The 56,920-nt window shown below is 72.3% G+C and carries 51 protein-coding genes, 1 pseudogene and 1 riboswitch (1 of these 53 only partly in view); of the genes and pseudogenes, 18 read left to right on the top strand and 34 right to left on the bottom strand.

The features are described 5' to 3' along the window. Positions 1-28: 28 nt before the first annotated feature. From K313_RS0107925 to K313_RS23895, 8 genes are all read right to left on the bottom strand, one after another. Complete coding sequence (locus K313_RS0107925) at positions 29-694, bottom strand: DUF305 domain-containing protein (RefSeq protein WP_029211166.1); 666 nt, start codon at positions 692-694, stop codon at positions 29-31. Positions 695-1,038: 344 nt separating this feature from the next. Continuing rightward, the gene (metB, locus tag K313_RS0107920; protein ID WP_019286711.1) at positions 1,039-2,211 is read right to left on the bottom strand and encodes a cystathionine gamma-synthase; all 1,173 of its coding nucleotides are present in this window, start codon (positions 2,209-2,211) and stop codon (positions 1,039-1,041) included. Between the two features lie 81 nt (positions 2,212-2,292). Beyond that, positions 2,293-2,413, bottom strand: a riboswitch (SAM riboswitch). Between the two features lie 77 nt (positions 2,414-2,490). After that, positions 2,491-3,216: a GAF and ANTAR domain-containing protein gene (locus tag K313_RS0107915; RefSeq protein WP_029211165.1), complete on the bottom strand. Its 726-nt coding sequence runs from the start codon at positions 3,214-3,216 to the stop codon at positions 2,491-2,493. Between the two features lie 61 nt (positions 3,217-3,277). Then, on the bottom strand, positions 3,278-3,715 hold the full coding sequence (locus tag K313_RS0107910) for a DUF6918 family protein (RefSeq protein WP_019286713.1): 438 nt from the start codon (positions 3,713-3,715) through the stop codon (positions 3,278-3,280). 102 nt (positions 3,716-3,817) lie between these two features. Beyond that, entirely contained in the window at positions 3,818-4,426 is a 609-nt protein-coding gene (locus K313_RS0107905; protein ID WP_156911238.1) for a hypothetical protein, read from the bottom strand. Positions 4,427-4,481: 55 nt separating this feature from the next. Continuing rightward, positions 4,482-5,213, bottom strand: coding sequence for a class I SAM-dependent methyltransferase (locus tag K313_RS22255; protein ID WP_029211163.1), 732 nt, complete (start codon positions 5,211-5,213; stop codon positions 4,482-4,484). A gap of 17 nt (positions 5,214-5,230) precedes the next feature. Further along, positions 5,231-6,502 (bottom strand): FUSC family protein, encoded by a 1,272-nt coding sequence (locus K313_RS0107895; RefSeq protein WP_156911236.1) that lies wholly within the window; start codon positions 6,500-6,502, stop codon positions 5,231-5,233. Between the two features lie 91 nt (positions 6,503-6,593). Continuing rightward, positions 6,594-6,809, bottom strand: coding sequence for a hypothetical protein (locus tag K313_RS23895; protein WP_019286717.1), 216 nt, complete (start codon positions 6,807-6,809; stop codon positions 6,594-6,596). Positions 6,810-6,996: 187 nt separating this feature from the next. On the opposite strand from K313_RS23895, the gene K313_RS23890 reads away from it, so the two are divergent. Then, positions 6,997-7,536 (top strand): SRPBCC domain-containing protein, encoded by a 540-nt coding sequence (locus tag K313_RS23890; RefSeq protein WP_051274050.1) that lies wholly within the window; start codon positions 6,997-6,999, stop codon positions 7,534-7,536. 31 nt (positions 7,537-7,567) lie between these two features. Here the strand turns inward: K313_RS23890 and K313_RS0107880 are convergent, their stop codons facing one another. Continuing rightward, positions 7,568-7,939 (bottom strand): hypothetical protein, encoded by a 372-nt coding sequence (locus tag K313_RS0107880; protein ID WP_029211160.1) that lies wholly within the window; start codon positions 7,937-7,939, stop codon positions 7,568-7,570. A gap of 146 nt (positions 7,940-8,085) precedes the next feature. Here K313_RS0107880 and K313_RS0107875 point away from each other — a divergent pair, with 146 nt between their 5' ends. Continuing rightward, positions 8,086-10,035: an APC family permease gene (locus K313_RS0107875; RefSeq protein ID WP_240483956.1), complete on the top strand. Its 1,950-nt coding sequence runs from the start codon at positions 8,086-8,088 to the stop codon at positions 10,033-10,035. 4 nt (positions 10,036-10,039) lie between these two features. On the opposite strand, the gene pflA is transcribed toward K313_RS0107875, so the two are convergent. The 6 genes and pseudogenes from pflA to K313_RS0107845 form a co-directional block, all read right to left on the bottom strand. Next, on the bottom strand, positions 10,040-10,942 hold the full coding sequence (gene pflA / locus K313_RS0107870) for a pyruvate formate-lyase-activating protein (protein WP_029211158.1): 903 nt from the start codon (positions 10,940-10,942) through the stop codon (positions 10,040-10,042). Continuing rightward, a pseudogene (locus K313_RS0107865) lies at positions 10,905-11,087 on the bottom strand (glycine radical domain-containing protein); the annotation flags it as partial. The pseudogene K313_RS0107865 and the gene pflA, both read right to left, overlap by 38 nt. A gap of 178 nt (positions 11,088-11,265) precedes the next feature. Beyond that, positions 11,266-13,380: a pyruvate formate lyase family protein gene (locus K313_RS0107860; protein WP_029211157.1), complete on the bottom strand. Its 2,115-nt coding sequence runs from the start codon at positions 13,378-13,380 to the stop codon at positions 11,266-11,268. Between the two features lie 247 nt (positions 13,381-13,627). Beyond that, positions 13,628-15,652, bottom strand: coding sequence for an ABC transporter ATP-binding protein (locus tag K313_RS0107855; RefSeq protein ID WP_029211156.1), 2,025 nt, complete (start codon positions 15,650-15,652; stop codon positions 13,628-13,630). After that, positions 15,649-17,517 (bottom strand): ABC transporter transmembrane domain-containing protein, encoded by a 1,869-nt coding sequence (locus K313_RS0107850; protein WP_029211155.1) that lies wholly within the window; start codon positions 17,515-17,517, stop codon positions 15,649-15,651. The genes K313_RS0107855 and K313_RS0107850 overlap by 4 nt, the downstream gene beginning before the upstream one ends. Before the next feature lie 43 nt (positions 17,518-17,560). Then, positions 17,561-18,370 (bottom strand): PIG-L deacetylase family protein, encoded by an 810-nt coding sequence (locus K313_RS0107845; RefSeq protein ID WP_029211154.1) that lies wholly within the window; start codon positions 18,368-18,370, stop codon positions 17,561-17,563. A gap of 59 nt (positions 18,371-18,429) precedes the next feature. Between K313_RS0107845 and K313_RS0107840 the strand changes: the two genes are divergently transcribed. Both K313_RS0107840 and K313_RS0107835 read left to right on the top strand, forming a co-directional pair. Further along, a complete protein-coding gene (locus K313_RS0107840; protein WP_029211153.1) occupies positions 18,430-19,278 on the top strand; it encodes an aldo/keto reductase in 849 nt (282 codons plus the stop codon). 99 nt (positions 19,279-19,377) lie between these two features. Beyond that, complete coding sequence (locus tag K313_RS0107835; protein WP_029211152.1) at positions 19,378-19,866, top strand: glutathione peroxidase; 489 nt, start codon at positions 19,378-19,380, stop codon at positions 19,864-19,866. Positions 19,867-19,952: 86 nt separating this feature from the next. Here the strand turns inward: K313_RS0107835 and K313_RS0107830 are convergent, their stop codons facing one another. After that, a complete protein-coding gene (locus K313_RS0107830; RefSeq protein WP_029211151.1) occupies positions 19,953-20,498 on the bottom strand; it encodes a YceI family protein in 546 nt (181 codons plus the stop codon). 103 nt (positions 20,499-20,601) lie between these two features. Further along, positions 20,602-21,072 (bottom strand): DUF6328 family protein, encoded by a 471-nt coding sequence (locus tag K313_RS0107825; RefSeq protein WP_029211150.1) that lies wholly within the window; start codon positions 21,070-21,072, stop codon positions 20,602-20,604. Between the two features lie 49 nt (positions 21,073-21,121). Between K313_RS0107825 and K313_RS22250 the strand changes: the two genes are divergently transcribed. From K313_RS22250 to K313_RS0107800, 5 genes are all read left to right on the top strand, one after another. Beyond that, complete coding sequence (locus K313_RS22250) at positions 21,122-21,970, top strand: alpha/beta fold hydrolase (protein ID WP_019286733.1); 849 nt, start codon at positions 21,122-21,124, stop codon at positions 21,968-21,970. Positions 21,971-22,044: 74 nt separating this feature from the next. Then, positions 22,045-23,634: an SDR family NAD(P)-dependent oxidoreductase gene (locus tag K313_RS0107815; protein ID WP_169516830.1), complete on the top strand. Its 1,590-nt coding sequence runs from the start codon at positions 22,045-22,047 to the stop codon at positions 23,632-23,634. 57 nt (positions 23,635-23,691) lie between these two features. Then, a complete protein-coding gene (locus K313_RS0107810) occupies positions 23,692-24,132 on the top strand; it encodes a VOC family protein (protein ID WP_019286736.1) in 441 nt (146 codons plus the stop codon). Further along, positions 24,129-24,761 carry a helix-turn-helix domain-containing protein gene (locus K313_RS0107805; RefSeq protein WP_019286737.1) on the top strand — a complete coding sequence of 211 codons (633 nt, stop codon included), beginning with the start codon at positions 24,129-24,131 and terminating at the stop codon, positions 24,759-24,761. Before K313_RS0107810 ends, K313_RS0107805 begins: the two co-directional genes overlap by 4 nt. Before the next feature lie 196 nt (positions 24,762-24,957). Next, complete coding sequence (locus K313_RS0107800; protein ID WP_029211148.1) at positions 24,958-26,247, top strand: citrate synthase; 1,290 nt, start codon at positions 24,958-24,960, stop codon at positions 26,245-26,247. Between the two features lie 198 nt (positions 26,248-26,445). Here K313_RS0107800 and K313_RS0107795 read toward each other — a convergent pair whose 3' ends face one another. The 5 genes from K313_RS0107795 to K313_RS0107775 form a co-directional block, all read right to left on the bottom strand. Next, positions 26,446-27,138 carry a DUF4328 domain-containing protein gene (locus tag K313_RS0107795; RefSeq protein WP_029211147.1) on the bottom strand — a complete coding sequence of 231 codons (693 nt, stop codon included), beginning with the start codon at positions 27,136-27,138 and terminating at the stop codon, positions 26,446-26,448. After that, positions 27,135-27,968: a DUF4328 domain-containing protein gene (locus tag K313_RS0107790; protein ID WP_156911234.1), complete on the bottom strand. Its 834-nt coding sequence runs from the start codon at positions 27,966-27,968 to the stop codon at positions 27,135-27,137. Before K313_RS0107790 ends, K313_RS0107795 begins: the two co-directional genes overlap by 4 nt. A gap of 128 nt (positions 27,969-28,096) precedes the next feature. Next, entirely contained in the window at positions 28,097-31,606 is a 3,510-nt protein-coding gene (locus tag K313_RS0107785) for a DEAD/DEAH box helicase (protein WP_051274049.1), read from the bottom strand. 137 nt (positions 31,607-31,743) lie between these two features. Continuing rightward, positions 31,744-32,496 (bottom strand): cobalamin B12-binding domain-containing protein, encoded by a 753-nt coding sequence (locus K313_RS22245; RefSeq protein WP_169516829.1) that lies wholly within the window; start codon positions 32,494-32,496, stop codon positions 31,744-31,746. A 68-nt stretch (positions 32,497-32,564) separates the two neighbouring features. After that, positions 32,565-33,191: a TetR/AcrR family transcriptional regulator gene (locus K313_RS0107775; protein WP_029211143.1), complete on the bottom strand. Its 627-nt coding sequence runs from the start codon at positions 33,189-33,191 to the stop codon at positions 32,565-32,567. Between the two features lie 93 nt (positions 33,192-33,284). Here K313_RS0107775 and K313_RS0107770 point away from each other — a divergent pair, with 93 nt between their 5' ends. Further along, on the top strand, positions 33,285-34,052 hold the full coding sequence (locus K313_RS0107770; protein WP_029211142.1) for a VOC family protein: 768 nt from the start codon (positions 33,285-33,287) through the stop codon (positions 34,050-34,052). Between the two features lies 1 nt (position 34,053). After that, complete coding sequence (locus K313_RS0107765) at positions 34,054-34,545, top strand: SRPBCC domain-containing protein (protein WP_029211141.1); 492 nt, start codon at positions 34,054-34,056, stop codon at positions 34,543-34,545. Between the two features lie 335 nt (positions 34,546-34,880). Here the strand turns inward: K313_RS0107765 and K313_RS0107760 are convergent, their stop codons facing one another. Next, the gene (locus tag K313_RS0107760) at positions 34,881-37,010 is read right to left on the bottom strand and encodes a glycosyltransferase family 39 protein (protein ID WP_029211140.1); all 2,130 of its coding nucleotides are present in this window, start codon (positions 37,008-37,010) and stop codon (positions 34,881-34,883) included. A gap of 127 nt (positions 37,011-37,137) precedes the next feature. Next, a complete protein-coding gene (locus tag K313_RS0107755; RefSeq protein ID WP_029211139.1) occupies positions 37,138-37,851 on the bottom strand; it encodes a GAP family protein in 714 nt (237 codons plus the stop codon). Positions 37,852-37,970: 119 nt separating this feature from the next. Between K313_RS0107755 and K313_RS0107750 the strand changes: the two genes are divergently transcribed. Then, entirely contained in the window at positions 37,971-39,260 is a 1,290-nt protein-coding gene (locus K313_RS0107750) for a sensor histidine kinase (protein WP_029211138.1), read from the top strand. Then, positions 39,257-39,937 (top strand): response regulator, encoded by a 681-nt coding sequence (locus tag K313_RS0107745; RefSeq protein ID WP_029211137.1) that lies wholly within the window; start codon positions 39,257-39,259, stop codon positions 39,935-39,937. Before K313_RS0107750 ends, K313_RS0107745 begins: the two co-directional genes overlap by 4 nt. 242 nt (positions 39,938-40,179) lie before the next feature. Here K313_RS0107745 and K313_RS0107740 read toward each other — a convergent pair whose 3' ends face one another. The 3 genes from K313_RS0107740 to K313_RS0107730 form a co-directional block, all read right to left on the bottom strand. Continuing rightward, positions 40,180-41,919: an NAD-binding protein gene (locus K313_RS0107740; protein ID WP_029211136.1), complete on the bottom strand. Its 1,740-nt coding sequence runs from the start codon at positions 41,917-41,919 to the stop codon at positions 40,180-40,182. Positions 41,920-41,984: 65 nt separating this feature from the next. Then, positions 41,985-42,371: a DUF6394 family protein gene (locus K313_RS0107735; RefSeq protein WP_029211135.1), complete on the bottom strand. Its 387-nt coding sequence runs from the start codon at positions 42,369-42,371 to the stop codon at positions 41,985-41,987. 98 nt (positions 42,372-42,469) lie between these two features. After that, positions 42,470-42,880: a VOC family protein gene (locus tag K313_RS0107730; protein WP_029211134.1), complete on the bottom strand. Its 411-nt coding sequence runs from the start codon at positions 42,878-42,880 to the stop codon at positions 42,470-42,472. 376 nt (positions 42,881-43,256) lie between these two features. Between K313_RS0107730 and K313_RS0107720 the strand changes: the two genes are divergently transcribed. The 5 genes from K313_RS0107720 (at position 43,257) to K313_RS0107700 (ending at position 50,297) form a co-directional block, all read left to right on the top strand. Then, entirely contained in the window at positions 43,257-44,102 is an 846-nt protein-coding gene (locus K313_RS0107720; protein ID WP_029211133.1) for an aldo/keto reductase, read from the top strand. Positions 44,103-44,253: 151 nt separating this feature from the next. Beyond that, positions 44,254-45,360: a glycosyltransferase family protein gene (locus tag K313_RS0107715; RefSeq protein WP_029211132.1), complete on the top strand. Its 1,107-nt coding sequence runs from the start codon at positions 44,254-44,256 to the stop codon at positions 45,358-45,360. Positions 45,361-45,496: 136 nt separating this feature from the next. After that, complete coding sequence (locus tag K313_RS0107710; RefSeq protein ID WP_029211131.1) at positions 45,497-47,485, top strand: solute carrier family 23 protein; 1,989 nt, start codon at positions 45,497-45,499, stop codon at positions 47,483-47,485. 314 nt (positions 47,486-47,799) lie between these two features. Next, complete coding sequence (locus K313_RS0107705) at positions 47,800-49,287, top strand: hemolysin family protein (RefSeq protein WP_029211130.1); 1,488 nt, start codon at positions 47,800-47,802, stop codon at positions 49,285-49,287. Beyond that, the gene (locus tag K313_RS0107700; RefSeq protein ID WP_029211129.1) at positions 49,284-50,297 is read left to right on the top strand and encodes a hemolysin family protein; all 1,014 of its coding nucleotides are present in this window, start codon (positions 49,284-49,286) and stop codon (positions 50,295-50,297) included. Before K313_RS0107705 ends, K313_RS0107700 begins: the two co-directional genes overlap by 4 nt. A gap of 159 nt (positions 50,298-50,456) precedes the next feature. Here K313_RS0107700 and K313_RS0107695 read toward each other — a convergent pair whose 3' ends face one another. The 7 genes from K313_RS0107695 to K313_RS0107665 form a co-directional block, all read right to left on the bottom strand. Further along, positions 50,457-51,485: a hypothetical protein gene (locus K313_RS0107695; protein ID WP_156911231.1), complete on the bottom strand. Its 1,029-nt coding sequence runs from the start codon at positions 51,483-51,485 to the stop codon at positions 50,457-50,459. Positions 51,486-51,650: 165 nt separating this feature from the next. Next, entirely contained in the window at positions 51,651-52,340 is a 690-nt protein-coding gene (locus tag K313_RS0107690) for a TlpA family protein disulfide reductase (RefSeq protein ID WP_051274055.1), read from the bottom strand. 5 nt (positions 52,341-52,345) lie between these two features. Beyond that, a complete protein-coding gene (ccsB, locus tag K313_RS0107685) occupies positions 52,346-53,272 on the bottom strand; it encodes a c-type cytochrome biogenesis protein CcsB (protein ID WP_029211126.1) in 927 nt (308 codons plus the stop codon). A 2-nt stretch (positions 53,273-53,274) separates the two neighbouring features. Next, positions 53,275-54,780, bottom strand: coding sequence for a cytochrome c biogenesis protein ResB (resB, locus tag K313_RS0107680; protein ID WP_029211125.1), 1,506 nt, complete (start codon positions 54,778-54,780; stop codon positions 53,275-53,277). 14 nt (positions 54,781-54,794) lie between these two features. Then, entirely contained in the window at positions 54,795-55,514 is a 720-nt protein-coding gene (locus K313_RS0107675; RefSeq protein WP_029211124.1) for a cytochrome c biogenesis CcdA family protein, read from the bottom strand. A 1-nt stretch (position 55,515) separates the two neighbouring features. Next, a complete protein-coding gene (locus tag K313_RS0107670; RefSeq protein WP_029211123.1) occupies positions 55,516-56,484 on the bottom strand; it encodes a tetratricopeptide repeat protein in 969 nt (322 codons plus the stop codon). 289 nt (positions 56,485-56,773) lie between these two features. Next, positions 56,774-56,920: the 3' portion of an ammonia-forming cytochrome c nitrite reductase subunit c552 gene (locus tag K313_RS0107665; RefSeq protein WP_029211122.1), read on the bottom strand. 1,401 nt of this gene lie beyond the right edge of the window; the window shows 147 of its 1,548 coding nt (coding positions 1,402-1,548); its start codon lies off the right edge, out of view — the gene reads right to left on this strand; it ends in the stop codon at positions 56,774-56,776.

Below are 56,920 nucleotides of genomic sequence, written 5' to 3'. Positions count from 1 at the left end.
CGAGCGTCGCCGAGCCCCGTCACCGTGATCAGGTGGTCGGCATCGCCTGCATCTCGGCGATCTCCTTGCGCTGGCCCGTGATGATGGCCTGCGCGAGCTTCTTGACCGCGGGGTCCTGCGTGGTCGTCAGGACGTCCTCGGCCATGCTCACCGCGCCCTCGTGGTGGCCGATCATGGCCTTGACCCAGGCTGCGTCGAAGGCCGGGCCCTGCATCCCCGACAGCGCCTTGAGGTCGCCCTCGCTGACCATGCCCTCCATGGGCATCGCGTGGTCGCCCGCCGAGACCGGGGCTCCCCAGCCCTTGAGCATGGCTGTCATCTGGTCGATCTCGGGCTGCTGGGCCGCCTGGATCCGTCGGGCGAGGTCCTGCACCGTGGCCGACGCACCGTGACCGGCGAGAGCCATCTCCGACAGGTCGAGCGCCTGGGCGTGGTGCGGGATCATCATCTGCGCAAACATCACGTCGCCCGCCCGGCCCTGCATCGGCGTCGCCCCGGAGGTGGCGCCCGTCGATGCGGGGGCGCTCGAGCTGCCCGAGGCTGACGAGCTTGAGCCGTGACCGGCGTGGGCGTCGCCGGCTGCCGTGCTGGTGGTGGCGGTCGTGCTCGTCGCGCCGCCCTCGCTCGACCCGCAGGCGGCGAGCAGGCAGCCGAGGGCAGCGACGACGGCGACGGATGCGGTGGGGCGACGCATGGGGGCTCCTGACGTTCAAGGTGCTGGGGCAGATCTGCTTGTCTCCCAGCCTAGGTCGTCGGTCCCCGCCTGTGCCGGGCGCCCTGGCCGCATGTCGCCCGCCCGCTCGCACGCCGCGCCGGCGCACGGCGCGGCCCGGCGACCACGCGGGTCGCCGGGCCACGGCATACGGGCTCCGTCAGGCGCTGATGGACTCGCTCAGGCCGCCGGACTAACCCAGGCGGATATGCCTACCTCAGGTAGGTCCATCAGCCTGGCGAACGAAGGCCGGTCGATGCCTCTACCGGCGGCCGAGTCATCAGCCTGGCGAACGAAGGCCGGTCGATGCCTCTACCGGCGGTAGGTCAGGAGGTGGCGAGGGCGCGGTCCAGGCCGGCGCGCACGTCCGCCACCAGGTCCTCGGTCGCCTCGATGCCGATCGACAGGCGCAGCAGCTGGTCGCCGATGCCGGCCACCTCGCGCGCCTCCGGCGTCATCGACGCGTGCGTCATCGTCGAGGGGTGCACGACCAGCGACTCGACGCCGCCGAGCGACTCGGCCAGCGAGAAGCACTGCAGCCCGTCGAGGAAGGCCCGCACCTGCGCCTCTCCGCCGGCGAGCTCCAGCGACACGATCGCGCCATACCCGTCCTGCTGCGAGGTCGCGAGCTCGTGGCCGGGGTGCGACGCCAGGCCGGGATAGAGCGCGCGCGACACGGCGGGGTGCTCGGCGATCAGCTCGGCGACGGCGCGGGCGTTCTCCTCGTGGGCCTTCATGCGGGTGTGCAGCGTGCGCAGGCCGCGCAGGGTCAGATAGCTGTCGAAGGGGCTGCCGGTCAGGCCGAGGACGTTGGCCCACCAGGCCAGCTGCTCGTGCAGCTCCTCGGTCGCCCCGATGACGGCGCCGCCGACGACGTCGGAGTGGCCGTTGACGTACTTGGTGGTGGAGTGCAGCACGACGTCGCAGCCCAGCTCGATCGGGCGGCACAGCAGCGGGGACAGGAAGGTGTTGTCCGCGACCACCGTCGCGCCGACCTCGTGCGCGGCCGACGCCACGGCGCGGACGTCGGTGATGCGCAGCAGCGGGTTGGACGGGGTCTCGATCCACACGACCGTCGGGGCCTTGTCGGCGCGCAGCGCGGCCTCGACCTGCGCCGGGTCGGTGTAGTCCACGGTCACGACCTCGAACGCACCCTTGCGCGACAGCGAGTCGAACAGCCGCCAGGTCCCCCCGTAGCAGTCGTGCGGGATGACGATGGTCTGGCCGGGCGACAGCAGCGCGGACACGACGACGGTGATCGCGCCCATGCCGGTGGTGGTGACGACGCCCCCGGCACCGCCCTCGAGCGTGGCGAGCGCGTCGCCGAGCAGGTCACGCGTGGGGTTGCCGCTGCGCGTGTAGTCGTAGCGGCGAGGGGTCCCGAGCTCCTCGAACGTGTAGTTGCTCGAGAGGTAGATCGGGGGGACGACCGCGCCGTGGGCCGGGTCGGTCTCGAGTCCGGTGCGGATCGCGCGGGTGAGGCGGGAGAGCTCGGTCATGGTGTCGCCTTTCGCAGTCTGAGCGGGCCCAGTCCTGCGGTCGACCATGAGGGAGCGGTATGCCGGACGCGCCGGCGTATCGACCCATCTGCCGGTGGGCCGCGAGGCCCCCGCAGGACTTGGCACCTGACCCTCGGGGTGTCCCCCTCGGGCGGTTGCCCCGGCGTCGTCGGGCCTGTCCCTCAGCCGGTCGTGATGGATGTGCCTGCACCCTAAACCGCCCGCCACGAGGTGGACAGGCGGTGTCCAGCACTCGGGCGGTCGCCGACCGGTGGCCTGCTACGGCTGGGGGTGCTTGTTGGCGACGTACTGCACGCGCTGCCCCTGCACGACCTCCTCGGCCAGCGTGGCCAGCTTGATGTTGAGGTCCTGGCTGGTCTTGCGCAGCAGCTCGAAGGCCTCGTCGTCGTCGACCTTGTGGGCGGCCATGAGCAGACCGACCGCCTTGCCGATCTCGCGCGAGGTGCCGAGGGCCCGCTCGAGGTTGGCGCTGTCGTTCTGCGCCCGCACCGTCATGACGGCGACGGAGGCGAACGACGCCAGGACGGCCGCCTGGTCCACCGAGGTCGTCGTGAACGCGTCGGCGGTGTCGGAGAACAGGTTGAGCGCCCCGACCTTCTCACCGTCGAGCAGGATGCGATAGCCGATGAGGCCGCGCACGGTGGTCTCGGCGACCACGCGGCGGGCCAGCTCGGGCCACTGCGAGCCGTCCACGAGGTTGGGGTCGTGCTGGAAGGACTCCTCCACGATCGCGTCGACGCACGGCCCGTCGTCGACGGCCAGCTCCAGGTCGTCCACGGCGAGGGCGACGTCGTCGGTCGCGGCGGCGCTGTAGAACCGCCCGGCCCGGTCGACCAGCATCATCGAGGCGTGGTCGCAGCCGTCGACGAGCTCGATGGCCGCGGCGACGACGGTCTGGTAGACGGCCTGCGCCTCGGGGCGGCCGTGGATCAGGGTGTTGAGCCGGGCGAAGACCTCGGTGGGCTCCACGCTGCTGCCGGGCATGGAGCCTCCAAGCGGTGATGACGCGACGTTGACCAGGAGTCTAACGACGCGTCACCGGCTGTCATGACGCGAGGGTCTCGATCGCCGTCCCCAGCCGCGGCAGCGCCTCGACGACGTGCTGCTTGGCCTTGGGGCGGACGCCGTTGTAGATCGTGGCGATCGCGGCGTGCCGCGGGTTGGCGGCGCGGGTGTCGCTGACCGACAGCAGGGCGTCGGCGGCCTGGTCCCCGTGGGAGGTCAGGTAGGCGCCGAAGGTCTGGTCGCCGCGGGCGTCCCACAGCGGCTGCAGCGACGCGGCGGCGTCCGGCAGCATGCCGTTGACCGCACGCCGGACGACGCCGTCGTTGACCTTCTTGACCGCGCCGTAGGCCGTCTTGATGATCGCGCCGCCGACGCCGCGCTTGCCCGCCACCTCGGCGTCGATGACGCCCACGAGGGTGTCGACGACGGTGTCACGACGGGAGGGTGCGAGCAGGGTCTCGGTCAGGGAGGTGGGCATCGTGGAGCCTTCCGGTCGGGAGGGTGGGCGACGGCGGGAGAGGCCGTATGCCGGGGGCCGCCCGCACGACAGGTCGCCGCGAGCGCCCGGCCGACGCCCACCCTAGGTCGGAGCGACGGTCGGCGCGACCCGCACGGCCCACCGCAGCAGCGGGCCGCAGTCGGGCCAGGACGACAGGGGCCCGGACGGCACCACCCGGCCGTCGAGCACCCGCCCGTCGGTGGGGTCGAGGCGCGCGTGCAGGTGGGCGATGGGGCGCAGGGCCAGCGGCTCGCTGAGCTCCATCATCATGGTGCGGTCGGTCCGGCCGCTCAGGTGGACGAACCGGTCCAGGTCGGTGAGCCAGCCCGGCACCGGGTCCTCGCGCAGCCGCAGCTCTCGTCGCACCCGCGCCTGCAGGATCTCGTCGCCGAGCAGGCGGGCCAGGATCGCGAGCGCGGTGGTGGTGACGACGTTCTCGTGCTCGACCAGGGCGGACACCAACCAGCGCGAGTCGAGCTCGGGTCCGTCGCGCTCGACCTCGTCGAGCAGCGCGGAGACCTCGAGCAGCACGTCCAGGTGGGTGCCGGCGCGGACGACCTCGCCCAGGCGAGCCACGACCGGGGGCACCACCGCGCCGGGCAGCTCCCGACCCACCGGGTGCCCACGCCGCGACCGTTCTCGTGCACGGCGCTCCCGACGGCGGCGCTCGTCGTCGGAGGGAGGGGACATGGATCCGACGCTAGCGACCACCTCGACGTTGCGCCTCCCGAGACACCTGGTCCCGTCAGGCGACCACTCCGTCGGCGTAGGTCATCGCGCCGCGCTGCACGACGCGCGGGTCGGTCAGCGGCACGGACCGCACCACCTCGGCCGGCGTCCGGGGCGGCGCGAGGTCGCCGGCGCGGTGCATCGCGTCGAGCAGCAGGTCGCTGCCCGGGCGCCCCCGCGTGAGGCTGGACAGGTAGAGGGTGCCGCCCGGCCGGACCCAGCCCGCCAGCCGCGTGACCAGCGCCGCCGCGTCGGGGACGAGGTGCACGACGCCGAGGCACGCGACGGTGTCGGCCGCGCGATCGCGCAGCGGCAGGGCGTCGAGGTCGGACTGCACCAGCACCACCTCGCCGCGTCGGGCCAGCCGTTCCTCGGCCCGCAGCAGCACCGCCAACGAGCGGTCGACGAGCAGGAGCGGGCGCCGGGACCGGGCGTACAGGTCGGCGGTGAGGGCCAGTCCCCCGCAGGCGACGTCCACCAACGGTCCGCGCCGCGACGCGAGGGCGGAGCGGGCGAAGGACCGCTGGTCCACCGGGTCCAGGCCCCAGGCGGTGCGCAGATATCCGCGCGAGGCCGCGAGGGCGTCATACCCCTCGGCACCGCGATCGCGGGGCGCCGAACGAGCGCTGAGCCCGGGGGTGGTCGACCACACCCGGCCGCTCACCCGGTGCAGCGCGTCCGGCCGGTCGAGCAGGTCGGCGCACCAGCCGGGCAGCGGGGACTCCGGGCGATCGAAGGGCGTGGGCATGCGACCTCCACTGACGATCACGGGTGACGCTGGTTGCGCCAGTCTGGCAGGGCGTCGCGCAGCAGGGGCGCGATCGGGACCGCCACCCGGGCCGTCGACTCCCAGTGCTCGCGCTCCCGGCGGCGCACGTCGACGGCGAGGAGGTTGAGGACCTGCTGGACGGCCGCGAGCGTGGACCCCCGCAGCATCCACTGCCCCGTCTCGGAGTGCGGGTCCACCAGCATGAGCTCGGTGAGCACCGCGCGGGTCTCGCCCAGCGTCTCGAGGGTCTGCTCGAGCTGCTCCTCGACGTCGCCGATCTCGGCGCCCGCCTCCGAGGCCACCAGGTCGCCGAAGGCCCGCAGGCAGTCGGCCACGTCGGACAGGACGACGCTGAACGCGACGCGCACCTCCTCGCTGTAGCCGTCGTCTTCGCCGTCGGGCGGCGCGCTCTCGACCATGAGCAGGAGCAGGCTCCGGACCGCGAGCTGGCACTGCTCGAGCCGGTCCAGGCCGGTGCGCAGCGGTGGCTCGGCGCTCACCGACGCGAGGGCCCGTGGGTTGAGGCGGCGGGCGTCCTTGACCTGCTGGACGAGCGTGGTCGCCCGGGCCACCCGGGTGCTCAGGCCACGGACCTCGTCCAGCCACTGCTCGCAGTCCTGGCGCACGAGCGGGGTCGTCGCGAGGCTGTCCGCCACGCGGTCCACCGCCTCGGCCAGCTCCAGCGCCACCCAGCGCACCGACGAGGTGGCAGCGCGCGTGGGGATCGTCGGGGGAAAGAACAGGTTGATGCCGACCCCGACGAAGGCGCCGATGAAGGTCGTGATCACCCGCGTCTCGACGGCGAGCTCCTGCCCGCCCGCCGAGAGGATGAGCATCGCGGAGATCGGTGTCTCCAGGGCCTGGTCGCCGAGGCGGAAGACCTTGGCGAGGGTCAGCGACGAGCCGATCGCGATGGCGAGGGACCACCAGGTCAGCCCCACCATGCTCGACACGGTGACGGCGACGAGCACGCCCGTCAGCACCGCCCCCACCCGGACCGCCCCCATGCGCACCGACGACAGCGTCGAGGCCTGGCAGACGAGGATGGCGGTCAGGGCGCCGGTCAGGTCGATGGCGCCGTCGGTGAGGGCGACCGTGAGCAGGTAGGCCAGCACCCCGGCGACCGTGAGGCGACCGACCTGCATGACGGTCGGGCGCAGCCGGCGCGGCACGTCGCGCCAGCGGGTGGGGCCGCCGGGCCAGACCCGCGACCAGGCCGTGGCGGCCACGTGGCGCGGGCTCCGCGCGCGCACACCGGGCGACGTCATACGGCCAGGTTGTCACGACAACCCGGCCGTATGACGGACGAGGAGCCGCCCACGGCGTCGGCGTCGGTGTCGGCGTCCGCAGCGGGCTCGGCTAGAGCGCGGAGATCTCGCTGACGATCGCGTCGAGCCGCGACTGCGGGATCTTGCCGGAGGCCATCTTCATGGCCTTCTCGGCCTTCATGCCCTTGGCCATCCCGATCATCGGGTGCGACGTCAGCCCGGGGGCGTGCTTGTCGAAGATCTCGACGGCCTGGGGGTCCTTGAGCAGGTCCCCGATGGTCGTCGTGCTGATGTCGTACTTGCCCATGACGTGCCTTTCTTACCGGTCGGTAGAGGTGCTGGCACCAGTGTGCCCGGCCCCGGGTGGTGCCCAGGACCTTCGTGGTCCATCCCACACGGATGGTCCACGGCGCGCACGCGCGGGCACGGTGCACCACTCGACTCGCCGGACGGCACAATGGGTCCAGACCCGCACGAGCCACGAGGAGCCCCCGGTGAACGATCTGCTGACCAGCTATGTCGAGTCCCGCACCGTCGACGCGACGTTCGCGACCACGCAGGGCGAAGCCGTGCTGACCATGGTGCACGAGCTCCCCAGCACCCCCGAGGAGACCTGGGCCCTCATCACCGACCCCGGGCTCGCCGCCACCTGGTCCCCCGTCGTCGGCGACCGCCCCCTCGACACCGTCGGTGCGGCCACCTCCCGCGAGAACGCCGACGACGAGCCCGTCGACGCCGAGGTGCTGATCGCCGAGCCGACGCGTGAGCTGGTGCACCGCTGGGGCAGCGACGAGCTGCGGTGGAGCATCGCCCCGCACGACAAGGGCTCGCGGCTCACCCTGCGCCAGGTGCTCGAGGACCCCACCCAGGCCAGCTCCCTCGCCGCGGGGTGGCACCTGTGCCTGTCCGGCCTCGAGGCCCGGGCCGCCGGCCACGACGTGACCCGCCCCGTGGGTGCCGAGGCGGCCCGCCGCTACGGCTGGGAGCAGCTGCGCGACGGCTACGACGTGCTGTTCGCCCAGCAGCAGCACTGACCCGCGGCGCCCCGACCAGCACCGACCTCGGTCAGATCCGGAAGTCCTGCTCGATCTTGGTGAGCCGGAAGCGCGCCAGCGCCAGGTTGGCGCGCGCCCGGTCCAGGACGAGGTAGAGGAACAGTCCCTGCCCCTCGCGGCTCGAGACGGGCCGGATGATGTGGTACTGCCGGCCGAGGGTGATCAGGATGTCCTCGATCTCGTCGTCCAGGCCCAGCGCCTCCATCGTACGCAGCTTGGCCTGCACCACCGCGCTGTTGCCGGCCGCCGCGACGTGCAGGTCCACCGCGGGCGGGTCGCCGCCGGTCGCGAGCGTCATACCGCTGCTCTGGTCCACCAGGGCCGCCCCCAGCGCACCCTCGATGCCGAGGCAGTCGGCCATCGCCTGGGCGTAGTCGGTCATGGGGTCGTCTCCTGCGGGGGTTGCGACGAGGGGAGCGCGCAGCGGGGGAAGCGCTCGTCGTGACCCTAGTGAAGCACTCCGCCTCTCGGGTGGCACCCAGGTGACGATGCGTGACCTTCCCGGTCCAGCCCCTACCCTGGTCGCTCGTGACCATCACGAGGGCGCGCAGCCCGTTCATGCGCTGGTTCCTCGACGCCGAGGAGGCCGACCCGGGCGGCTTCTACGAGCGCGAGGAGGAGGCTCTCCGGCAGGACGACGTCCACCCCTGGTGGAAGGTCATGTGCCTGACCGGTGTCGACTACTTCTCCACGCTCGGCTACCAGCCGGGCATCGCGGCGCTGGCCGCCGGCGCCCTGGCGCCGATCGCCACGCTCGTGCTGGTGGTCATCACCCTCTTCGGCGCCCTCCCGATGTATCGCCGGGTCGCCGTGGAGAGCCCGCACGGCGACGGCTCGCTGTCGATGCTGCAGAAGCTCCTGACCTACTGGCCGAGCAAGCTGCTGGTGCTGACGCTGCTCGGCTTCGTCATGACCGGGTTCATCATCACGATCACCCTGTCGGCGGCCGACGCCACCGCCCACCTCGTCGAGAACCCCCTGCTGCACGCCACGCTCGACGGCCACGAGGTCCTCCTCACCCTGGTGCTGCTGCTGGGGCTCGGGGCGGTGTTCCTCAAGGGCTTCTCCGAGGCCATCGGCGTCGCCGTCGTGCTCGTGATCGTCTACCTGTCGCTCAGCGCCGTCGTCGTGGTCGACGGCCTCATGGCCATCGTCGCCAACCCGTCGCTGATCAGCGACTGGGGTGCCGCGATGACGGCGAGCCACTCGGCGCCGTTCGGGATCATCGCGGCGGCACTCCTGGTCTTTCCCGCCCTGGCGCTCGGCCTGTCCGGCTTCGAGACCGGCGTGGTGGTCATGCCCCTCATCCAGGGCGACCCGGGCGACACCCGCGCCAAGCCGCGCGGCCGCATCCGCAACGCCAAGAAGCTCCTGACCACGGCCGCCTGCATCATGAGCGTCGCGCTGCTCGGGTCGTCCTTCGTCACCACCCTGCTGATCCCGCCGGCCGCGTTCAGGCCCGGCGGGGAGGCCAACGGGCGGGCTCTGGCCTACCTGGCGCACGAGCGGCTCGGGGACACCTTCGGGACGGTGTATGACGTGACCACGGTCGGCATCCTGTGGTTCGCCGGGGCCTCGGCGCTCGCGGGGCTGCTCAACATCGTCCCCCGCTACCTGCCGCGCTACGGCATGGCCCCGGACTGGGCGCGCTCGACCCGGCCCCTGGTCTGCGTCTTCGTCCTCATCGCCGCGATCGTCACCGTGCTGTTCGAGGCCAAGGTCGACGCCCAGGCTGCGGCCTACGCCACCGGCGTGCTGGCGCTGATGACCTCCGCGGCCGTGGCGGTGTTCCTCACCGAGCTGCGCCGCGGGCACCGGCGGACCTCGATCGTCTTCGGCGTGGTCAGCGCGATCTTCGTCTACACCTTCGTCGTGACGATGGCCTCGCACGCGGGCGGCCTGGTGATCGCCCTGGTCTTCGTCGCGCTGATCATGATCATCAGCCTGTGGTCGCGGGTGACCCGCAGCCGTGAGCTGCGCGTGGCCGGCGTCGAGATCGACGACGCCGCCGACGTCGTCCTCGCCCGGGCCGCGCTCGGCCGCCAGCCGATCCGCTTCATCGCCAACAAGATGCAGGCCGGTGACCTGGACGAGTACGACGAGAAGGAGCGCATCGTCCGCGAGCGCAACCACATCTCGCCCAAGGACCAGATCGTCTTCCTCGAGGTGCGCATCAACGACGCCAGCGACTTCACCTCACCGGTGCAGGTCACGGCGGGCCGCGCCGGCACCCACCAGATCCTGCGCTGCTCCGGCACCTCGGTCTCCAACGTGCTCGCGGCCTTCCTGCTCTACGTCCGCGACCTCATGCCCGAGCCGCCGCACGCCTACTTCGAGTGGAGCGAGCGAGACCCGATGGACAACGTCCTGCGCTTCCTGTCCGGCGGCGAGGGCGACATCCCGCCGCTGACGCACGAGATCCTGCGCATCGCCGAGCCGGACCCGGCCAAGCGGCCCCGCGTGCACGTCGGGGGCTGACGGGTCAGTAGGTCTGCAGCCCGCGCGCCCGGAACTGCTCGCGCACCCGCTCCACCAGCTCCGGCGGCGCCGGGGGCGTGTCCGCGAGGGGGTAGTCCACGCCGAGGGTCTCCCACTTGTCCCGCCCCATCTGGTGGAACGGCAGGACCTCGACGCGGGTGACCGTCGACAGCCGGGCCACGTGGTCGGCGACGGCGGCGACGTTGTCCGGCGCGTCGGTCAGGCCGGGCACGCAGACGAAGCGGACCCAGGTCTCGACGCCGTGCTCGGCCAGGCGGCGCGAGAAGCGCAGCGTCGGCTCGAGCTCGCGGCCGGTGACCTCGCGATAGGTGTCCGGCAGCCCGGACTTGATGTCGAGGAGCACCAGGTCGAGGTCGGCGAGCATCGCGTCGGTGGCGTTGGCGCCGAGATAGCCCGAGGTGTCCACGCACGTGTGGATCCCCAGCTCCTTGGCCGCGCGGAGCAGCCGACCGGTGAACGCCGGCTGCAGGAGCGGCTCGCCCCCGGAGATGGTGAGGCCGCCGTGCGTGGCACGGAAGACCCCGCGATAGCGCCGCAGCCGTGCGACGAGGTCGGCCAGCAGCACCGGCTCGCCCTTGGCGGAGTAGAAGGTGTCGGGGTTGTGGCAGAACTGGCAGCGCAGGGGGCAGCCGGCGAGGAAGACGGTCAGGCGGGTGCCGGGACCGTCGACCCCCGTCACCAGCTCCCACGAGTGCAGCGAGCCGAGCTCACCGGCGCGCACCGCCTCGAGGTGCTCGTGGTGCGACATCTCCCCCGCCGACGCGATGCCCGCGGTGCCGCGGCCGGTCGCCCTCAGCCGGGGGACGACCGGGAGGTATGCCGGACCGCCCGGGCCCGCGCCGACCCCGTCAGGCGTCGTGGTGGAAGGTGCGGGAGAGGACGTCACGCTGCTGGTCCTTGGTGAGCTTGACGAAGTTCACGGCGTAGCCGGAGACGCGGACGGTGAGGTTCGGGTACTTCTCGGGGTGCTCCATGGCGTCCTCGAGGGTGCCGCGGTCGAGCACGTTGATGTTGGCGTGGAAGAGGCCGGGCGTGGTGCCACGCTCGGCGCGCGCGGCGGTCATCTCGGCGACGCGCTCGGCATAGGTCCTGGTCGACATGGGGGTCTCCGTCCTGCTGATGGGTGCGGTGGGTGTGGTGGGCGTGGTCTGTGACGGTGCTCTGGGCGGGTGGTCTGTGCGCGTGGTCCGTGCAGGTGCTCCGGCAGGGTCAGCAGCCGGGCACGAAGCCGGCGTCGAGGATCCCGACCAGGTTGCCGACCTGCTCGTCCTTGGTGCGCCCGAGGCCGGCCGGCGTGATCGTGTTGGTGAGGGAGATGCCGTCGAGGGCGTCCTCGTAGTCGAGCTTGCCGACGGACAGCATCGAGGCGAGCATGCCGTGGCTGTCCATGCCGTTCTCGGGGTTGGCGCCCGGGGCGAACGGCGTGCCGGCCTCGTGACCCGACGGGAACGCGCCGGTGTTGCGGCCGTAGACGACGTTGGACGTGATCGTCAGCACCGACTGGGTGGGGATCGCGTCGCGATAGAGCGGGATCTCCTTGATCTTGGCCATCACCGTGTGGACCACGGCCGCCGCGATCTCGTCGGCCCGGTCGTCGTCGTTGCCGTAGACGGGGAAGTCGCCCTCGGTGACGTAGTCCACGACCAGGCCGGTCTCGTCACGCACCGGGGTGACGGTGGCGTAGCGGATGGCGGCCAGGGAGTCGGCGACGATGGACAGCCCGGCGATGCCGCAGCCCATCGTCCGCACGATCTCGGAGTCGTGCAGCGCCATCTCCATCGCCTCGTAGGCGTAGCGGTCGTGGCAGTAGTGGATGATGTTGAGGGCCTCGACATACGTCCCGACGACCCAGTCGAGCATCTCCTCGTAGCGCTGCCACACGTCGTCGAAGTCGAGCGGCCCGTCGCCCCGGACCGGCTCGTGGCCCTCGACGACCTGCTTGCCGGACATCTCGTCGCGGCCCCCGTTGATGGCATAGAGCAGGGCCTTGGCGGCGTTGACCCGCGCCCCGAAGAACTGCATCTGCTTGCCGATCCGCATCGGGGACACGCAGCACGCGATCGCGGCGTCGTCGCCCCAGTGACCGCGGATCTGCTCGTCGGCCTCGTACTGCAGCGACGAGGTCTCGATCGAGATCGCCGCGCAGAAGTCCTTGTAGCCCTCGGGCAGCGAGGGGTCCCAGAAGATCGTGATGTTGGGCTCCGGCGCCGGGCCGAGGTTGCGCAGCGTCTGCAGCAGCCGGAAGGACGTCTTGGTGACCAGCGTGCGCCCGTCCTCGCCGAGGCCGGCGTCCGACCAGGTGGCCCAGTAGGGGTCGCCGGAGAAGATCTGGTCGTAGTCGATGGTCCGCAGGAAGCGCACGATCCGCAGCTTGATGACGAGCGCATCGATGATCTCCTGGGCGCCCTCCTCGGTGAGGGTGCCGGCGGCCAGGTCACGCTCGACGTAGACGTCGATGAAGCCCGAGAGCCGGCCGATGCTCATGGCCGCACCGTCCTGGGACTTCACCGAGGCGAGGTAGCCGAAGTAGGTCCACTGCACCGCCTCCTGCGCGGTGCGGGCCGGACGCGACAGGTCGAAGCCATAGCTCTCACCCATCCGCCGGAGCTTCGTGAGGGCCTTGATCTGCTCGGCGTGCTCCTCGCGGTAGCGCGCCCAGTGCTCGCTGAACGGCTGGTCCGCGACCGCGTCGCGGTCCCGCTCCTTGGCCGCGATCAGCGCGTCCACGCCGTAGAGCGCGACCCGGCGGTAGTCACCGATGATGCGACCGCGGCCGTAGGAGTCCGGCAGCCCCGTGATGATGTGCGCCGAGCGCGCGGCGCGGATGCGGGGGGTGTAGATGTCGAAGACCGCCTCGTTGTGCGTCTTGCGGTGCTTCGTGAAGATCTCCTTGACCCGCGGGTCGGGCTCCTTGCCGGCCTCGGTGATCGCGGTCTCGACCATCCGCCAGCCGCCGGCCGGCATCATCGCGCGCTTGAGCGGTACGTCGGTCTGCAGGCCGACCACGACGTCGTCCTGCTCGCAGATGTAGCCCGCCGGGAAGGCGTCGACGTCGGCCGGGACGTGCGTCTCGACGTCGTAGACGCGACGGGCCCGCTCCACCGAGAGGTAGTCGCGCTCCAGGGTGTCCCAGGTCGCGAGCGTCTTGGCCGTGGGGCCGGCCAGGAAGGACGCGTCACCCTCGTAGGGGGTGTAGTTGCGCTGGACGAAGTCACGGACGTCGATCTGCTGCTGCCACGGGCCGGGGGCGAACCCCTCCCACTCCGGCGCTGCGGCGGCGTCGGCCACCGGGACGGTGCGGGTCGGGGCGGACGTGACGGTCATGGGGGCCTTCCTCGACGGCGATGCCCGCGCCCGGACGGGGCGCGGGCATCGATGCCTGCTATGTGGTACGACCAATCTACGGACCGGACACCGGGCCACACGCGGGACCCCCACCCCTCTCGACGGGCATCCACCATCCGAGACGGACCGTCCGGTCGCCTGAGTGACCCGGCGGTGAGCGTCGCGGGCCCGGTCGAGATAGCCCGGTCGAGGGAGCCCGGTCGAGGGGGTGCCACCGTAACGACCGTCAGGAGGTCCAGGCGCGCCAGAGCGCGGCGTACTCGCCGTCCTGGGCCATGAGCTCGTCGTGGGAGCCGAGCTCGGCGACCCGCCCGTCGATGACGACCGCGATCCGGTCGGCGTCGTGGGCGGTGTGCAGGCGGTGCGCGATCGCGACGACGGTGCGGCCGGTGAGCAGGGCGTTCATCGAGCCCTCGAGGTGGCGGGCGGTGCGCGGGTCGATCAGGGAGGTCGCCTCGTCGAGGACCAGCGTGTGCGGGTCGGCGAGGATAAGCCGGGCCAGCGCGATCTGCTGGGCCTGGCCCGGGGTGAGCGGGGCGCCGCCCGAGCCGAGCTGCGCGTCGAGTCCCGCCGGGAGCGCCTCGACCCACTCCCACGCGTCGACCGCCCGCAGCGCCTCGACGACCTGCTCGTCGGTGGATCCCTCGCGGGCGAGGACGACGTTGTCGCGGACCGATCCCATGAAGACGTGGTGCTCCTGGGTCACCAGGGCGACCTCGGTGCGCAGCACGTCCAGGGGCAGGCGGGTCAGCTCGACGCCGCCGACGGTGACCGACCCCGTGCGCGGGGCGTGGATGCCGGACAGCATGCGCCCGAGCGTCGACTTGCCGGATCCGCTGGGCCCCACGATGGCGAGACGCTCACCGGTCAGCAGCGTCACGTCGATGCCGTGCAGGACGTCGTGGCCCTCGCGGTAGGCGTAGCGCAGGTCGCGGCCCTCGAGGGTGCGCCCGTGCGGCAGGTCCGGACCGGCCTCGCGGTCGGGCGGGACGGTGGCGATGCCGAGCAGGCGCGTGGTGGACGCCATCCCCACCTGGACGCGGTCGACCGTGTGCACGAGCAGGTCGAAGGGCCCCCACACGGCCTCGATGTAGAGCATGGCCGCCGTGATCTGACCGAGCGTCGCCCACCCCTGGGCGTAGCCGACCGCCCCCAGCGCGAGCGTCAGCGCCCGCGGGAGGCTGAACGCGACGTCCATGACGATGAACAGCAGGTTGCGCAGGGTCAGGGTGTAGCGCTCGGCCTGCGCGGACTCCTCGATGTCGCGGACACCCCGGGCTCGCCGGCTCTCGGCCAGGCGCAGCGCCTCGACGGTGCGCGCGCCCTCGACGGTCTCGGTGAGGGTCGTGTTGATCTGGGAGTAGGTGCCCGACTCGGTGAGGTAGCCCGAGGGTGCCCGCCGCAGGTAGCGGCGGATCTGGATCATGGCGAGCGCGGACAGCACGTAGGTCGGCAGGGCCAGCCAAAACGAGTTGGCCCCCATGGCGACGAGGGTGAGCAGCACGGTGACGCCCGAGATGATCGCCTCGGGCAGGGCCCAGCGGACGCTCTCGCTCATGGTGCCGACGTCGCGGGTCACGCGGGTGACCAGGTCGCCGGTGCTGGCCTGCTCGACGCGGGACAGCGGCAGGCGCAGGATCGCGCGGATGACGTGCTCGCGGGCCTGGGCCAGGATGCCCTGGCCCATGACGGCCGAGGACAGCTTGGCGACGTAGGTGAACAGGGCCTGCAGCACCACCACGGACCCGACGAGGATCGCGATGGTGGTGGCGGCGTCCAGCGCCTCGGTGGTGGCCCCGCGCTGGACCCGGCCGACGGTGTCGTCGACGAGCCCGCCGAGCAGCCGCGGCACCATGAGCCCGGCGACGGCGGCCAGCGCGTTGGCCAGGACGACGACCACGACGAGGGTGCGGCGCTGCCACAGCAGGGACCCGAGGAAGGTGCGCACCGCGGACTCGGACGCGACCGGCAGGCCGCGGCGTGGCCCCATGGCCTCGGCGACGAACGACCGCGCCCGCTGCTCGCGCAGGCGGTGACGCTCGCGCAGGGCCCGCACACGCTCCACCGGACCCGCCTGGCCCGGGGGCAGCAGGCGAGGGTCGAGACCCCGGTCCGGTCCATCGAGGCGGTCGGGGACGGCGCCGGCATCGCCCGTGGCACCGGCACCGGCAGCAAGCCCGGTCGCCGGTCGTGCATCCCGCCAGGTGTCGGCCGAGCTACGCGCGATCTCGGGGGCCAGCAGGTCGGTCATCGGTCGTCCTCCCCTCGCACGACGACGGAGCGGTATGCCGTGTCGCCCGCCAGCAGCTCGTCGTGACGCCCCTGCGCGACGACCCGCCCGTCGACGAGCAGGGCGATCTCGTCGGCGTGGTGGAGCAGGAGCGGGGAGGCCGTCATCACCACGGTGGTGCGCCCGGCGCGGTGCCGGGCGATGCGCCCGGCGATGCGGGCCTCGGTGTGGGCGTCGACGGCAGAGGTCGGCTCGACGAGGACCAGCACCTCGGGGTCCGCGGCGAGCGCGCGGGCCAGGACGAGACGCTGCCGCTGCCCGCCGGACAGGCCGCGCCCCCGCTCGTCGAGGATGCCCTGCCAGCCGCCGGGCAGGGCATCGTAGACGTCCTCGGCGGCGGCGCTGTGCAGCGCCTCCTCGGCCTGCTCGCGGGACAGCCGGCCGAGCGGGTCGACGGCCTCCTGCAGCGTGCCGGCGAAGACCTGGGAGGCGGTGTCGCTGACGAGGATCCGCTCACGGACGGTCGCGAGCTCGACGTCGCCGAGGTCGACCCCGCCGTAGGTGACGCCCCACGCCTCGGCGGCGCGCTCCCGGTCGGCGAGCACCAGCGCCTGACGGGCCTGCTCGCGACGGCGGCGCTCGTCACGGGCGGCGCGGCCCTTGAGGTCCTCGGGCAGGTCGGCGCTCACGACCGCGGAGGGGTCACCCGGGAGGTAGCGGCCGAGCCGGTCGGCCACGGCGGCGCTGTCGTCGGGGACCGCGGACACGACCATCGTCAGGACACCGGGACGCACGACCAGTCCGCTCCCGTGGTCCACCAACGGCGCGGGCCCGACGGGCAGCACGGAACCAGCCTGCGCGGCGGGCTGCCACGGCGGCTCCTGCTCGAGGACCGCCTTGGCCTTGCGGGCGGAGACGACCGAGCGCGTCCACTTCTGGGCGAACTCGAAGAACGTGCGCATGGGCTGCATGAGGAACAGGCCGTAGCCGAGGAAGGTCACGAGCTCCCCCACCGTGAGCTCGCCGACGGCGACCTGTCGCACGCCCAGCCACATCAGCGCCACCAGGAAGGCACCCGACAACAGCACGCCGGCCGCGTCGACCGCGGCCTGCCACGCGCCGGCCCGCACGCCGGCGCCGCGCACGAGCTGGGACTGGCGGGCGTAGCCGTCGCCGAAGGTCGCCTCGCCGCCGATGCCGCGCAGGATGCGCAGGCCCGCGACGATGTCGGTGGCGCGGGAGGTCAGGTCGGAGTTGCGGGAGCGCTCGATGCCCTGCCAGTGCTCCATCGGCCGCAGCAGGGGCAGCGCCACCAGCACGAGGATCGGCGCGACGAGCAGGACCAGCAGGCCGAGCCGCACGGACATGGACAGCACGATCGCGGCGACGGCGAGGTAGGCGAGCAGCTGGGACAGCGCGCGCGTCGTGACCTCGACGAGGGCGCCGAACTGGTCGCCGTCGCTGGACGAGACCGACAGCACCTCGCCGGTCGGGGTGCGCCGCAGCAGGACGTGGCCCAGCTGCAGCGCCTTGTTGGTGACCAGGCGCGTCGTGCCGTAGAGCGCGACCAGCCACTCCGCGACGATCACCGAGTGGTAGGCGATGCCGCTGACCGCGCCCACCACGGTGATCACGAGCAGCCCGACCAGCCAGGTGGTCGTCGCGCCGGTGTCGCGGGCGACGATGCCGTCGTCGATGGCCCGTCCCAGCATCCACGGCCCCAGCGTCTGCGGGACCATCCAGATCGTCGCGAGCAGCAGGCCCACCGCGAACAACCGACCCTGCATCCGGATGACCGACCACAGCAGCCACGCCGGCGTCCGGGTGTCCGGGACGACGGCGGCGGGATCGGCATACGAGCGTATGTCGGGAGGGAAGGCCAGCACCCTCGTCACTGTAGGTGCGGGGTGTGACACACCCCCACCCGTTTTAGCCCTCGCGAGCGGCCTCGTCGAGCCACCAACCCTCGACCAGGCCGGGCTCGCGCCCCGGCTCGATGAACCACTCCTGCCCGAAGCCGGCGGTGTAGATGTCGATCGGCATCGCGAGGAACATCTCGATGTCGGTCGCCTGGCTGCGGTGGCAGGCCAGCGCGGCCCGCTTGGTCTCGATCAGGCCGGACACGTCCACGCGCCAGTGGATCTCGGCCTCCGGGGTCCCGAAGGGGTTGCCGTCGTCCATCGGCGCGTCCGGGTCCCAGTCCATCGGCAGGCCCGCGTCCTTGGCCGCCTGGAACTGCTGCCGCATGTGGTCGCGGTTCATCGTGGACTCGAGCAGCCGGGGGCGTCGCTGCGCCAGCTCGGCCGCGCGGTGCGCGACGTGGTGCACCCGCACGTGGTCCGGGTGGCCGTAGCCCCCGTGCCAGTCGTAGGCGACGAGCACGTCGGCGTCCTCCTCGTCGAGGATCGAGGCCAGGCGGCCCGCCGCCTCGTCCAGGTCCGCGGAGGCGAACGCGTCGGCCGCGGAGTTCTGCTCCCACCCGCTCATGCCGGAGTCCGCGTAGCCGAGCCACGCCACCCGCGCGGTGCCCGTGACCTGCGCGGACGCCTCCGCCTCACGCCGGCGGTAGGCGACGACGGTGTCCCCCTCGGCCAGGTCCTGGGGCACCTCGCCGTGGTCGCCGTTGGTGCCGTAGACGACGACCACCCGGTGCCCCTGGGCCGAGGCCCGGGCCATGGATCCGGAGGTCTGGGATGCCTCGTCGTCGGGGTGGGCATGCAGGAAAACGACGGTCGCCATACGGTCAGTGTGGCAGGACCGCCGACGACCAGGTGCACGCGAGCGACGGAGGAGCAGGTATGACGACCGACATCCCGACCCACACCCTCAACGACGGCACGGTGCTGCCGCAGATCGGCTTCGGCACCTATCCGCTGCGGGGCGTCGAGGGGGTCGAGGCGATCACCAGCGCGCTGCAGACCGGCTACCGGCTGATCGACAGCGCCGTCAACTACGAGAACGAGCACGAGGTCGGCGAGGCGCTCGTCCGCTCCGAGATCCCGCGGTCCGAGGTCCTGCTCACCACCAAGATCCCCGGTCGCTTCCACGAGCACCAGCTGGCCGTGCAGTCGGTCGAGGACTCGCTGCGCCGGCTCGGCACCGACTACCTCGACCTCGTGCTGATCCACTGGCCCAACCCCTCCGTCGACAGGTACGTCGAGGCGTGGCAGGCGCTGGTCGACGTGCAGGAGCGTGGGCTGGTGCGCTCGATCGGGGTCAGCAACTTTACCGAGGCCCACCTCGAGCGGGTCATCGAGCGCACCGGGATCACGCCGGCCGTCAACCAGATCGAGCTCCACCCGGCGTTCCCGCAGGTCGAGATGCGTGCCGTCAACGAGCGCCTGGGGATCCGCACCGAGTCGTGGAGCCCCCTGGGTCGCGCCAAGCAGGACGGCCCGGTCGGCTCGGAGGCGGTCCTGTCGGCGGCCGAGGCGCACGGCGTGGAGCCCGCCCAGGTGGTCCTGCGCTGGCACGTGCAGCTCGGTTCGATCCCGCTGCCCAAGTCGGCGTCCCCGGAGCGGCAGCGCAGCAACCTCGACGTGTTCGGCTTCGAGCTGAGCGAGGACGAGATGGGGGCGATCACGGCGCTGGGCCGGCCCGACGGGCGGCTGTTCGGCGCGGACCCGGACACCCACGAGGAGATGTGACCAGGGGCGCCCCTTGCGCAAACGACGGGTGGGATCGACCACCCATGACGGTGGCGGATCCCACCCGATGATCGACGAACCACGACCAAGGAGCACGGCATGCCGACCACCCTCCACGACTTCACCGCGACCACCCTGACCGGCGAGGAACGACCGCTCGCGGACTACGCGGGTCAAGCGGTCCTCGTCGTCAACACCGCCAGCAAGTGCGGGCTCACCCCTCAGCTTGAGGGCCTGCAGAAGCTCCACGAGGAGTACGCGGACCAGGGCCTGGCCATCCTCGGGTTCCCCTGCGACCAGTTCGCGCACCAGGAGCCCGGGACCGCCGAGGAGATCGGTGAGTTCTGCACGCGGAACTACGGCGTCGCGTTCCCGATGTTCGACAAGGTCGAGGTCAACGGGTCCGGGGCCCACCCGCTCTGGGCCTGGTTGCGCAGCGAGAAGGGCGGCGTCCTCGGCGGCGCCATCAAATGGAACTTCACCAAGTTCCTCGTCGACCCGCAGGGCCGCGTCGTCAAGCGCTACGCCCCGACGACGTCGCCCGATGACCTGCGCGCCGACATCGCCCAGGTGCTCCCCGGCGACTGAGCCAGGGGCCGGATGGGCTCAGACGCGCGAGAGGCGCCGACCCCGTGCGGGGTGGGCGCCTCTCGTCATACGGCCGGCTCGCGAGGTCAGGCCTGCTTGATCGCGGAGACCTCGAGCTCGAGCTGGATCTTGTCGGAGACGAGCACGCCGCCAGTCTCGAGCGCGGCGTTGAAGGTGATGCCGAACTCGCTGCGGACGATGGTCGTGGAGCCCTCGAAGCCGATGCGCTGGTTGCCGTAGGGGTCGGTGGCCGCGCCGTTGAACTCGAAGTCGATGGTGACCGGCTTGGTGACGTCCTTGATGGTCAGGTCGCCGGTGACGCGCAGGGTGTCGGCGTCCGCAGCCTCGACGGCGGTGGAGCGGAAGGTCAGGGTGGGGAACGTCTCGACCTCGAAGAAGTCGCCGGTCTTGAGGTGACCGTCGCGGTCGGCGTTGCGGGTGTCGACGCTGGCGACCTGCGCGGTCAGCTCGATCTGGGCGCCCTGCAGGTCGGGGCCGGTGGTGGCGGTGCCCTCGAACTCGGAGAAGGTGCCGCGCACCTTGGTCACCATCGCGTGGCGGGCGACGAAGCCGAGCTGGCTGTGGGCGGGGTCGATGACGTAGGTGCCGTCGAGCTGCTGGAGCGTGGTCATGAGTTCTCCTCGATAGGTCCTGGTGGCTATTTGTTGAACTTTCAACTACCACCATACGCCGATCATTCCCGAAGTCAAGGAGGTCCGCGCCGGGAGGGGCGGCTCAGACGCGGCGCCGCAGCGCCAGCGGCAGGACCAGCCAGAGCCCCACCACCACGGCGCCCAGACCGGCACCGGCGATCCACCCGCCGGTCGACCCCGTCACCACCCACACGATCAGCGCCGCCGCCAGCACCAGCGTGATCGCCAGCGTCACGAACCCCGCCCGCGCCAGCTGGTCGGACACCTCGACGACCTGCTGCTTCACGCCCCGGCGAAAGAGCACGCGGTGGATGATCACCGGCGTCATGAGCAGCACGATCGACACGAGCGCGGCGGCCAGGACGACGAGATAGAGGTTCTCCTGCGCCTCCCCCAGCGTCGAGAACCGTTGCTGGAACGGCAGGGTGATCAGGAAGCCGGCCAGCACCTGGATCCCCGTCTGCGTGACGCGCAGCTCCTGGAGCAGCTCGTTCCAGTTGCGGTCCATCCGCTCCGCGTGCGTCTCGTCGCGTTCCTGGTCGATCGGATCCATCGGGCCTCCAGCTCGTCGTCACCTGCCACCAGAGACATACCGTGGAGGCATGACCGGCACACCCTGGATCACCTCGACGGACGCATCGGGCCTGGCGGTCCACACCTGGGACGGCGACGCCCCGTCCGGATCACCACGCCTGGTCCTCCTGCACGGCCTCACCGACAGCGGCCCCGCGTGGGAGGACGCCGCGAGACGGTGGGGGTCGGCATACCAGGTCATCGCCCCGGATGCCCTGGGGCACGGGCGATCTCGACGATTCACCCCCGAGGAGCTCGCCTCTCCCGACCCGATGCAGAGCGCGTATGACGCCCTCCGGGCCCTCGTCGCCCGCCTCGTCGACGAGGACGCGACGCCGGTGCTGGTCGCCGGTCACTCGATGGGTGGAGGCCTGGCCGCAGCGCTGGCCGCGCGGATGCCGGACGCGGTGCTGGCCGCCGTCCTGGAGGACCCGGTGTGGTTCGCCGGCGGGCCGGAGGTGGGGACCCCGCGGTCCCGCAAGGCCGCCCAGGACCGCGTCGCCGAGGCACGTCGTGCCCGCTCGGACCTGGACGCGCTGGTGGCGGAGGGCCGGACCCGCAACCCGAGCTGGCCGCAGTCCGAGCTGCGCCCGTGGGCCCAGGCCAAGGCCGACGGCGACGACGACTTCCTCGCCGTGGGTCGGGCCGTCCTCGACGAGCCGTGGGAGCAGATCGCCGCGGCCCTGCAGGTGCCCACGCTCGTCGTGACCGGCACCGAGTCGGTGATCATCGACCAGACCGTGCGGGCCGCGATCGAGGAGGTCGGCAACCCCCGCATCGAGGTGGCGGTGATCGACGGGGCCGACCACTGCGTGCGGCGCTCCCGGGGCGATGCCTTTCACGCCGTCGTCGACCCGTGGCTGGCCTCGCACGTCTGACCCGCCGCCGGTAAAGGCATCAGCCTGGCGAACGACGGCCGGTCGATGCCTTCGCCGCCGGTAGGTTTGGGCAGGTGAGCGACGGAGGAGACGGAGGAGACGGGGCGGCGTCAAACGAGGGGGCGGGGGGCGAGGTGGGCGGTGGCGCGTCATACGGCATCGACCCGGACGACCTGGCGACCACCCTCCGCGTCCTCGCGCAGCTGCCCGGGCTCCCCGCCGGCCACCCCGACATCGAGACCGTCAAGCGTGCGACCAGCACCATGCGCAACCGGATCCGCAAGGCCCGCCGCGCCGACGCGCGTCGCGAGGTCCGCGGGCCGCTGCTCGAGCACGACCGGCAGGTCCTCGCCGCCACCGCCACCGGCAGCCCGCTGCGCATCGACGACGAGACGCGCGGCATCCCTCTGGTCTCCCCCACCCCCGGCGCGGTCGCGGGCGAGCTGCACACACCGCGCGGCTGCTACATCTGCCACGACACCTACACGACCGTCGACGCCTTCTATCACTGGCTGTGCCCGCGCTGCGCCGCCGCCTCCCGCGAGCGTCGTGACCAGCGCACCGACCTGCGTGGTCGCCGGGCGCTCCTCACCGGTGGACGCGCCAAGATCGGCATGTACATCGCCCTCCGCCTCCTCCGCGACGGCGCCGACCTCACGATCACGACGCGCTTCCCGCGGGACGCGGCGCGCAGGTTCGCCGCGCTGGCGGACGCCGACGAGTGGCTCGACCGGCTCACGATCATCGGCATCGACCTGCGCGACCCCACCCAGGTCGTCGGCCTCGCGGACGAGGTCGCGAGCGCCGGCCCGCTGGACATCCTGATCAACAACGCCGCGCAGACCGTCCGCCGCTCCCCCGGCGCCTACTCGCACCTCGTCGACGGGGAGTCGCTCCCGCTGGCCGGCGCCGCGCTGCGGCCGAGGATGGTGACCTTCGAGCGGGTCAGCGAGGCTCACCCCGCGGCCCTGGCCGGGACCTTGCGCACGTATGCCGCCCAGCACCTGCCCGACGGGGCCGGCGCCTCCCCAGAGGCCACCCCCGACGTGCTCGCCGCACGCACGGCCGCCGAGATGACCGGGCTGGCCCTCACCGCGGGCCACGCCTCGCTCGACGCGCACCGCGCCGGCACGGCCGTGGACGCGGGTGGGCTCCTGCCCGACCTGCAGCGCACCAACTCCTGGACGCACACGGTCGGCGAGGTCGACCCGCTGGAGCTGCTCGAGGTGCAGCTGTGCAACGCGACGGCGCCGTTCATCCTGGTCAGCCGGCTGCGCCCGGCGATGCGGGCGGCGGTGGAGGCCGGCGCCCGGCGGGCCTACGTCGTCAACGTGTCGGCGATGGAGGGGCAGTTCTCGCGCCGCTACAAGGGGCCGGGGCACCCGCACACCAACATGGCCAAGGCTGCGCTCAACATGCTCACGCGCACCTCGGCCGGGGAGATGTTCGAGACCGACCGGATCCTGATGACGGCCGTCGACACCGGCTGGATCACCGACGAGCGCCCCCACGACGACAAGCTCCGCATCGCCGCCGAGGGCTGGCACGCCCCGCTCGACCTGGTGGACGGCGCCGCCCGCGTCTACGACCCGATCGTGCGCGGCGAGGCCGGCGAGGACCTGCACGGCGTCTTCCTGAAGGACTACGAGCCGCACCCCTGGTGAGCAGCACTCGCACCGACGGGCACTTGACTGCCCACCGATGTGCAGCATAATTCCCATATGACGACCTCCGAGAGCACCACCCGTCCCCCCTTCCACCTCGCGATCCCGGTGCACGACATCGAGGCGGTGCGCCCGTTCTACGGCGAGGTCCTCGGGTTCCCCCGGGGCCGGTCGGACGTGCGATGGACTGACTGGAACGTCGAGGGCCACCAGGTGGTCACCCACCAGGTCGACAACCACACCAACGCCGTCGCCGGCACCAACCCCGTGGACGGGCACGACGTGCCGGTCCCGCACTTCGGGCTCGTGCTCTCGGTCGAGCGCTTCCAGGAGCTGGCCGACCGACTCACCGCGGTCGACACCGACTTCGTCATCGACCCCTACGTGCGCTTCGAGGGCGAGCCGGGAGAGCAGTGGACGATGTTCTTCCTCGACCCGTCGGGAAACGCCCTGGAGTTCAAGGCCTTCCGCGACCTCGACCAGCTCTTCGCGGTGTGAGCGAGACCAGCACGCCCGGCGTCGACCAGACCGCGGCCGGGGCCGACGAGACCGGCGCCGGCACCCTGGACGACCAGTTCCTGACGGACGTCGGCACACGCCTGCGCCGCCTGCGCACCGACCGCGGCTGGACGGTGCAGCACCTGGCCGACCGCGCCGGGATCAGCCGTCGCCTGCTCACCCAGATCGAGCGGGGCCAGGCCAACCCGAGCCTCGTCACCATGACCCGGCTCGCTCGGCAGGTCGGCACCGACTTCCGGGCGCTGCTCGACCAGGACGGCACCGACACCCCCGTCACGGTCGGCGGTCCGGCCGAGCGGCGGCTCGTGTGGTCGACGCCGGCGGGGAGCACCGGTGAGCTGCTGCAGTCGGTGACCGGCGACCGCAGCGTCGACCTGTGGCGCTGGCGGCTGGCCCCCGGCGACTCCTACCAGGGCCAGCCCGACCCGGCCGGGTCCGCCGAGCTGTTCCACGTCCTCGAGGGCGAGCTCACGCTGAGCGTGGGCGCGGACCGGTGGAGCGTCCCGGCGGGTGGGTCGGCGCGGCTGGCGAGCGACTGCCGCTACGCCTACGAGAACCAGGGTTCCGAGCCCGTGACCTTCGTCCGGACGGTCTACCTGTCCCGATAGCCGGCCGTGCCGAGCCGGGCGCCACCCGCGCTCGCCCGGCAGCTCGTGCGGCAGCTCGCGCGTGGTGCGCGTCACAGCCGGTGGTCGCGCCGTGCGTGCCGCCCTCCGCAGCGCCCCGCTCCGCACCTGCACCCGCCTGCGCTGGCTCGTAGAGTGACGGGTGGACATCGCACTCACCGCGAAGAAGGGGTCACGCATGAGCCACACCGCCCGCCTAGAGCTCGACGGCACGTCATACGACCTGCCTGTCGTGGAGGGCACCGAGCACGAGCTCGGCATCGACATCAGCAAGCTCCGCTCCGAGACCGGGTTCATCACCCTGGACGACGGCTACGGCAACACCGGCTCGTGCAAGTCCGCCATCACCTACATCGACGGCGAGCAGGGGATCCTGCGCTACCGCGGCATCCCGATCGAGGAGCTCGCCGAGAAGTCCAGCTTCATCGAGGCCGCCTGGCTCGTGATCTTCGGCAAGCTGCCGACGCAGGCCGACCGCGACCGGTTCGCGGGGATGCTGACCGAGCACTCCATGCTCGACGAGAACATGAAGAAGCACTTCGACGGCTACCCCACCAACGCGCACCCCATGGCGATCCTGTCGGCCATGATCAACACCCTCTCGGCGCACGACCCCGAGGTGTGGGAGGCCGACGACGACGCGGGCATCGAGCGGGCCGCCGCCGTCCTCATGTCCAAGGTCCGCACCATCGCGGCCGCGGCCTACAAGTCCAGCGTGGGCGAGCCGATCGTCTACCCCCGCTACGACCTGCGCTACGGCGAGAACTTCCTGCACATGATGTTCTCCAAGCCCTACAAGGACTACGAGCCGACCCCGGCGGTGTCGCGGGCACTCAACCTGTTCCTGCTGCTCCACGCCGACCACGAGCAGAACTGCTCCACCTCCACGGTCCGCATGGTCGCGTCCTCCGAGGCCAACATGTTCGCCTCCTGCTCGGCGGGCGTCTGCGCTCTGTGGGGTCCGCTGCACGGTGGCGCCAACGTCGCGGTGATCGACATGCTGCAGCAGATCAAGGACCAGGAGATCCCGGTCTCGGAGTACGTCAAGAAGGTCAAGAACAAGGAAGACGGCGTGAAGCTCATGGGCTTCGGGCACCGCGTCTACCGCAACTTCGACCCCCGCTCCAAGATCCTGCGCGCCGCGGCCGACGACATGCTCAAGGAGCTGCAGATCGAGGACCCGCTGCTCGACATCGCGGGCGAGCTGGCCGACGCGGCCCTGTCCGACGACTACTTCGTGGAGCGCAAGCTCTACCCCAACGTCGACTTCTACAGCGGCATCATCCTGCGCGCGATGGGCCTGCCGACCAACATGTTCACGGTGATGTTCGCGATCGGTCGCATGCCCGGCTGGATCGCCAACTGGAAGGAGATCCACGACGACCCCAAGGGTCGGATCTACCGTCCGCGCCAGATCTACACCGGCCCCACCGACCAGCACTGGATCCCGCGCGACCAGCGCAGCTGACCCCTCACCCGAGCCACGGCGGCCCCCACCTGATCGAGGTGGGGGCCGTCGCGTTGTGGGGCAAGTTCGCGGTCCCGATGCACCTTGGGCGCACCAGGGACCCCACCACGGGACAAAATCGCGGTCCGGCCGCACCTCGCGCACACCTGGGCCGCACCCACCAGGCCGTATGACGCCCGCGCCCACCCGGTCGCGACGTCAGCGCGCGGCGGCGGGGGCGAGGTCGTCGCGGACCGGCTCCAGGGCTCGTGTCGTCAGGTCGTGGACGATCCCGATCGCGAGGATCGCGGCCACGACGCCGAGAGCGTTGCCGATCACGCCGAGGACGAGGCACCGCTCGTAGAGATCGATCGCCCGGTCCAGGTCCCCCGCGCCGACCAGGTCCTCGACGGCGTAGGCGCGCCAGGCGGCATACCGACCGAGAACCACGCTGAGCACGAAGGAGATCCACCACACCCACAGTGGGGAGCGCAGCCGACGACGGCCGGGCACCCCGAGGCCCCGGTCGAGCTCGCGCATCGCGAGTGCGGGCAGGACCAGGTTGAGCATGGGGACGAACCACACCCAGGCGTGCCACCCCGGTCGGAGCCGGCCGCCGGCGCGCTCCAGCCGTGGGCTCGACGCGAGCTGTCCCTGCCAGTCGATCCAGCAGACCCCGGCCGCCAGGAACACGAGGGCGTAGACGACCATGGTGCCGACCGACCACTGGTCCAGGGAGACGAGCTGACGCTGGTAGGTCGCGTCGTCCGTGGCGGTGTCGTAGAAGGCCTCGACCGTGCTCATCCCCACCTGGAGCAGCAGCGCGTCCAGCAGACCGACCACGCCGACGAGGACGCCGACGGCGATCCCGAGGCGCCTGAAGCCGCGTCCGAGGCCGGGCCGCACGCTCACCCGACGGCCCCTCCCGTGGTCCCCGGGGTCCCCGGCGTCCCCGGGTCGTCCTGCACGTGCGTGTCGGGGCTGGTCCAGGGCGTGTCGGCGGGCCGGGTCGCGCGCTCGGTGAGGTTGCGGACCACCAGGATCGCGAGGATCGCCGACACGGCACCGAGGATGGTGCCCACCAGGTCCATCGTCACGGACGACGACATCAGCGACACCGCGTCCCCCACCTGACCGGCCTCCAGACGCGTGTCGGCCATGGAGCTCATCGCCGTCGCGATGCGGCTGACGACGAGGCCGAGCAGCCAGAGCACCCACCACGCCACCAGGGGCGGGCGCCGATCCCGGTCGGAGAAGTGCCCGAGCCCGCGGTCGAGGTCCCTGAGGTTCTGGAAGGGGAACCACAGGTTCGCGACGGGGATGAACCACGACCCGACGTGCCAGCCCGGCGACCGCCGCACCGCGCGACGGTCGACCCTCGCGCTCGAGGCGAGCCGGTGCTGCCAGACCAGCCAGCAGATGCCGGCGGCGAGCAGGAGCAGCAGATAGGGGACGAGCAGCTGGAGGGTGAGGCGGTCCGCGGCGTCGAGGTCGGAGTCGAGCCCTTCGCGGCCGGAACCGACCTCGCCGAGGAGTCGCAGCATCCGGATGCCCCCGGCGAGCTGGGCGAGCTCGAGGAGTCCCACGAGCCCGATCAGCACGGTCAGCGCCGTGCCGAGCGTCCGGAAGCTCCGGTCGAGGGGCGGTCCCGAGGGTGGTGCGGCGAACCAGCCCTGCGGCTGGTGGGCGGAGCTCTGCTGCATGGCGCCGGGCTCGTGGCCGGGCGACGTCGGTGTCGACATGAGCACAGTGTCCGCCGTGGACACGCACGGTGAGGAACGTTCGGGTTTGCCCCCCTCTTTCCTCACCCATTCGGGCGTATGACGACCGCTGATCCAGGCCCCCGCCACCGGGAGGCCTGGGGCCCCCTCTAGTCGAGGAGCCCGCGGATGTCGTCAGCCGTGACCGCGCCGGACATGGCGTCGCCGTCGTCGACGACCTGGGCGAACAGCTCGCGCTTGCGCTGCTGCAGCGCCACGACCTTGTCCTCGATGGTGTCCTCGGAGACCAGGCGATAGACGTTGACGTGCTTGTCCTGCCCGATGCGGTGGGTGCGGTCGATGGCCTGGGTCTCGGCGGCGGGGTTCCACCAGGGGTCGAGGACGTAGACGTAGTCCGCCTCGGTGAGGGTGAGCCCGAAGCCACCGGCCTTGAGCGAGATCAGGAAGGCGGGCTGGGTGCCCGTGCGGAAGTCCTCGATGCGCTCGGCGCGGTTGCGGGTGCGTCCGTCCAGGTAGCTGTAGTCGATGCCCTCACGGTCCAGCCGCTCGCGCACCAGCCGCAGGTAGCCGGTGAACTGGCTGAACACCAGCGCCCGGTGGCCCTCGGCAGCGAGCTCGCCGAGGTGCTCGACGAGCAGGTCGATCTTGGCGCTCTCGCCGGCCCCGGCGTGGGCCCCGTCGACGAGGGCGGGGTGCAGCGCGAGCTGGCGCATGGCGGTCAGCGCCCGCAGGATCGCGATGCGGTGCTTGCTGAAGTCCTCGTCGAGCAGCCCCAGCAGGCGTTGCCGCTCGCGCTGCAGGTGCCGGTCGTAGATGGTGCGGTGCCGCGGGTGGAGCGGCACCGTCACGACCTGCTCCTGCTTGGGCGGCAGCTCGCGGGCGACCTGCTCCTTGGTCCGGCGCATCATCAGCGGGCGGATGCGGCGACGCAGCGTCGTAAGGAGCTCGGCGCCCTCGCCGGCCTCGATCGGCTTGACGTAGGTGTCGCGGAACTCGACGGGCCTCGGATAGAGCCCCGGCGCAGCCACGGACAGCAGCGACCACAGGTCCATGAGGGAGTTCTCGAGCGGGGTGCCGGTGATGGCGAGCTTCATGCCCGCGTCGAGGCGGCGCACCACCTGGTAGGTCTTGGCCTGGTGGTTCTTGACGAACTGCGCCTCGTCGAGGACGAGCCCGCCCCAGCGCCGCGACAGATAGGCGTCCTCGTCGAGCCGGACCAGCGCGTATGACGTGACGACGACGTCCGCGCCCTCGATCACCGTCTCGAGCGTGGCACCGCTCTTGCGCAACGTGCTCATCACGGTGGTCACCCGCAGGTCGGGGGTGAACCGGGCGGCCTCGGAGGCCCAGGTGCCGACGACGCTGGTGGGCGCCACGATGAGCAGCGGGTCCGCGAGGTCGCCGCGCTCCTTGGCGCGCAGCACCATCGCGAGGGTCTGCAGCGTCTTGCCGAGGCCCATGTCGTCGGCGAGGATCCCGCCGAGCCGGGCCTCCCACAGCAGCGAGAGCCACTGGAAGCCGTCGAGCTGGTAGGGCCGCAGGGTGGCCTGCAGGCCCTCGGGCACGGGGCGGTCGCCGGAGGCGAGCCCCAGCAGGGCGTCGACGGTCTGCTGCCAGCGGCTGCTCTGGCGCTCGACGACCCCGAGCTCGACCAGCTCGTCCCAGAGCCCCGCGTGCAGGGCGTTGACCCGGAGCGGCCCGTCGGGCTCGTCCTGCAGGTCGGCCGCCTCGCGCAGGATCGCCGCAAGCGCGATCAGGCGCTCGTCGTCGAGCCGCAGCCACGTGCCCGAGGGCAGCACCAGCACCTCCTGGCCGGTGGTCAGCGCCACGATGAGCTCGCGCAGCGGCACGTCCTGCTCGTCGACGGTCACCGACACGTCGAGGTCGAACCAGTCGGTGCTCCTGCTGCCGTGACCGCCCGCGGAGGTCGCCGAGCGGGTGAGGGCGTCGGCCTCTGGGGAGTCCGGGCCGCCACCGCCCGCCGCACCACCGCCGGTCGCACCACCGTCGACCGCGCCACCGCCGTCGTCCGCGTCGTCGAGACCGAGGGACACGACCGGCGCCGACGTGGCCTCGACGTAGTCCGGCAGCTCCGAGGCCTGCTCGACGACGACGTCCGGGTCGTCGCGCAGGGTGGGCAGGACGTCGGCCAGGGCGATGGTCTGAGCAGGTTGCAGGGTGGCGCCGTGGGCGTGGGTCCAATCGGTGCCGATCGGCAGGGCACCCGCCAGGAGGGGTCGCAGCACGTCGTCGAGCCGACCCACGACGAGCGCCTCGGCCTCGTGGTCGCGCAGCCGCTCGGCCGCTCGGGCCGCGGGGTCGCGCGGCGACCAGCGCTGGGAGTGGCGAGCCCGCCGGGACGCCCCGCCGGCGGGGGGCGCGGGCACCTCGCGCGCGACCGGGTGGATGTCGACGTGCTGCCCCGCCACGTCGTAGCGCCAGCCCAGCCGGACCTCGGTGCGGTGCCCGGGATGCGGTGTCACCTGCACGAGCAGGCGGGGCTGGGCGGACGCCTCGGTCTCGAGGTCGGGGTCGAGCACCACGTGCACGCGGCGCCGCAGCGCCGGCAGCTGTTCGATGACGAAGCTCGGCCAGTCCTCCATCGGCACCCGCAGGGAGCTCTCGCGCAGCAGGGACTCCTCGACGCGCGTGAGCGGCGGGTCCAGCCCCACGATCACGAGGCCGTCGTCCGTGGTGGCGTAAACCCCGACGGCCGGGAGGCCGATCGGCTCGGTCTCGACGCCGTCGAGGCTGGGCGGGAGGGCGAGGTGGGCGCGCATGACGACCTCGGACCCGCGCTCGGTCTCCTCACGCTCCAGGTGCAGCTCGAAGCGGCCGGACTCCTCGGGCACCAGCACCGGGCGGCCCTGCTCGTCGACGAGGGCGACCCCGGACTGCTCGACGTCGCGCAGCAGCCGCACCGCGGCGGGGCCCACCTCGCCGAGGGTGACGCGCTCGACGGCGGCGTAGGCCGAACCCGTGCGTCGAGCTCGCACCGCGCGCGTGATCTCCTGCAGCGCCTGCTCCTGCAGCGGGTCGATGTCGGCCTTGACGGTGCCGTAGAGCGCGCCGGGGTCGAGCCCGGTCCAGCTGATGCCCGTGCGGATCCACCCGCGGGCGCCCTCGACCAGCGGCGTCATCGTGATGCTCGAGCCCCAGTCGCCACGACCCCGCGGCGGCTGGGTCACCGCCAGCTGCAGAGCCACGCGATCGGGGACGTCCTCGGCCGCCACCGCGCCGAGGGCGTCGCGCCAGTGGGCGCGGTGGGCGGGCGGCATACCTCGCCACCAGTGACCACCGGAGTCGTCGAGCGCGCCGGACTCGGCGCGCTCCTCGGCGTCGCGGACCTGGGCCTGCAGGATGAGGGCGACCACGTGCTTGCAGTCGGCGCCGACGGGGCAGGTGCACGACGAGGTCCAGCTCGAGTGCCCGGGTCGCCCGGGATGGTCGCGCAGCTCGGCCCAGGCGGCGTAGGGCTTGGCCCGGGACCCCTCGACGGTGCCGTGGAGGCGCCGACGATCACCGGACGGGACGATGTCGAGCACCCGATCTCGACGGGCATAGGCCTGCCCGCGCTGGACCGATCCCGACCCGCACAGGCGAGCCAGCACCACCGCGTCCAGATCGGTCAGGCGGGTCGCCTGCACCAGCTGCACCACTGAGACCTCCTCGACCACCCCGACTGCCCCACCCTAGCCACCAGGACCGACAGACCCCGACCATGCCCAGGAGGCAGACGCCCGGCGAGCGGCCGGTCAGCGCTCCCGGGACAGGCTCCACGAGTCCCCCACAGACCTCAGGAGGCGCCCGCGAAGGAGTCGTCGGCGACGTCCATCGAGGCAGGCCCCGGACCGGGCTCGCGCACGAGACGCGCCGCCACGTCGACGGCCTGCACGGGATCGGGCGGCAGCAGCGCCGCACCCAGCTCGCGCGCGACCTCGGGACGGGCCCCACCACCTCCGAGGGCCGTGCGGTACTGCGCGCACAGCCGGCGCATGCTCGCCGACCGCGAGGTGAAGACCGAGGGGCGGGAGCCGGCCAGGACCAGCAGGTCGGCCGAGGACTGACGACAGGTCACCGCGATGGCCGCGGTGGGGGTGTCCGCGCCGAGCAGGAGCACCCGCCAGCCCTCGCGCTGCAGGAGCAGGGCGAAGCAGCTGAGCACCAGGTCGTGCCGCTCCCCGGGCGGGCAGGCGAGCACCGCCGTGTGGCGCGTGCCGGGCTCCACCTCGAGCGCCAGCGCCGACAGCCGTCGCGCGAGGACGCCGCTGGCCAGGTGCTCGTGCGCCACGCCCAGCCGTCCGCTCTCCCACTGGTCACCGATCTCGCGGAGCAGCGGCATGAGGACGAGCTGGATGACGTGCTCGACCGAGCCCGCGGCGAAGGCGTCGTCGAGCGCGCTCCCCAGGGCGACGGGATCGAGGGCGGCGACGGCCGTCAGGACGGCGTCGACGTGGGCGGACGCGTCGGTGAGGACGGCCTGGCCCCGCTGCGGGCCGCGGCGTGCGACGTCGCCGAGCGCCACGGGGGGCGGGAGATGGTCAGGCACCGGGATACCGTACGACGCCCGCCCTCACCGCCGGGCGGGATGCGTCCGGACGGGTGACGGGCGGTCCGTCATACCTGCGTGACCCCCACGACGATGCTGTCGACCACCCGCTCCGACAACGCGTCCACCGCCTCGGGCGGCAGCTCGCGCAGCGGACCCTGGACGACCAGCATCGCGAAGCCGTGCACCGCCGACCAGGCCGGGACCTCGGCGTGCAGGCGCCGCTCCGGGGGCAGGCTGCCGTCGACCACCATCTGGTCGAGGGCGTCGGACAGCAGCTGGTATGGCGTCCGCCCGCTGTCACCGTAGGCGACCGGATCCTCGGTGCGGGCCCGGTCGACCGGCTCGAGGTAGGCCGCCTGGAAGAGCCCCGGATCCGCCCTCGCGAAGTCGATGTAGCCGAGCCCGACGGCCCGCATCCGGTCCCGTCCGGCGGGCTCGTGCAGGGCGTCGAGTCGGCGCTCCATGGCGCGTGCCGACATCCCCTGGCCGTGCCCGGCGACGACCAGCATGAGCGCGTCCCGGTCCGCGAAGTGACGGTAGGCGGCGTTGACGGACACCCCCGCCCGCCGCGTGATGTCACGCAGGGTCACCGCGTGGGGGCCGCTCGTGCGGGAGACGTCGATGGCCTCGCGCAGCAGGGCGGCCCTGAGGTCCCCGTGGTGATAGCTGGACCTGCGGGGTGTTGCGGTCATCACACCTCCATGTATACGGTGTTCACATCCTACCCCGTGGCACCCCCCACGATGTCATCGGCCCCCCTTCCACCGTCCGCAAGGAGCACCGCCATGACCGCACGCACCACGGCCCAGACCCCCGGCACCCCCACCTGGCTCGACCTGTGGGTCGGCGACATCCCCGCCACCGCGACCTTCTTCCGGGACCTGCTGGGCTACGACATCCCCGACGGCACACCGGAGTTCGGCGGTTACACCGTCGCCCACCGCGACGACCGCTATGTCTTCGGCATCGGCACGGAAATGCCCGGGCAGCAGCACGACCTGGCCTCCCTCTATCTCGCGACCGACGACGTCGAGGCGACCGTGGCCAGGGCGCAGGAGCTCGGCGCCACGATCCTCAAGGAGCCCACGGAGATCCCCGGTCACGGCCACATGGCCGTCGTCACCGACCCCGGCGGCGTCACCGTGGCCTTCTGGCAGGCGACGGGGATCGTGGGATACGGCGCGGTCGACGAGCTCGGCTTCCCGTGCTGGCAGGACTGCCTCACCGGCGACGTCGAGCGGTCCGCCGCGTTCTACCGCGACCTGTTCGGCTTCGCCACCGAGCCGATGGGCGACGGCGTGCTGCTCGCCAGGCTCGGCGACGACGGCCACTTCACCATCGGGGCCTGCACCGAGGTCGACGACCCGCACTGGGTGTCCTACCTGCTCGTGGAGGACCTCGACGCCATGACGGCCCGCGCCCGGTCGCTCGGCGCGTCGGTGACGATGGGGCCGATGGACATCCCCTTCGGACGGTTCGTGCACCTGACCACGCCCGGCGGCGCGCCGTTCGGCCTCTTCCAGGGCACCGGCGACCTGCCCGCCGAGGCCTGAGGTGCACGAGCTGCACGGCACCGTCTCGCACGACGACGGCCTGACCCTCACCCTGACCCGAGACGTCGCGATCCCCGTCGAGGAGCTGTGGTCCTGGATCACCGAGTCCGACCGCACCGCCCGGTGGTACGGCCCGTGGTCGGGCGAGGGCCGCGTCGGCGCCACGATCCAGGTGACGATGGCGAGCGAGGAGGGATCCCCGACGATGGGGATGCGCATCACCGAGTGCTCCCGCCCGCACCGCCTCGGCCTCGCCTCGGATGCGCCGCCGCCGTTCGCGTGGCCCGTCGCCCTGGAGTGCGCGGCGCGAGACGGTGGCTCGTCGATCACGTTGCGGCACACGCAGATCCCCGCCGAGATGTCCCTGGGCGACATCGGACCCGGGTGGGAGTTCTACCTCGACCACCTGGTCTGCGCGATCGAGGGACGCGAGGCGGCGCCGTTCGAGGACTACCTCCGGGACCTGTCCGAGCGCTACGCCGCCCTCGCCTGACCCGCCCCCTCCCCCCAAGATCGTGAGTGTTTCGTCCACCTTTCTTGGACGAAACCCTCACGATCTTTGGGGGGCGGCATGGAACTGGGAGGGGGCGGGAGGCGCTTGAGCCGAGGGGTGGGGACGTCCCGACATCGGGGCCGCTTCTGGTGGTGATGGCCACCAAGAGTGGCCCCGATCCTGCGGAGGCGCGGCGCCACCTGTCAGCCCCGTCGTCGGGGAGCTTTGGTGCTGCCTGGGCGACACCTTGTCTCCCCAACGACGGGGGCTCGTATGCCGGAGGCCGCCTGCCCTCACGCGGGGTGGGGGCGGGCGGCGCCGGCATACGGCCTCGGTCAGCTGGTCGGCGAGGTGAGGTCGTAGACCGTGGTGCCGCCCACCGTCGTCGCCGTGTAGTGGGACTGCACCCACGCGGTGATCTGCGAGGCGGTCGAGGTGCTGTCGCTGCCGCCGGGGCCACCGCCGGCTCGCCCGCCGGAGACGAAGTAGTGGATCCGGCCGTCCGCGACGTACTGCTGGAACTCCGCGAGGGTCGGGCTGGCGTCGGTGCCGCTCCAGCCGCCGATCGCCATGACGGCGGTGTCGGTGCTGAGGATGTAGCCCGCCGCGGTCTGGTCGCCGACGACGGCGGCGGACCAGGTGGTGCCGGCGTCCTGCAGGAGCGTGGTGACGTCAGCGGCGGAGGTGGTGGTGCCCGTCGACGAGCCGCTGGAGCCGGCTGAGCTGCTCGAGCTGGCCGAGCTGCTCGGGCCGGTCTGCCCCGCCGGCGCCGGACCCGTCTGACCCGTGGGCGCCTGCCCCGTGGGCGCCTGACCTCCGGGAGCGCCGCCTGTCCGACCCGCGCCACCGGCCACGGCAGGCCCGCTCGTCGGCGTGGAGCCGGTGTGGCTCTGGCCGATCGTCGCGACCGTCCAGGCGGTGGTGCCGGCGAGGCCGCCGAGCGAGCCGACCAGCAGGGCCACGGCCGCCGCCTTGCGGAACCGCTGCTCGCCGCCCAGCGCCACGAAGCCCATCGCGCCGAGGGTGGTGACCGCCAGGGCGATCCAGCGCAGCGCCGGCAGCCACGAGTCCGCGTGGACGTGCAGGAGGTAGACGCTCCACACGCCCGCCAGAGCCACGGCGCCACCGAGGGCCACGCGCCACACGAGCGACGAGCGACGGTCCCAGGCGAGGCGCCCGCCGATGGCGATGACGGCGGCGAGGGCCGGGGCGAGAGCGACGGAGTAGTAGGGGTGCACCGTGCCCTCCATGAAGGACAGGATCAGCGCCGACACGAGCAGCCAGCCGCCCCAGAGGATCAGGGAGGCGCGGGCGGCCGAGGTGCGGGCGGCGCGGCCGGCGGCCACGAGCCCGGCGACGAGCAGGACGAGCGCGGTGGGCAGCAGCCAGGAGATCTCGGCACCGAAGGCCGACCCGAACATCCGGGTGATGCCCGTGGCGCCGCCGAACAGCCCGCCGCCACCGCCGCCACCACCGTTGCCCTCGCCGCCGAGGATCCGGCCGAGACCGTTGTAGCCGAGCGCGAGCTCCCACAGCGTGTCGTTGGTCGAGCCACCGATGTAGGGACGCGAGGACGCCGACCACAGCGACACGAGCGCGACGAACCAGCCGGCACCCACCACCATGGCGAGGCCCGCGGCCACCAGGTGAGCGAGACGCGTGCGCAGCGAGAACCGCGCGGCCACGAGGTAGGCCAGGGCGAACGCCGGCACGACCAGCAGGCCCTGCAGCATCTTGGTGAGGAAGGCGAAGCCGATCGCCGCGCCGCACGCCACCATCCACCACAGCGCCGCCTTGCCACGGGTGGTCTCGATCGCGCGGACCACGAAGTAGGCGGCGGCCGTCATCAGCAGCACGAGCAGCGCGTCGGGGTTGTTGAACCGGAACATCAGCGCGGCGACGGGGGTGATTGCGACCAGCAGCCCCGCGACCAGGCCGGCGACGTGGCCGGACACGCGGCGCACGGATGCGGCGGTCAGCGCCACGGTCCCGACGCCGGCGAGCGCCTGCGGCAGCAGCATCGCGACGCTCGAGAAGCCGAAGATCCGGCAGCTCAGCACCATCAGCCACAGCGCGACCGGGGGCTTGTCGACGGTGATGGAGTTCGCGGAGTCGAGCGAGCCGAACACCCACGCCGTGAGGTCCTGCGTCCCGGACTTCACCGCGGCGGCGTAGAAGTCGTTGGCGTAGCCGTTGCTCGAGAGGTTCCACAGATAGAGGGCCGCGGTCAGCGCCAGCAAGGCCCACAGGGCCGGCCGGGCCCACCGGGGAGCCGCCGCGTCTGAGGGTGTGGAGCCGGCGACGGTGGTCGCGCCCGAGGGGGTGGTCGGGTCGGAGGACGAGCCCGGCCGTATGCCGTCCGGCGCCCCGGCGGTCGCCCCGGTCGCCGTCTCGGCGCCAGGTGCGGCCACCGACGCCGTGCGCGGCCAGAGGCGGCGGCGCAGGAGTGGTGTGGTCGTGGTCATGTGCGGTCCTTGGCGTGGGGGCGGTGGGCGGTCCGACATACGACCTGCCCTCGGTCACCACCGACTCTGCGGCGCGGGACTATCGCGATCCGTTGAGGTTCCTGTGAGGCGCCCATGACCCGCGGGCTCACCCCCAGACGGCGCCGCGCAGGATCAGGACGCCCATGATCGCGAGGATCCAGGCGACGGTCTCGCCGCTCTGCCGCTCCATCCAGGCCGCGAGCCGCCGCAGCGTCGGCTCGACGCGTGACCCGAGCCCCAGCCGCAGGGCGAGCAGCACGAGGGCCGGCGCGATCATCAGGAGGCAGTAGCCCACGAGCACCACGGCGCGCCCCGTCATCGGCAGGGGGGACGTGCTGAGCATCCCGATCGCGGCGAGGTAGGGCAGCATCGACGCCGCCTCCACGGTGGCCGCCGCGAGCGCGAGCCCCACCAGCGCACCCGCGCCGCCGCCGGCCGCGTCGACACCCATGGCCCGGGCGCGCCACCGGCTCACGCGGGTCGCGGCGCCGTCGTTCGCGCGCTCGCTCCGCGCCTTGCGGTTGCCCGGGAGCAGGATGCCGATCGCGATCAGGCCGATCCCGACCACCTTGCGCGCGAGCTGCCCGGTCTCGGTGTCGAGCCAGCCTGACAGGTCGTCGAGGAAGGTCACGGCCCCGGCGCTCAGCAGCAGCCCGAGGACCCAGTAGAACGCGGCGATCGTCCCGAGGAACACGAGCACCCGCGCGGCGCGGATCCGGCCTGGCGTGAGCAGGAACCACACGGGGATCAGCAGCGTGCCGAAGCTCGTGGCGTCGATCAGGGCGAGCAGGACCAGCGGTCCGAGGAGTGCGAGTGTCATGCCCCGACCCTCCGCCCGCGCGGGTGCGTGGCGCGTCGGCCGGTCGGCCGATCCTCGCGGGTGGGGGCTACATCCTTCGGCGTATGCCGGAAGGGCGGCGTGCGTGCTGCAATGGCACGGTGAACCAGACCGCCGACCTGCCGCGGCGCGACGTCGACCTCGACGTGCGCGGGCCGCTGCTGATGGCGGTGGTGGGGCTGCTGCTCCTGCAGATCGACCTCGTCGACATCTGGGGCGACAGCCTGCCCGGGCCCGACAACCGGTGGTGGCACGCGGTGCCGCTGCTGGCGCTGTGCGCGCTGATGGCCTGGCGGCGACGACGGCCGATGACCTGCCTGGCGCTGGGGCTGGTGGTGTTCGTGGCCGAGGCGGCGTTCGGCGGGAGCGTGGGGTCGCTGCTGGTGACCATCGAGCTGGTCTATGCGGCCGGGCTGCACGGGCGGCGTCCCGTCGTGGACTACCTGGAGTGGGTGGTGGCCGGGGCCGTCCTGCTGTCCGGCGGAGTCACCCTGGCCGCGACCCGTGACCGGCGCCTGGCCGTGCTGACGGCGCTGACGGTGTTCGCCGTGTTCGGCACGTCCTACTGGTGGGGGGCCTCCAGCCGCAAGCAGCTGGACCTCGTCGAGGCCGAGCGCCGCCGCGCCGCCGACGAAGCCCGTCTCGCCGAGCTGCGCGAGGCCGACGCCCGCCGCTCCGAGCGCGAGCAGATGGCCCGTGACCTGCACGACGCCCTGTCCGGCAGCCTGTCCGCCATCGCGATCCACGCCGAGGCGGGGCTGCAGAGCGAGGCAGCACGCGACGAGGCCCTGCGGGTCGTGCGGGCGACCTCGCGCCAGGCGATGGGCGAGCTGCAGACGATGCTGACGGTGCTGCGGCCCGACCCTGCGGCGACCTCGTCCCCGCTGCTGCAGGGCCCGCAGGACCTCGCCGGCGTGGTCGAGCAGGCTCGCGCCCGCGGCCTGGCGGTCCGCCTCGAGGTGTCCCCCGACCCGCTGCCGCCGCTGCCCGCCGCGGTCGGGCAGGCCGCCCACCGGGTGCTGCAGGAGTCTCTGCACAACGTCGGTCGCCACTCCCCCTCGCGGTCCGCCGTCGTGGGGATCCGCGCCCACGGCGACCTGGAGCTCGAGGTGGTGTCGGTCGGCGGAGCGCCGGCGCCCTCGTCGAGCTCGGCGGGCTCTGCGGGGTCGGGGTCCTCGGGGTTGGGCCTGCACACGATGCGGGAACGCGTCACCGCCCTCGGCGGCTGGCTGGACGCCGGCCCATCTCCCTCGCCCGCTGCCGGTCGAGGCGACGGTCCGGGCGGAGGTGCGGACAGCGTCTCCGGCGGTGGCACGGAGCAGTGCGGCGACCCCGAGGTGTGGCAGGTCCGCGCCGTCATACCGCTGCCCTCTGCAGGAGAAGCCACATGATCACCGTCCTGCTCGCCGACGACCACGCGACCGTGCGCTCCGGGCTGCGGCTGCTCCTGTCCGCGCAGCCCGACCTCGAGGTGATCGGCGAGGCCGGCGACGGCGCCGTGGCCGTCGCGCAGGCCCGCGCCCTGCGGCCCGACGTCACGCTCATGGACGTCCGGATGCCCGGCGTCGACGGGTTGGCCGCCACGGAGCAGATCGTCGCCGCCGGGTGGTCGCGGGTGCTGGTGCTGACCAGCTTCGAGGTGGACGAGTACGTCGCGGGGGCGCTGCGGGCGGGCGCCGACGGCTACCTGCTCAAGACGGTCGACGCGGGTCCGCTGGCCGACGCCATCCGTCGGGTCGCCGCCGGCGAGGCGGTGCTGGCGCCGGAGGTGACGCGGCAGGTCATCGCGGGCTTCGCCGCGGCGCAGGCACCGCGCACGCCCCCGACCAGCCTCGATGGCCCCGCTGCTGCCGCCGCGGCCGACCGGGTCGCCCGCCTCCACGACCTCACCGACCGCGAGCGCGAGGTGCTCGAGGTGATCGCGCAGGGCCTGTCCAACGCCCAGATCGCCGCGGCCCTGACCATCAGCGAGGCCACCGCCAAGACGCACGTCTCCCGCGTCCTCGCCAAGCTCGGCTGCACCTCGCGCGTGCAGGCCGCGATCCTCGCCCGCGAGGCCGGCGGCTGACCGCACGTCCCCGCCTCCACGCGTGAGAGGGCACAACACGTCCTCGCCTCCACGCGTGAGAGGGCACGCCTTGCCCCTCCACGCGTCCGCGAGCAATCACGTCCGCCCTCTCCCTGATCCGGCCCCGGCAGCGGGGAGCTTTGGTGCTGCCATGGCGACACCAAGCTTCCCCAACGGCGGGGGTGGGGCGCCGTGGGCGGGCGCGTCATGGCGTCATGGCGAGACGGGACGGCGAGCGGAGGTCAGGCGCGGCGCTGGCGGCGACGCTCGACCGCGCGCGTCACGGCCCGCCCGACCCACGTGATCGGCACGTCGCGCCCGGTGGCGGCGTGCTCGACCGCGGTCTCCTGCAGCAGCACCGGCGTCATGGAGGCGAGGGCCCCGAGGCGCCCGGCCACGAGCACCTGGTCGCCGGGGCGCAGCAGCATGTCCTCGTCGGGCATGTGGTGCGGGGTGCCGTCGCGCATGAGCACGAGAGGGACGACCGCGAGCATCCGCTCCCGGTCCTCGGGGTCGCGCAGCAGGTCGCGGAGCCTGAAGTCGTGGTTGCGCACCCAACGCGTGAGGGCGGGCGCGTTGCGGAGGTCGATGGTCACGAGGTCCCGCTCGGGGGCCTTGCGGCCGCACCGGTCGGTGAGGCGGGTGAGCGCGGCGGCCGCCCAGTCCTCGTCCTGCCCCAGCGCGTGCTCGACGAAGGTCCAGAAGGTCGGCGTCACGACCCGCGCCAGCACCTCCGAGGCGACGAGGTCGCTGGGGGTGTAGACGGAGTCGATGTCGAGGGCGCGCACCAGGGCACGGCGCTCGGTGGAGTGCTGGCGCACGACCACGAAGATCTCGGGGTCCACGAGGCGCGCGTGCTCGGCCATGGCGAGGTTGAGGGTGTCGCTGTCGGACCCGGCGATGAAGCCCGTGGCTCCCCGCAGCTCGGGGTAGCCCTCGTGCGGGTCGACCCACTCGACCTCCTGCCCGGCCCGGCTGAGGTCGTTGCAGATCTCGTCGCGGAAGTGGCCCTCGGCCGCGACGATCCAGCGACCGTCGTGCTTGTCCTCGCGCCGGGCCTGCAGCGGCATGCCCGCCGAGCTCATCAGCCACGAGACGAGGTGGAAGGTCGTGGGGCGCTGCATCGCGAGCAGCAGGTAACCCCCGAACCGGTCGCTGGGGTTGATCACGGCGGCCGCGCTGAAGTCGTGCATGCGTTCCTCGGTGACCCGGCTGTGGCAGCGCGCGAGGACGGGCAGCTCGGGACGCAGGAGGTCGACGCACATCACGACGGCGAGGTTGACGTCGTCGTCGTCGGTGAGGGCGATCACGCCCTCGCAGTTGGGCAGCCCCAGCCCAGCCAGACCGAGGACCCCGGGCAGGGAGGCGTCGGCGTCGATGCCGGGGACGTCGGCGTGCAGCTGGTCGGACGAGAGCTTGTCGACGCGGTCCTTGTCGCTGTCGATGACGACCATCCGCCGCCCGGCCTCGTCGAGCTCGGCGCACACCGCGCGCCCCGACTGGCCGTAGCCCGCGACGATGAAGAACGGTTCCTTGATGGTCATCACGCGCCGGCGGAAGCGCTGCGTGGCCACCGCCTCACGGAAGGCCGCGTCCTGGAAGAGCGCGAGCAGCGTGCCGATCGCGTAGGCCCAGCCCACCACGGTGCTGTAGATCGAGAAGGTCACCCACAGCCGCTGGATCGCCGTGAACGGCACGATCTCGCCGAACCCGATGGTCGTCGCGGTGTAGCTGATGAAGTAGAACGCGTCGAAGGGCGAGATCCGCTGCCCGTCCTTGCCGGGGATCAGCGCCAGCCCGAACACCGAGATGGAGAAGATCGCCACGAGGACGACGAGCGGGGTGCGCATCCGTCGGAGCACGAGAAAGATCGCGTCGGTCGAGGGCACCTCGGTGGGGACGCGGACGCGCTCGCGCGGTCGCCGCACGCCGTGCTGTCGGGTCGAGGGGCGCGCGAAGAAGAGGAGAAGCGGGTTGGTCATGCCCGCACCTCCTCGTCGGACGCGCCCTGGTCAGCCATGACGGGAGCGGTATGCCGCAGCCGGGGTCACCGGCGGCGGAAGGACACCGTCTCGGCGACGAGCAGCACCAGCGACACCATGTTGGCGAGGGCCGCCCCGCAGGCGAGGGAAACGACGCTCGCGATCTCGGGACCGGTGATGGACTCGGAGTGCGACGACGTGAAGTAGATGTAGAGCGACGCGGCGGCGATCAGCTGCAGCACCGCGACCAGGCTCGTGGCGAGGTGGGTGGCGCCGATCTGCGTGCGGTCGCCGAACTTCAGCACCAGGGCGACGACGTTGACCACGATCGCGGCATACAGCTCCCAGATGTTGTGCATGTCCGGGTCGCCGAGGTCGCCGACGACGAAGCCGAAGTTCACCGTCGCCGCGAGCAGCACGAAGAACCCGAAGATGACCTTCTCGAGATTCACCCTGCCGAGGCTACCTGCGCGGGCGCGGACATCGGGGACGGTCGACGCCGACCGGCGCATAACGATCTGTCGCGCCGACCTCCCCGACAGGCCGTGGATCAGGCGGCGGCGCCGGCGATGTTGCACATCCAGGCGACGCCGAACCTGTCGGTGACCATGCCGAACTCGTCGCCCCACATCTGCTTCTCGAGCGGCAGGGTCACCTGACCGCCCTCGGCGAGGCCGGCGAAGTAGCCGCGCAGCTCGTCGGCGTCGTCACCGGACAGGCTGCAGGAGATGCGGGCGCCGTCGTCGTGCGGCATGCCCTCGGGGGCGTCGGACACCATGAGCGTGTAGCCGGCCGCGGTGTCGAGCTGGCCGTGCATGACCTTGTCCGCATCGGCCCCCTCGGTGCCCATCTGGCCGAAGGTCATGATGCGGGGTTCGCCGCCGAAGACGGACGCGTAGAAATCGAGGGCCTCACGGGCCTGGTCGACGAAGGAGATGTAGGGGTTCAGGACGGACGACATGGTGGACTCCCGGTGGTTTCAGGAACGTCGGACGACGCGGTGGCGGGCTGCCAGTTCGCAGCGTAGCCGTGACCTAGGACACACCCCAGGGGCTGCGGACGCCGGCCACCCCGACGGGTGCCCGCACGCCGCCTGACGGTGGTCGCACCCGGCATACGACCGAGGTCGCACCACCCGGCCGGCGGGTCCCGACCATGGGCCGATGTGCGCGAGCGCCCGCGGGCGAGAGCGTGGAGCCATGACCACCCACGACCTGTTCACCGTTGCCATCGCCTTCGTCGTCGCCGTGATCCTGCTGGCCATGACGTCGGTGCCGTTCCTGCTCGACCTCGCCGACCGGGCGGCCGCCTGACCGGCGGCGTCCTAGGGTGGCCGTATGACGCGCACCACCGCCTTCGCCGGCCACCGGGTCCCTGCGATCGGCCTCGGCACCTGGAACGTCGGCGACTCCGCCGCCGCGCACGACGAGGAGATCGCCGCCCTCCGGGCCGGCCTGGACGCGGGGCTGAGCGTCATCGACACGGCCGAGATGTACGGCTCGGGCCGCTCCGAGGAGCTCGTCGGCGAGGCCCTGCGAGGACGACGCGACGACGCGGTCCTCGTCTCCAAGGTGCTGCCCTCCAACGCCTCCCGCCGGGGCACGGTCCAGGCCTGCGAGGCGTCCTTGCGCCGGCTCGGCACCGACCACCTCGACGTCTACCTGCTGCACTGGCGCGGCCACCACCCGCTCGCCGACACCGTCGCCGCGATGGAGGAGCTCGTCCGCGACGGCAAGATCCGGGCCTGGGGCGTCTCCAACCTCGACACCGAGGACATGGCCGAGCTGCTGCGGCTCGACGGCGGGCCGGCCTGCGCGACGGACCAGGTCCTCTACAACCTGTCCCGCCGGGGGCCGGAGCTCGACCTCTTCCCGATGCTGCACCGCCATCACGTGCCGGTGATGGCCTACTCCCCCATCGAGCAGGCCCGTCTGCTCGAGCCCGGCGCAGGGCTGCACGCGCTGGAGGACGTCGCCGAGCGTCACGGGGCGACCCCCGCCCAGGTGGCCCTCGCGTGGACGATCCGGGACCCCGGGGTCATCGCGATCCCCAAGTCCTCGTCGGTCGCGCACACCCTCGACAACGCGGGAGCGCTCGAGCTCCGCCTCTCCGAGCGCGACCTCGACGACCTGGACTCGGCCTTCCCCGCCCCGTCCGAGCCCGTCCCCCTCGAGCTCCTCTGACCTACCTCAGGTAGGCACATCCGCCCGACTTCGCACGCCAACCCGCTCAGGCCCACCCCGCCCGCAACCACCTGACGAGCCAGGTGCACCATGGTCGGAAGGCCGCCCGCGGCAGGCTGCCGCGCGGCCCTGCGCACGAGGAGGTGCGGCCATGAAGGTTGCCGTCAAGCTCGGCCCCATCGGCGAGGGACCACACATCGACACGTCCGGGCAGCTGGTCACAGACTCGGCGGGCACCCGCCTGGTGTCACGGCTCCTGCGGCTCTATCCCGAGGCGGTCGTCGTCGGCCCGGAGCCACGCACCGGGCCCGGCCTGCAGGTCGTCACCCTCGAGGACCTGGACCCGACCAGCACCCTGCTCGTCAACATGGAGCCGCTGGACTCCGTGGCGTGCTTCCAGGTGCTGCACCGGCACCTCGACGAGCCGCGCATCCTGAACCTCGTCTGGACCAACCCCAGCTCCTTCCACCACCCGGTCAACTTCGCGGCGCTGGGTCTGTCCTTCGCGATGTTCCCGACCTACTGCAACAGCGAGCGCACCGCCGGTGAGGTGCGTGAGGTCGTCCAGCACTGGACCGCACCCCACCTCGCCTCCCAGGCCCGGATCGACTGGACCAACCTCGGCGTCAACGTCGAGCGGGCGTCCACGCGCAGGCCCACGGACGTCCCGGTCGTCCTCTATCCCGCGATCACGCTCGAGCGCCGCAAGCGGCCGGGCCTCTTCATGGACGTGGTGCGGCGGGTGGCCCGACAGGTGCCGCTCCGCGCCGAGGCCCGGCTCCAGGAGCAGCACCTCACGTCGACGGCGGCGATGGACATGACGCGGGAAAAGTGGATGTGGGTCGGGCCCCTCACGACCCGCGACGGCTACTGGGACGCACTGTCGAGGACGACGGCCTTCCTGGCCACCGCGGCCCAGGAGTCCTACGGGCTGGAGTATGTCGAGGCCATGCTCGAGGGCGTGATCGGCATCCTCCCCGACACCGGGTGGGCGCGGGCGCTCGTGCCCGAGCGCTACCCCTATCTCTACGACTCGCCCGCCGTCGCCGAGCAGCTGCTGCTCGAGGCCCTCCGTGACCCGGAGGCCTGCCGTCGCGAGCTGGACGCCTGCGTTGGCGGCAGCTTCACGGCGTGGATCGCGGCCCGCCACAACGACGACGACTTCGAGCACGCCTTCACCACGCGGGTGACCGAGTGGTTCGGGGCGGGTGCGGCGACGCACGAGCCGATCGTGCACCATCGCGAGCGCCTCGCCTGAGGGTCGGGCGCCAGGGGGCCATGCCCATGCCGTATGACGGGACAAACCCGTCATACGGGGAACGGTCTCGCGCTCGGTAGGATCACGGTCGTCAGTGACGACGCCCTGACGTCCCCCTCCCCAGCGAAGGTCACCCATGTCCCAGGCCTCCCTCGCGCCCGCCCCGCGCACCGTCCACCCCGTCGACCAGGTGCCCCCGGCGCCGAAGCTGGCGGTCCTCGGGCTGCAGCACGTCCTCGCGTTCTACGCCGGGGCGGTGATCGTGCCGCTGGTGATCGCGCAGGCGCTGAAGCTGAGCCCGCAGGACACGGTCCACCTCATCAACGCCGACCTGTTCACGTGCGGCATCGCCTCGATCATCCAGGCGGCCGGCTTCGGCAAGGTCGGGGTGCGGCTGCCTCTCGTGCAGGGCGTGACCTTCACCGCCGTCTCTCCGATCATCGCGATCGGTCTCGCGTCCGGTGGCGGCACGCAGGGGCTGGCCGAGGTCTACGGCGCGATCATCGTCGCCGGTCTCGTGACCTTCTTCGCGGCGCCGTACTTCTCCCGCCTGCTCCGCTTCTTCCCGCCCGTCGTGACCGGCTCCGTGCTGACGATCATGGGCACGACCCTGCTGGGCGTCGCGGCGGGCGACGTCGTGCGCAACGCGCAGGACCCCGCCAACCCCGCGGCCCCCCTCGACCACGCCGCCCTCACCGAGTCGCTGCTCTACGCCTTCGGCACGCTCGCGCTGATCATCGTCATCCAGCGGGTGTTCTCCGGCTTCCTCGCGACGGTGTCGGTGCTCATCGGTCTCGTGGCGGGCACCGCCGTGGCCTGGGCGCTCGGCGAGCCGATCTTCGCCGGCGTCGCGTCCGCGGCTCCGGTGGGCGTGACGACGCCGTTCTTCTTCGGGTGGCCGGCGTTCTCCCTGACGGCGTGCATCTCGATGATCGTCGTCATGGCCATCACCGCCGTCGAGACGACCGGCGACGTCTTCGCCACCGGCGAGGTCGTCGGCAAGCGGATCCGCCCGACCCACGTGGCCGCCGCGCTGCGCGCCGACGGTCTGTCGACCACCCTCGGCGGCGTCCTCAACTCCTTCCCCTACACCTGCTTCGCCCAGAACGTCGGCCTCGTGCGCCTCACCCGCGTCAAGAGCCGCTGGGTCGTCGTCATGGCCGGCGTCATCATGATCGTGCTGGGCCTGCTCCCCAAGGCGGCCGCCGTCGTGGCCGCCATCCCCGCCCCCGTGCTCGGCGGCGCCTCGATCGCGATGTTCGCCAACGTCGCGGTGGTCGGCATCCAGACGCTCGCCAAGGCCGACCTGCACGACAACCGCAACGCCGTCATCGTCTCGACCGCCCTCGGTCTGGCGATGCTCGTCACCCTGCAGCCGCACGTCGCGGACGTCCTGCCCTCGTGGGCGCAGATCCTCTTCGCCTCAGGCGTCACCCTCGGATCCATCACCGCGATCCTGCTCAACCTGCTCTTCTTCCACGTCGGCCCGCAGCGCGGCGCCGAGGTCGCCCGGTCCGGCGACCGCACCGTCACCATCGACGACGTGGACGCCATGGGCCGCGACGAGTTCGTGGCGACCTTCGGCTCGCTCTACACCGGCGCGACGTGGCCGGTCGAGCGCGCCTGGGAGGCACGGCCGTTCGGGTCCACCACCGCACTGCGCGCGGCTCTGCAGGAGGCCGTGCTGTCCGGCACGCGCGAGGAGCAGGACGCCCTCGTCCGCAGCTATCGCGACGTGGGCGAGCTCGTCCTCGCGGCCGTCGACGCCGAGGACGCCGGCGCGCCCCGCGGGCCCATCGCCTCCGACACCGAGGTCGCCCTCCTCGACACCAGCTCGCTGGCCCTCGACCGGATCGACGACGTGCAGCGCGACGAGATCCACCGCCTCTCGACGGCCTACCAGGACACCCACGGACGACCGCTCGTCATGTGCGTCACCAACCTCGCCGACCTCGACCAGCTCGTCGAGCAGGGGTGGCGCCGCGTCGAGAGCTCGCCCGCGCGCGAGCACCGGGCCTCCCTCGGCCAGGTCTCGGCGATCGCGGACGCCCGCTTCGACGCCCTCGTCGCCGACGCCAGCCCGATCCGCAGCGCGTGGAGCCGCAAGTTCGAGCAGCTCACCTGATCCGCCACGCCCGCCAGCCAGCCGTCCGGACGACACAACCTGAGCTCCCGGCTCACCTCGGGGCGCCCATGACAAACCTCGGCCGTATGACGCCGCCCGTCGCCATCGCGACTACCGTCGATGGCGGCGGGGTACGACATACCGACGGCTCTCCCCCGGGCGCACCGGGAACCTCGAGGCCCGACCGGGCGTTCTCCGACCGCCCCCGCACCCTCCCCCCAGTCCCCGGAAAGGCCCATGCACACTCGCCAGCCTGACGAGCCCTGCAGTCCCGGCACCGCCACGCGCGGTCTCACCCCTGAGGGGCAGGCGCGATGAGCCCGGTCCTCTCGCTCGTGATCGGCCTGGTGGTCGTGCTGCTGATCACGGCGGCCACGGGCTACTTCGTGGCGCAGGAGTTCGCCTTCATGGCGGTGGACCGGTCCCGGCTCGGGGCGCGGCACCGCGAGGGTGACGAGGTCGCCGGCAAGACCCTCGAGATCACCCGCCGCACGTCGTTCATGCTGTCCGGCGCGCAGCTGGGCATCACCGTCACCGGGCTGCTCGTCGGTTACGTCGCCGAGCCGCTGATCGGCTCCGCGATCGGCACCATGCTCGGCGACACCGGCGTCCCGGTGGCCGTGTCGGTCACCATCGGCGCGGTCTTCGCGCTCGTCTTCTCGACCGTGGTGCAGATGCTCTTCGGCGAGCTCTTCCCCAAGAACTACGCCATCGCCCGCCCCGACCAGGTCTCCACCTGGCTGACGCGGTCGACCTCGCTCTACCTCACCGTCCTCGGCCCCGTCATCTGGGTCTTCGACAAGTCCGCGGAGCTGCTCCTGCGGGCCCTGCACATCGAGCCGGTCCACGACGTGCAGCACGCCGCCACGGCCCGCGACCTGCAGCACGTCGTCGAGCTCTCGCGCGAGAGCGGCGACCTGCCGGACGAGCTGTCGATCATGGTCGACCGCATCCTCGACTTCCCCGGCGAGGACGTCGCGCACGCGATGATCCCGCGCGCCCAGGTCGACTCGCTGCGCACCGAGACCACGGTCGCCGAGGTGCGCGAGCTGATGCACACGGGTCACACCCGCTACCCGGTCATCGGGGACGAGGACGACGTGGTCGGCGTGGTGCACCTCGTTGACGTGCTGTCCCACCGGGGTGACGACGACGCGCCGTGCTCCGAGATCATGCGCGAGCCCCTCGTCGTGCCCGAGCTCATGAGCCTGCCCGACGCGCTGCGCGAGCTCGACGACCGCCGCGAGCAGCTCGCCTGCGTCGTCGACGAGTACGGCGGCTTCACCGGGATCCTGACGATGGAGGACCTCGCCGAGGAGATCGTCGGCGAGATCACCGACGAGCACGACCCGGAGGAGCGGTCATACGTGCCGGTCCCGGACGACGGCATCTGGGTCATGGAGGGCGACGTCCACATCGACGAGGTGGAGCGTTCGCTCGGCGTCGACCTGCCCGAGGGTGACTTCGAGACCATCGGCGGCCTGGTCATCGACCACGTCGGCGGCCTGCCGGAGGACGGCACGCTGATCGAGGTGCCGCTCCGCCAGGAGCACCTGCACCTCGACGACGACCGGCGCAAGGTCCTCACGGTCGAGGTGCTGGAGGTCGAGCGCTACGTCCCGTCCCGGGTTCGCCTCACGCTGACCGAGACCGACGCCGTCGACGCCGACTCCCCCGACCGCAGCGACGGGGACGGCGACGGCGACGGCGACGGGTCCCCACCCGACCGTGAGTCTCGCCACCACTCCCATCAGGACGCCCAGGGTGGCGCCACCAACGTGACCGAGGAGGGCACCCGATGAGCTGGCTCGTCACCACCCTCGCGACCGTCGCGATCATCGCGCTCAGCGCGTTCTTCGTCGCCGTCGAGTTCTCGCTGATCAACGCCAAGCGCCACCGGCTCGAGGACGCCGCGGCCACCTCCGCGTCGGCACGGGCCGCCCTGCGCAGCTCCTCCGAGCTCACCCTGCTGCTCGCCGGGTCGCAGCTCGGCATCACCGTCTGCACGCTGGCCCTCGGTGCCATCACCAAGCCGGCCGTCCACCACGCCCTGATGGGGCCGCTGGAGGCCGTGGGCCTGCCCACCGGTGCCGCGGACGTCGTGGCCTTCGTGGTCGCCCTGATCATCGTGACCTTCATCCACCTCGTGGTCGGTGAGATGGCCCCCAAGTCCTGGGCCATCGCCCACCCGGAGAGGTCCGCGATCCTGCTGGCCGTCCCCATGCGGGGCTTCCTGTGGCTGACCCGTCCCGCCCTCAAGGCCCTCAACCACGCCGCCAACGCCCTCGTGCGCCGCACCGGCGTCGAGCCCGTGGACGAGGTCGACGAGGTGCAGGACGAGCACGGGCTGCGCGAGCTCGTCGAGCACTCCGCGGACGCGGGCACCCTCGAGGCGTCCTACAGCGCCTCGATCACCAACGCCCTCGACATGCGCGACATCACCATGGACGAGCTGATCCGGCACCGCCGGCGCCCCACGGCCGTCGACATCGACGCCACGGTGGCGGACGTCCAGGCCGCGACGGTCGAGCACGGCCACATGCGGATCCTGCTGCTCGACGAGGGCCGGGTCGCGGGCACCGTGCACGTGCGCGACACCTTCGGGGAGCCGGCGGACCGTCCCGCGCGCGAGCTGGCCCGCGAGACCCTGGCCGTCGCGGCCGAGACCCCGCTGCACGAGGCGTTCACGTTCATGCGCGAGACGCAGACCCAGCTGGCCGTGGTGCATCGCGGCGGCGAGTTCGCCGGCGTCGTGACGATGAGCGACATCCTGCCGCGGTTCTTCCCCCGCGAGACCAGCGCGCGAGCCTGACCGCCGCACCTGACCGCGAGGGGCAGTAGCTCCACGCACGACTCGGCCCCCGTCCCAGCTGGGACGGGGGCCGAGTCGCACCCGCCGGGGGCCGAGGCATCAGCCTGGGGAACGAACGCCGGTCGATGCCTTCGCCCCCGGCGGGTCTGCGCACGGGGGTCAGCGGCGGGCGCGGTCCGTCACGTCCAGGAAGGGATGCGGACGCGCCACCGCGGCCTGCCCCTGGCCCTGCGCCACCGCCGTCTCCCCCGCGGCTGCCCCTCCGGTCGCTCCCTCAGCCGCGACGCCGCCGGTCGCAACGCCACCGGTCTCAGCGCTGCCGGTCGCAACGCCACCGGTCGCAACGCCGCCGGTCGCAGCACCACCAGCCGACGTGCCGCGGGCCTGCATCACCTGCGTGAGCCGTGCGCTGACCTCGTCGTATGCCGCCGCGCGCTCTCCCGGCGTCGTGCTGTTGGCGCGCATGAACTCCAGCGTCGCCGTGACCTCCTCGAGCGTGCGGCGCTCGTCCTCGGTGAAGGTGCTCGCGACGAGCCGCTCGGCGTTGGCCTCGGCGGCCTCGAGGGCCACCTGGAAGTCGGCGACCGCCCGCGCGTAGTCGGTGTCGCGCACGTCGCGGGTGCCGGCCGGTGGGGTGGCGGCCCGCAGCTCGCGGCAGCGCAGCATGGCGTCGATCGCGCCGCGGGTCAGCGGGTCGGTGTGGTCGCTCATCACCGGGAAGTTGACCGCGGCCTCCAGGTCGCGCTCGTAGCGCAGCAGCCGCTGCGTCAGCTCCGTGTCCAGCGCGATCAGGCTGGCCCACTCCCGCGGGAAGTCCGCCGGGGTGCCGCGGCGCATGGCCCGGCGCCGCGCGACCAGGGGTATGCCGTCCGCCACCGCGTCGACGCCTGCCCGCACCTGGCGGGTCACCCTCCGGCTCGACAGCCACATGCCGGCGGCCACGGTGCCGAGGCCACCCATGGCGAGGACGTTGTAGACCCCGAGCGCCAGCGCTGCGGCGGGGTCCGCCACCTGCAGCTGGTCGGTCAGGACGAGCACGTCCGGCGACAGGACCAGCCCACCGCCGGCGGCGGTCAGGGCGACGCCGGGCGCCAGGCGGTGACCCGTGATCGCGTCCTTGCGGTGTCGCCAGCGGTCAGCGGCATACCGTCCGACCCCGACGGTGACGGCCACCAGGCCCGTGCTCACGAGAAGTCCGGTGAGGACCACCCTCATCACTCCCAACCGATGCGTGCGTGTCTCGATGACAACGCTGCCGGTGGGACGGACGTTCCGCCAGGGGGGATCCCCCTGAGCCGCCCCTGCCTCACGATCGGCGAGACCGACGTGGACAGAGGCGGCAGGGGGCGGTGATCAGCGGGCGAGCGTGCCGATCTGCTGGTCCATCGCGCTGCGGGTGAGCACGCCGATGTGCTGGGAGCGCAGCACGCCCTCCTTGTCGATGAAGAAGTGCGAGGGCAGGCCCATCACGCGGTACTTCGAGGCGAGGGCGGTGTCGGGGTCGGCGACCTGGGGAAAGGTCAGGCCCAGCTTGCCGGCGTAGGACACCACGTCGGCGGGCAGCTCCTGCATGTTGACGGAGACGATCTCCACCCCGGAGGCCTTGGCCGCCGTGTAGGCCGCCTGCATGTCGGGGGCCTCGGCGCGGCAGGCCGTGCACCAGGACGCCCCGAAGGTCAGCCACACCGGGCGGCCCTTGAGCTCGGACAGGGAGATCGGCTCCCCCTTGACGGTCCGCGCCGTGAAGTCCTGCGCGGGCTTGCCGACCTCGGGGGCCGGCCCGGAGGTGTCGCCCGTGACCTGGACGGCCTGGGCGCCGTTCAGGGGGGCGCTCTTGGCGGAGCCGGCCTTGCCGCCGAGCAGCCAGGCCCCTCCGGCGACGAGCAGCGCCGTCACGAGCAGGACGATGAGCTGCTTGCTCCCGCTGGCTCGTATGCCGCCGCGCCAGTCCTCCTTCGGGCCGGCCTGGGTGGCGCCCGCCGTCGGCTGGTCGGTGCCCGCCGCTCCCTGGTCGGCACCCGCGGCGTGGGTGCGGTCGGTCACGTCGCTCACATCGACCCCCCGTAGGAGTGCAGGCCACCGAAGAAGTAGTTGCCGAAGAAGGTGAACAGGATGGCCACGAAGCCGAGGATCAGCAGGTAGGCGGACCGTTCACCGCGCCAGCCGCGGGCCACGCGGGCGTGCAGGTAGGCGCCGTAGATCAGCCAGGTGACCAGGGCGGCGGTCTCCTTGGGGTCCCAGCTCCAGTAGCGGCCCCACGCGATGTCGGCCCAGATGGCGCCGAGGATGATCATGACGGTGAGGAGCGGGTAGGCGATCATCACCGCGCGGTAGCCGAGCTCGTCCAGGAAGGACCGCTTGGGCATGCCCTTCCAGGTGAGGTGCGGGGCGATGAGATAGCCGATGCCCGCGCCGCACGCCACCGCGGCGGCGCCGTAGCCGAGGACGGCGGTGAAGACGTGCGCGGTCAGCAGCAGGGAGTTCTGCAGGGCGGGGACCAGGGGGCCGGGCTTGGCGTCGACGGTGGTCGCGTAGGTCAGCATGGCCGCGGCGATCGGCAGGACGAAGACGGCGAGCGCCTTGACGTCATACCGCCACTCGAAGAAGACGTAGGCCGCGAGGACGCCCCAGGCGAAGGACACCGCGAACTCGTGCTGGTTGGAGAAGGGCCCGTGGCCGGTGGCCGCCGCGCTGGCGGCGAGCGCGACCGTGAGGCACAGGAGCGCGACCTGGGTGACCTTGGTGGCGTACCACGCCGGTCCGCGCACCCCGGTGCGGCCGAGGGCGGTCGGCGCGTGGCCGGTCAGGACGGCGGTGCCGCCGCCCGCGAGCGCGGCGCCGCCGACGGTGGCGCGCGCGGGGGCGATGGCCTCGCGCTCGGCGGGCTTGCGGGTCAGGTTGACGATCGTGGCGGCGACACCGAGCCACACGAGGATCGTCCCCGCGATCAGGGCGTACTGGGAGAGGGCGAACATCGTCAGGCTCCTACCGTGCTGGCAAGGTCGGCGCGGTCGTGGTCACGACCGGCGGTGGTGTGGTGGCCCGGGGTGGGCGTGGCGCCGAGGTCGGCGGACAGGTCGTCGACGAGGCGGGAGACCCAGCCCTCGTAGGCCGTGTCGTGGCGCTCGGACGAGGCGAGGCGGATGCGCGAGCCGTCGCCGGACGGCTGGACGCGGACCCAGATCCGGCGGTGCCGGAAGAACATCGTGATGGTCATGCCGGCGACGATCATCGTGGAGCCGACCCAGACCCACAGGGCGCCCGGGTCGTCGGAGACCATGAGCCCGGTGTACTGCTGCTCGCGCAGGAAGGTGTAGGTCAGGTCGCCGATCTGCGCGGTCTGGCCCTGGGTGATGACCTTCTGGCCGATGGTGCTGTCCTGGTCGGTGGGCTGCACCTTGATGGCGACGTCGCCCGGCTGGATCTGCGCGTCGGTCTGCCCGGAGGCCGCCGTGATGACGAAGGCGTCGACGCCCTGGTTCGGCAGCGGCAGCTTGCCGAAGGAGTTCTTCTGGTCCTCGGTCGTGTACTGCAGCGGCACGCCACCCTCGTGGAGCACCTTGCCGGTGGAGTCCTTGACCTGGATGCGGGCTGCGAAGCCGAAGCTGGCCTGGAAGAACTTGACCCCCTCGTAGCGCAGCGGCTCGTTGACCCGGGTGTCCTGCTCCTTGACCTGCACGCCGTCCTTGTAGAGGACGAGGTGGCTGACGTAGTCCTTGGGCCGGCCGTCCTCGTAGTAGGTGTCGGAGAAGGAGGTGGCGGTGATGGTCAGGCCGGTGCCGTGGCCGATGTCGACGCGGTCACCGATCGAGACGGGGACGTTGTCCTCGGAGAAGCCGGTGTTGGACGTGACCAGGACGCCGAGCAGGATGATGACGAACGCGACGTGGGCGAAGATCGTGCCGAACGGCGGCCACCGGAACTTGTCGGTGTAGAGGTTGAGGCCGGGCCCGCGGGGGTCGTCGATCACGCGATAGCCCTTGCGCCGCATGGTCGTGCGGAGGTGCTCGAGGCTCTGCTCGGCGGGCACCGGGGCGGTCACGTCGTGGTGGATGCTCGCGTGGGCGAAGAATCCCTCGGTGACGTGCAGCTGGGGGCGGGTGGCCCGCTTCCACAGCAGCGGGATGCGGTGCATGATGCAGCACAGGATCGAGATGCACAGCAGCACGTTGACGGCCTTGAACCACACCGAGCCGAAGACGTTGAACATGCCGAGCAGGTCCAGCACTCCGGTCCAGCCCTGGTAGCGAGGCCGCACCGAGTCCAGCCAGTCGGCGTAGGCGGTGGCGTCGGCCCGGTTGTTCTCCGTGGACTGCTGGATCAGCGTCCCCATGAGGGTGAGGAAGCCCATCGCGAGGATGAGGCCGATGCCGGTGCGCTTGGAGATGAAGACCCGATAGACCTTGTAGAGCGGCCGGGGCATGCGGATCGTGTCGGCGGACTCGATCGTGTCCTCGGTCAGGAGGTGGGTGTCGTTGCTCATGAGCTCTGCCTGTCTCACACGCCGACGGCCGGGATGAGGCCGGACAGCTTGCCGAAGATGTTGGTGACCATGGCGAACCCGATGAGGACGAGCATCGCGCCGGACAGGAGGGACATCGCCATCTCGTGCTTGCGCAGCCAGCCGAGACGGGCGGTGATCTCGGTGGCGCCCATCGCGACGAGCACGAAGGGGATGCCGAGACCGAGGGCGAAGGCGACCAGCAGGAGCGCGCCGCGCCCCACCGAGTCGCTCGCCGTGGCGAGCCCGAGGACGCCGCCGAGGACCGGTCCGATGCACGGGGTCCAGCCGGCGCCGAAGGCGAGGCCCATCAGCAGGGATCGCCGGTATGTCGGGGCCTGCTGCCCCGGGAGCTGCGGCCGGCCGCCGACGGGGGCGTGGACCTCGCGGTAGAGGACGGGGATCTCGATCAGCCGGGCGACGTGCAGGCCCATGACGATCAGGGCGACCCCGCCGATGATGCGCAGGGCGTCGCGGTGGTCGCCGACGGCATACCCGATCAGTCCGATGGAGCACCACAGGGCGATGAAGACGACCCCGAAGCCGAGCACGGAGGCCAGGGCCTGGGCGGCGGCGTTGCGCCGGGCCCGTCCCCCGCCGACCGGCAAGGTCCCCGCGACATAGCTCACGAAGACCGGCACGACCGGCAGGAAGCAGGGTGAGGCGAAGGCGACGATTCCCGCCAGCAGCGCGAGCGGGATGGTGATCCCGTCCATGTCACTTGCTGGTCGTCGGTGCGGGCGTGGCCCCGGAGCCGTGGGCGGCGCCGGTGGGGGCGGGCGTCATGATCGCGCCCATGTGGTTCTGGACCTTCTGGGCCAGCGGACCGTTGGGGTCGAGCTCGATGACCTTGTCCCACAGCGCCTTGGCGCCGGCGGAGTCGGGCGGGGTCTGGCTGAGCTTGAGGAAGCCCAGGTCGTAGTACGCCTCGGCCTTCTTGGGGTCGACCTTGATCGCGTTGTTCCACTGGGCCTCGGCGCCCTTGAGGTCGCGGGCGTTGAAGAGCGCGACCCCGGTCGACAGCATCAGGTTGGTGTCGTTGGGCTTGAGCGCCAGCATCTTCTGCCGCATGGCCGCGGCCTTCTGGAAGTGGTTGGCCCCGAAGTAGAGGTCACCGAGCTCGGCCATGGCCTGCTCGTCCTTGGGGTCGGCCTTGATCTTGTCCTCGAGCGCCTTGGCCTTGGCGGTGTCCAGGGTCGTGGCGGTCGGTGACGGCTTGGCGGTGGCGCCCGCGGCGGCCTGGTCCGCCATCGCCACGGGCGGGTTGGCCTGCGTGGGGTTGCGGGACGGGCCCCAGACGTAGACGCCGACCACGATGGCGGCGATCAGTGCGATGGACCCGAGCACGGTGACCAGCTTGGGGATCTGCGGCCGGTCGCCCGTCCGCCGAGCCGCCGTCACGGGCGTCGCGCGGCGGCTCAGGACGTCGCCGGCCTTGCCGGTGAGCACGGCGTGGGCCGCGTCGGCGGCCGTCGCCTGCTGGGTGGCCCAGCCGGACAGCTCGGTCGGTGCCGAGGAGAGGTATGTCGCGACGCGCTCGTGGGCGGCCTCGACCGCCTCGGGCGTGGCGTCGGCGGGGAGGCCGAGCGACGCGAGCAGGGCCTGGCGCAGGTCGCCGCTCTCGTGCGTCGGGGCGGGGGTGCCGCCGCCTGCGGGTGGTGTCTGGGGCGCCTGGCGCTGCGTCATACGAGTGTCCTGTGCTCGGGCGGCCGGTGGGCCGCGGGGAGTCCGATGACCCCAGCCTCCGCCTCGACCACCCGGTCGGACCATCCGTCGTAGGGCACGTCTTGGATAGAACCAAGGTATTTAGAGGATATAGACGACGGCCGCGGGGATAGACCGGACCTGTGCCCCGGCCGTCGCGGGAGAGGGCGGGCCAGGACCCCCACGCACGGGCAGACCGCCTCGTCCCCACGAGGCGGTCTGGTCCGTGTGGGAGGGGCACCGAGTCGGGTGCGGTGCCCCTCCGATCCCGTCAGCGAGACGGGGTGGGCGTCGGCGTCGCCGTCGCTGCCGGCGTGGCCGGTGCCTTGGGGCCGGCGGCAGCGGCCTTGGCGTCGGCAGCCTTCTTCTCCTTCCACATCTGGAAGGCCTTGGCTGCGGTGGGGTCGGCCTTCTCCTT

It is taken from the genome of Arsenicicoccus bolidensis DSM 15745 (assembly GCF_000426385.1).
Taxonomy (GTDB): Bacteria; Actinomycetota; Actinomycetes; order Actinomycetales; family Dermatophilaceae; genus Arsenicicoccus; species Arsenicicoccus bolidensis.
This window is presented reverse-complemented; position numbering and strand designations above follow the sequence as displayed.

Bases quoted from the DNA above. Each gene is read 5' to 3' on its own strand.
- K313_RS0107925 (WP_029211166.1), bottom strand. From the start codon at position 694: ATGCGTCGCCCCACCGCATCCGTCGCCGTCGTCGCTGCCCTCGGCTGC.
- metB (WP_019286711.1), bottom strand. From the start codon at position 2,211: ATGACCGAGCTCTCCCGCCTCACCCGCGCGATCCGCACCGGACTCGAG.
- K313_RS0107915 (WP_029211165.1), bottom strand. From the start codon at position 3,216: ATGCCCGGCAGCAGCGTGGAGCCCACCGAGGTCTTCGCCCGGCTCAAC.
- K313_RS0107910 (WP_019286713.1), bottom strand. From the start codon at position 3,715: ATGCCCACCTCCCTGACCGAGACCCTGCTCGCACCCTCCCGTCGTGAC.
- K313_RS0107905 (WP_156911238.1), bottom strand. From the start codon at position 4,426: ATGTCCCCTCCCTCCGACGACGAGCGCCGCCGTCGGGAGCGCCGTGCA.
- K313_RS22255 (WP_029211163.1), bottom strand. From the start codon at position 5,213: ATGCCCACGCCCTTCGATCGCCCGGAGTCCCCGCTGCCCGGCTGGTGC.
- K313_RS0107895 (WP_156911236.1), bottom strand. From the start codon at position 6,502: ATGACGTCGCCCGGTGTGCGCGCGCGGAGCCCGCGCCACGTGGCCGCC.
- K313_RS23895 (WP_019286717.1), bottom strand. From the start codon at position 6,809: ATGGGCAAGTACGACATCAGCACGACGACCATCGGGGACCTGCTCAAG.
- K313_RS0107880 (WP_029211160.1), bottom strand. From the start codon at position 7,939: ATGACCGACTACGCCCAGGCGATGGCCGACTGCCTCGGCATCGAGGGT.
- K313_RS0107860 (WP_029211157.1), bottom strand. From the start codon at position 13,380: ATGACCGTCACGTCCGCCCCGACCCGCACCGTCCCGGTGGCCGACGCC.
- K313_RS0107855 (WP_029211156.1), bottom strand. From the start codon at position 15,652: ATGACCGACCTGCTGGCCCCCGAGATCGCGCGTAGCTCGGCCGACACC.
- K313_RS0107845 (WP_029211154.1), bottom strand. From the start codon at position 18,370: ATGGCGACCGTCGTTTTCCTGCATGCCCACCCCGACGACGAGGCATCC.
- K313_RS0107840 (WP_029211153.1), top strand. From the start codon at position 18,430: ATGACGACCGACATCCCGACCCACACCCTCAACGACGGCACGGTGCTG.
- K313_RS0107835 (WP_029211152.1), top strand. From the start codon at position 19,378: ATGCCGACCACCCTCCACGACTTCACCGCGACCACCCTGACCGGCGAG.
- K313_RS0107830 (WP_029211151.1), bottom strand. From the start codon at position 20,498: ATGACCACGCTCCAGCAGCTCGACGGCACCTACGTCATCGACCCCGCC.
- K313_RS0107825 (WP_029211150.1), bottom strand. From the start codon at position 21,072: ATGGATCCGATCGACCAGGAACGCGACGAGACGCACGCGGAGCGGATG.
- K313_RS22250 (WP_019286733.1), top strand. From the start codon at position 21,122: ATGACCGGCACACCCTGGATCACCTCGACGGACGCATCGGGCCTGGCG.
- K313_RS0107810 (WP_019286736.1), top strand. From the start codon at position 23,692: ATGACGACCTCCGAGAGCACCACCCGTCCCCCCTTCCACCTCGCGATC.
- K313_RS0107800 (WP_029211148.1), top strand. From the start codon at position 24,958: ATGAGCCACACCGCCCGCCTAGAGCTCGACGGCACGTCATACGACCTG.
- K313_RS0107790 (WP_156911234.1), bottom strand. From the start codon at position 27,968: ATGTCGACACCGACGTCGCCCGGCCACGAGCCCGGCGCCATGCAGCAG.
- K313_RS0107775 (WP_029211143.1), bottom strand. From the start codon at position 33,191: ATGACCGCAACACCCCGCAGGTCCAGCTATCACCACGGGGACCTCAGG.
- K313_RS0107770 (WP_029211142.1), top strand. From the start codon at position 33,285: ATGACCGCACGCACCACGGCCCAGACCCCCGGCACCCCCACCTGGCTC.
- K313_RS0107760 (WP_029211140.1), bottom strand. From the start codon at position 37,010: ATGACCACGACCACACCACTCCTGCGCCGCCGCCTCTGGCCGCGCACG.
- K313_RS0107755 (WP_029211139.1), bottom strand. From the start codon at position 37,851: ATGACACTCGCACTCCTCGGACCGCTGGTCCTGCTCGCCCTGATCGAC.
- K313_RS0107745 (WP_029211137.1), top strand. From the start codon at position 39,257: ATGATCACCGTCCTGCTCGCCGACGACCACGCGACCGTGCGCTCCGGG.
- K313_RS0107740 (WP_029211136.1), bottom strand. From the start codon at position 41,919: ATGACCAACCCGCTTCTCCTCTTCTTCGCGCGCCCCTCGACCCGACAG.
- K313_RS0107730 (WP_029211134.1), bottom strand. From the start codon at position 42,880: ATGTCGTCCGTCCTGAACCCCTACATCTCCTTCGTCGACCAGGCCCGT.
- K313_RS0107720 (WP_029211133.1), top strand. From the start codon at position 43,257: ATGACGCGCACCACCGCCTTCGCCGGCCACCGGGTCCCTGCGATCGGC.
- K313_RS0107715 (WP_029211132.1), top strand. From the start codon at position 44,254: ATGAAGGTTGCCGTCAAGCTCGGCCCCATCGGCGAGGGACCACACATC.
- K313_RS0107710 (WP_029211131.1), top strand. From the start codon at position 45,497: ATGTCCCAGGCCTCCCTCGCGCCCGCCCCGCGCACCGTCCACCCCGTC.
- K313_RS0107705 (WP_029211130.1), top strand. From the start codon at position 47,800: ATGAGCCCGGTCCTCTCGCTCGTGATCGGCCTGGTGGTCGTGCTGCTG.
- K313_RS0107700 (WP_029211129.1), top strand. From the start codon at position 49,284: ATGAGCTGGCTCGTCACCACCCTCGCGACCGTCGCGATCATCGCGCTC.
- ccsB (WP_029211126.1), bottom strand. From the start codon at position 53,272: ATGTTCGCCCTCTCCCAGTACGCCCTGATCGCGGGGACGATCCTCGTG.
- resB (WP_029211125.1), bottom strand. From the start codon at position 54,780: ATGAGCAACGACACCCACCTCCTGACCGAGGACACGATCGAGTCCGCC.
- K313_RS0107675 (WP_029211124.1), bottom strand. From the start codon at position 55,514: ATGGACGGGATCACCATCCCGCTCGCGCTGCTGGCGGGAATCGTCGCC.
- K313_RS0107670 (WP_029211123.1), bottom strand. From the start codon at position 56,484: ATGACGCAGCGCCAGGCGCCCCAGACACCACCCGCAGGCGGCGGCACC.